Raw genomic sequence first — 43,413 nt, forward strand, 5'->3', positions numbered from 1 at the left:
TGTGGCGTGAGAAGCGCCTCCAGCGACTCGATGTCGAGGCCCGCCTCGAGCGGGATCGCGTCCGCCAGCGTGCGAGCGGGGAACAGCTGGAGGGTGATCGCCACGTCACCGAAGCCGAGGTCGAGATCGACGAGGCACACCTCCCTCCCTTCCCGCTGCAAAGCGAGCGCGAGGTTGACCGCCATCGTCGTCTTGCCGACGCCGCCCTTGGGGGAGAAGACGGTGATCTGCCGGCCCTGCTCGCCGGACGTCAGCGCAGCGGGGCCGTGAAGCGCTTCCCACACCTGTGCGGCCCGGCTGACGGCCTGGCCCAGCCCGGCGAGGTCCCGCTCCTCGATCACCTCGCGCATGCCGGAGCGAAGCGCCTCGGCCAGCACGCTGGTGTCCACCCGGCGGCGGATCAGGATCACGCTGGTCGCCGGCATGGTGACCCGCAGCGTGTCCGCGAGGGCTGCGGCCGCCTCGAGGTCGACGGTCGGGCCGAGCACGATGGCGTACTCGTCGCTGTTTTCGGCGAGGGTCCGCTTCAGGTCGTCCAGGGACGCGACGTGTCTGGAGGACGAGGCGATCGCGGCCGCGAACGTCTCGACGTTCGCGGGCGATGAGTCGACGATGGTGGGCATCAGATCACCTGAACACGCTGTCGGAGGTGACCCCGGGGCCGGCGCTCACCTTGGAGTCCTCGGTGAGGAGCGCGAAGGAGACCTCGCTGTTGCGTGCGGCGAAGATGATCTTCTCCGCATCCGCCTGGTCCACGGCCAGCGTCATCAGGGTCCTCGGAAGCTCCTCGACGGTCTGCTCACCTGTCTGGTCGGTCACCGTGGTCGACACCACGGTGGTGGTACCCACTCCGATCACCGAGACACGCGGCAGCAGCAGCCGGGTCGTCGGCTTGGTGTTCCCCATCGCCCCGGCATCCACCGAGCTGAAGATCGCCACCTCTGCGCCAGGGTTGACGAAGCCGGCTACGCGGGCCGGGTCGGTCAGGTTGATCGAGATCGCCATCTGCCCCTTCGGGATGCTGAGCACCTCCTGGTCGCCGGCCTCACCGAACTTGGCGGTGACGATCTGCTCGCCGGGGTAGACGGCGGTGAGGGCGACCTTCTCGCCGAGGCCGGCGATGCTCGTGGTCGCCCCGGTGAGCACCTGCGACTCCGGGACCGTGCCCATCTGGATCTTGCCGGCGGCCTGGGCCTCGTTGAGTGTCTCGCCGGGGTTGATGACGTCGACGGCGGTCAGCACCTCGACCGCGTCGTACTTCTGCGCTGCGCGCGCCTCGACCCCCCGGACGTACAGGAAGACCAAGGTCGTGCCGACGGTCGCGATCAGCGCCGCCACGATGAGTAGAACCGTTCTACGTCCCATGTCACTTCCACGTCTGTGTGTGATCCATCCCCACGACGAGCCCCCGAGAGGTTCTCGTCCCTTTAGATCGGCCCCCCGATCCGAAAATCAAGGGTTCTACACAGAAGGGCTTCTCGTCTCGAAAATATGTCTATTCGTACGAGGGTGACTAGTCTTTCAGGACAAGTCGTACAAAGCCTCTACTTCGGGAGCGAAGTCCCGCATGAGCGCGGTCCGGCGCAGCTTCAGGCTGGGCGTGAGGTGTCCCGCCTCCTCGGTCCAATCCACGTCCAGGACCGTGAAGCGCCGGATGCCCTCGGCCTGGGAGACCGCCTGGTTGGCGTCGTCGACCGCCTTCTGGAGCTCCGCTCGCAAATCGGCGTCGTCGACGAGAAGCGCGGGATCGGACGGCTTGCCCAGCCGCTCGGCCCAGAGCCGCACGGAGTCCGGGTCCATCGTGATCAAGGCCGCGACATAGGGCCGCTTGTCGCCGACCACCAGGCACTGGCTGACCAGTGGATGCGCTCGGAGCCGGTCCTCGAGGAGGGTGGGGGAGACGTTCTTGCCCCCGGCGGTTATCAACAGCTCCTTCTTGCGTCCGGCGATCCGGACGAAGCCCTCCTCATCGATCTCACCGAGGTCACCGGTGTGCAACCAGCCCTGGTGGTCGAGCACCTCGGCCGTGGCCTCGGAGTTCCTCCAGTAGCCGTCGAAGACCTGGTCTCCGCGCACCAGCAGCTCGCCGTCGTCGGCCACCCGCACGGAGACCCCCGGCAACGGGCGCCCTACCGTGCCGATCTTCACCATCGTCGGCGTGTTGGCGGTCACGGCGGCGGTCGTCTCGGTCAAGCCGTAGCCTTCGAGGACCACCAGGCCCAGGCCTCGGTAGAAGTGGCCGAGGCGCTCGCCCAGCGGAGCGCCGCCGGACACCGCGTAGCGGCACCGGCCGCCGAGGGTCTCGCGAAGGTGGTGGTAGACGAGTCGGTCGTACAGCGCGTGACGGGCCCGGAGAAGGACGCCCGGGCGACCGGTGTCCAGTGCCTTGCTGTAGGCGATCGCGGTCTCGGTCGCCTGGTCGAAGAGCCGGCCCCGCCCGTCCGCGGCGGCCTCCTGGGAGGCGGTGTTGAACAGCAGCTCGAAGACCCTGGGGACGCCGAGCACGAACGTCGGCCGGAAGGTCGCGAGGTCCTCGCGCAGCCGCTTCACGTCACGGACGTGCCCCAGGCGCGCCCCGGCGCGAATCGCTCCGACCTGGATCACCCGAGCGAAGATGTGGGCGAGCGGGAGGAAGAGCAGGGTTGCGGCCCCCTCCTCCTCGAAGAGCTCGTGAAGCTCGCTCAGCGCGCCGTCGAGCTCGGACACGAGGGCGCCGTGGGTGATCGGACAGCCCTTGGCGCGGCCGGTCGTGCCGGAGGTGTAGACGATCGTCGCGAGGTCGGCGGGTCCGGCCGTGGACCGTCGCCGTTCCAGCTGCTCGTCGGAGACACCGGCCCCGAGCGCGGTGAGCTCCTCGATCGCGCCCTCGTCGATCACCCATCGGAGTCGCAGGTCCGGCAGCTGGTCACCGATCTCGTCGACCGCAGCGGCCTGGGTCGTGGTCTCGCACACCAGCGCCACCGCGCCCGAGTCGGAGAGGATCCAGGCGGTCCGGTCGGGTGAGGCGGTCTCATAGAGGGGTACGCCGGCCCCGCCGGCGTACCAGATCGCGTAGTCGAGCAGCGTCCACTCGTAGCGCGTGCCGGACATGATGCCGACCCGTTGCCCCGGCTCGATGCCGGCAGCGACCAGACCCTTGGCAACGGCGCGGACCTCCGCCAGGAAGCCGACCGTGCTGACGTCTTCCCAGCCTGCGGACGTCTTGCGAGCGAGCGCAGCGTCGTCGGGGGCGACCCGGGCCCTGGTCAGGAGGTCATCGGTGAGGTTCCCCCGCACGGGGGAGTCGGCCACAGGGGGCGTGGCGTACTCGCGCACCCGGACCTCCCTGGTCTGGACAACCGGGCCAATCTGGCCAAATCCGACATTTCACTTGCAATCGAGGCACAATTGTTGTGTCCGAGAGAGGTCACTATGCCACTGTCCCGCATGTGGGCATCACGTGACTTGGGCGGCAGGCGTCGACGCACCGGGGAGGGTGCCGTCGCCGTCGAGTTCGCCCTCGTCCTGCCCGTTCTGTTGCTGCTGGTCTTCGGGATCATCGGCTACGGCCTGGTGCTCGCACAACAGGCCGCCATCTCCAACGCCGTGCGCTCCGGCGCCCGGTTCGGGTCGGTCAACCTCTACAACGGCGACCACACCTGCGAAGAGGTCATCACCAAGGCACGCGGTGCGGCTCGCACGATCGGTCTGAGCGACGGCAAGAAGGTCGCAATCACCGTCAAGCGGGGCACCACGGTCGTCTGCTCGGCCGTCTCAGGCGCGGACGCGCCCGAGATCGATGTCCTGCCCTGCGTCGGGTCGCCGGCGAGCGACCCGGACACGCTGTTCGTGGAGGGCCGCTACATCACCGACATCGGACTGCCCGTGCCCGGGATCGATGGGATGGAGCTCACCGCCACCGGCGCCTACCAGTGTGAGTACTCGGGATGAGAAGGCTGCTCCACCGGCCCACCGGTGAGCGCGGTGCCGCGGCACTCCTGGTCGCGGCCCTCACGGTTGTCCTGATCGGCGTGCTCGCTTTCGTCACGGACTTCGGCATGGCCTACGCCAACCAGCGCCGTCTCCAGAACGGGGTGGATGCCGCCGTCCTGGCCGTGGGGCAGAAGATCGCCACAGCGACAGGCACCCGGCAGACCTGCGAGCAGATCCTCGACTCGCTCGACCAGGACGAGCTCCGGGAGTTCGCCGTCGAGTTCCTCGAGCAGAACGCGCCGGGCGAGGGAGTCGTGCTGCAAGACGGTGCCACAGGGTTCCGGGTGGAGTGCACCGCGCTCGGTGACACGGGCGCCGAGCAGCTGGTGGTCTCGGCCCTCGGTGCCCAGCCGAGCCCGACCTTCTTCGGGGGAGTGCTGGGGGCGGACGGGATCGCGCTGCGTGAAGACGCCCGCGCTGTCGTCGGTGTCGGCATCCCGCGGGGCCTGCGACCGTTCGCGATCTGCGGTCAGGACGCCGAGGAGCTCCTCTCGGGTAACGGGCAGCCGTTGACCTTGACGTTCGTCAAGGGTGAGGAGGACTGCGGCGGCGGCAGCACGTCAGGCAACTGGGGCCTGCTCGACTTCGACGGCACCGGAGGGGGACGCGGATCGGGGAAGGACTGCGACAGCGACTCCGCGATGCTGGAGTGCTGGATCAAGGAGGGGTACGCCGGCGCCCTGCCGGACCCCTCGATCGTGAATGCCCAGACTGGTTCCTTCGGCGGCCTCGGTGACGACATGTCGGCGATCCTCGGCCAGGACATCCCGCTGCCGGTGTACTCGAGCGTGAGCGGGAAGGGCAACAACGCGAAGTACGTCGTGACCGGGTACATCTTCGTCGAGATCTGCGCCTACGACTTCCAGGGCGCCTCCGACAAGTCTTCCGGTGAGTCCAGCTGCGCCGACGCCTCGTGGAACGACCGCTCGAACGGTGTCGAGGAGCCGGCGCCCGAGGCGGACCCGCTGTTGCCCTGGATCGCCAAGTTCGAGGCCGGCCAGTGGACCCAGCAGGACACCTGGGACGTGCTGACCTGGGCTCGAGCGAACACGAAGCCGTCGGACCCCTGGCACCAGTGGCTGGTCGCGTTGGACAGGGGATGGACCTATCGGGACACCCACGACTTCTTCGCCTGGCTGCCGGAGTTCATCACCGACCGTGAGGCTGCGGCGAACCAGCCGCCGAGTCCCCGCGGCGGCGGCAACGCCAACTACCTGCAGCTGCGCTTCGTCAGGCACCTGTCGGCCGGCACTCTCGACCTCGACTGCGGCTTGGGAAGCGACTGCGACTTCGGCCTGCGGGTCGTCAAGCTGGCGGAGTAGTCCGCCCCCGGCTGCCTGGTCGCGGGGAACCGGGTACGCTCGCGACACCTGCTGCCAGTGAGTAAGGGATCCGGAGTGCCATGGCCGAACAGACGACGTCCAGCATCGTGGTCAACGCCGCGCCTGCAGACATCATGGCGGTGATCGCCGGGTTCGACGCCTACCCCGAGTGGGCACAGGGCGTGAAGACCGCGGAGGTCGTCGAGGACGGAAGCGACGGCCGGGCCAAGCAGGTCTACTTCGAGCTCGACGCCAGTCCCATCAAGGACCAGTACACCCTCGAGTACGACTGGGACGGCGACCGCTCCGTGCGCTGGTGGCTGGCCGAGGGCAAGATGCTCAAGGGAATGGACGGGACCTACGAGCTTGACGAGCAGGGCGACGGGACCACCGAGGTCACCTACCGGCTCGCGGTCGAGATCTCGATCCCGATGATCGGCATGCTCAAGCGCAAGGCGGAGAAGGTCATCATCGACACGGCGCTCAAGGGACTGAAGAAGCGCGTCGAGTCGCTCAGCTGACGCGTGCGGGTCATCCTCCTCACCGGCAAGGGCGGCGTCGGCAAGACGACCGTGGCCGCCGGCACGGCCACGCTGGGCGCCAGGAGCGGTCAGCGCACTCTCGTGCTGTCCACCGACGCAGCTCATTCGCTCTCCGACGTCTTCGGTGTGCCGATCGGGGCTGAGCCGACAGAGGTCGAGCCGGGGCTCCACGTGCAGCAGGTCGATGCTCAGCGCCGCTTCGAGCAGTCCTGGTCGGAGATCCAGGGCTACCTGCTGTCGGTGCTCGACACCGTCGGGGTGGACGCCATCGCTGCCGAGGAGCTCACCGTGATCCCCGGCGCCGAGGAGGTGCTCGCGTTGCTGGAGGTGCGGGCCCACGCTCGGTCGGGGCAGTGGGACCTGCTCGTGGTCGACTGCGCGCCGACGGCCGAGACCCTCCGGTTGCTGGCCCTGCCGGAGGCGCTCGGCTGGTACATGGACCGGGTCCTGCCCCTGGAGCGCCGTGTCGTCAAGGCACTGCGCCCGGTGCTCAGCAGGGCCGCCGGCGTGCCGATGCCGCAGGACACCGTCTTCGACGCCATCGAGCGCCTGCACCGTGATCTCGAGGAGGTGCACGGACTGCTGACGGGCGAGCACGCCAGCGTCCGCCTCGTGCTCACCCCGGAGACCATGGTCGTCGCAGAGGCACGGCGCTCGCTGACCACGCTGTCGCTGTTCGGCTACCGCGTCGACGGCGTGGTGGCGAACCGGGTCTTCCCCGAGGCCGGCTCCGACTCGTGGCGCGACGGCTGGGTGGCAGCGCAGTCCCGCGTCCTCTCCGACGTCGAGCAGTCCTTCGGCGGTCTTCCGATCTGGCGGTCGACGTACCAGACTCGCGAGCCGCTCGGGCCGGATGAGCTGGGACGCTTCGCCGCTGATCTGTACGGGTCGGACGACCCGTTCGCCCGCCCGAGCGGAGACGGGCCGCTGACCGTACGCCGGACCCGGTCCGGGACCTCCCTGCGCATCGCACTACCGTTCGTCGCCAGGGAGGACGTGGATCTCGCCCGACACGGACATGAACTGGTGGTGACTGTGGGTTCCTACCGTCGACTGGTCGCGCTGCCTGCCGCGCTGACCAAGCAGACGCTCGCCGGTGCACGGGTGGACGACGCCGGGCTCGAGATCCTGTTCGCCGACCCCGCTGGGAAGCCGGCGTGACCGACCACGACGACGAGATCGGCAGCGTCTCCGAGGAGGCGCTGAAGCTCTTCGCCGCCCTGTCGGACTGGGCGCGTGAGACCGGCGGGGAGTACGCCGGAGCAGCCGCCTCGGCCTCCGAGGCGTTCAAGTCCGTCAACGAGCACCTCGCCACCGGCGGCGAGGACTGCAAGTACTGCCCTGTCTGCCGGATGATCTCAGCCGTGCGCGGGACCAGCCCCGAAGTGCGCGCCCATCTCACCACGGCAGCGACCTCGCTGTTCCAGGCCGCGGCCGCCGCGATGGCCACCGCAGCGCCGAAGGCGGACGACTCCTCGGCCGGCGGCGGGGTGGAGAAGATCGACCTCGACGCGGACTGGCCGGAGGACCCGGACAGCCAGTGGGATTGATCTGTTTCGCCTCTTTCCTCAAGTCCCGCATCCGACTGTCCGATAAGTCCACTACGGGGGCTGATGCGGAAGGTCAGCAGGAGATGAGATTCGCGAGACGATCGGGCGTGTCGCAGGAGCGTGGCGCGGCGGCGCTGGAGTTCGCGCTGGTCACGCCGCTGTTGCTGGCCTTCATCTTCGCGATCGTGCAGTTCGCGATGATCTTCGCGCAGTCGTCAGCACTGGCGAACGCGGCTCGGTCGGGGGCGCGGCTCGGGGCGGTCAACGCGCTGGCCATGGCCACGTGTCAGGACGTCGTCGACGCGACCCGTGGGCAGGCGTTGTCACTGGGCATGGAGCCCACCCAGGTCGCGGTCACCGTGCGTCGCGAGGACGCCCTTGCCGACGTGGCCGCGCTTGCTGGGGGATCGGCACTCTGCGATGTCGGTTCGGGCAGCAGCCAGGTCTCCGGTGCTTCCGGCAGCATCCCGTGTGACGAGGACGCCTCCAGCCAGAGGCTCGTCGTCACGGCTGAGTTCGATGCGGTGGTCAGCTTGCCGTTCGTGCCCGAGATGACCATCCCGCGCACCGCCACCGGGGTGTACCGGTGCGAGTCCTGACACCACGACGCGACGAGCGCGGCGGTGTCGCCGTCCTCGTGGCGGTGTTCATCTCCTTCGTCGCACTGGTTGCGACCGCCTGGGTGAGCGAGTTCGGCCTGGCCTACGCCAACAAACGGTTCCTCCAGAACGCCGTCGAAGCATCCGCCCTCGCCGCTGCCTCGCACGTGAGGGAGTTCGCGCCCCTCGGGGCCACGTGCAGCGAGCTCGCAACTGCCATCGAGAACGGCTCCGACACTTCCTGGAACGGCGGCTCGACGGCCTCGACTGCGTCGGTGGCCGACAGGTTCTTCGAGGACAACCTCGGCAACCACGACGAGGTCGCCTTCGGCGGCGTGCAGGTGACCTGCGACCCCTCGCTGGGTCTCCTCGTCACCATCGATGCAAGGCAGCGTTCGCAGACGGTCATCGGGCGGGCTGCTGGGACCGACGAGCTCCTTGTGCAGACGAGAGCCACGGCTGTCGTTGCGACGCCCAAGAACGTGGTCGGCCTGCGTCCGCTGGGCATGTGCCTGGGCCGGGCCCGCGAGGCCGCGGCCATCCCTGGGCAGGAGTACAGCTACCCCATCGACAAGGGGGACAGCACCTGTGGCCTGGCGCAGAGCACGTGGGGCCTGATCAACTTCGAGGGGTCCCGGGGGAACGGCGGTGCGGACGGGACGGTGTCCGACCTCGTCATGGGATACCCGGGCGAGGTCAGCAGCTCCACCGTCGGCGATGAGGTCTGGATCGACGGTTCCCCGGGACTCAGGTCGAACCTGGTCGGCTATGTCCAGGACCTCATCGGGGACGAGATCGTGTTGCCGGTGTACGACGTCTACCGCGACAAGAGCGGCGGGGAGGTCCCGCCGCTGGAGAACTGGCCGTCGGAGGGTGACACGGTCACACCCACGCCGGCGGAAAGCAACCTGGCTGCGCAGGCGCGGGGCGGCAACAACGGCGGCGGCTCGTCAGGCGACAAGGACAACGGCAAGGACTTCCGGATCGTCGGTTTCATCACCGTCGAGATCACCGGCGCCGACAAGGATGAGATCCGGTTCCGGCACAAGCGGTTCAGCCCCGTGGCGAAGATCAACCGGGACTGTGCCTTCGGGCTTGCCCAGTGCGATCTCGGCGCCCGGATCGTGAAGCTGGTCGGGTGACCGGTCAGACGACCGCGCCGTCGTCGTACCCGTCGCCGCGCTTGCGAGGCATGGTCGCGACCAGGTAGACGAAGCCGCCGGCGAAGGCGACGGCGAGCAGGAACATCACCCAGTCCGGCAGGGTCCAGCCGAGTACGACGGCCACCAGCATGAGCAGCGGGGAGCCGAACAGGCCCGCCCACGCCAGACGCCGGCGCGGGTCGAGGACCGGCATCGGCGGCGGGCTCGGCGGCACGAAGTGGCCCTCGTCGTCCCACGACGCCTCGGTGTCGAGCGGGTCGTTCCAGCTGGGCTGGAAGAGGTCGCGCAGCCGCTCGTCGCGGCCCGCCGGCGGTTCAGTCGACGCCGGCTCGGGTGCGTCGACGGTCGGTTCCTCGCCGTAGTGGGCGACGATCTCGCGCCACGCCGCCTCCTCGTCGAGCTTGCGGTCGGACCCCTCCGCACCGGAGGACGGCCCGCGCTCGGCGGGGTCATTCGGGTCGTCGGGGTTCTGGCTCATCGCCTCGTCACTCGTCGGATGAAGTCGACGGACTCCTCGAAGATCGCAGGAGCGTCGTTGTCGAGCGTAGCCACGTGGTAGCTGTTTTCCAGAATGCGCTCTTGGACGTCTCGCGAGGAGACCTTGCCGGCGATGATCTGCGACGACGACGGGTCGACCACGTGGTCCTCGGCGGAGCGGAAGTGGATGATCGGCTGGGTCACCTTGGCCAGGTCCTCGCGGACCGCCTTCCAGCCGGCCATCATCGAGCCCAGCGCCTTGAGCGGGACGCGGTCGTAGCCGTACTCCTCCTGCCCGGGCTTCTTGATGTCGTTGCCGATGCCCGGCATGGAGGGCACCACCCACTTCAGCAGCGGTACGGCGAGCAGCTGCTTGTTGCTCGAGGCGACCGCGGCGTTGACGAGCATCACGCCGGCGACGTCGCGGCCCCGCTCGGCGGCCAGCTTGAGCACCAGACCGCCGCCCATCGACAGGCCGCCGACCACGACGTCGTCGTGCTCGGAGCTCAGCTTCTCGAAGGCACGGTCGAGCTCGCCGTACCAGTCCTGCCACCGGGTCCGGTTCATCTCCTGCCAGGAGGTGCCGTGCCCGGGCAGCCGCGGGACCGCGACGCCGAAGCCCTGCTCGGCCAGGTGCTTGCCCCACGGCACCATCGACGCGGGGGAACCGGTGAACCCGTGGCTGAGCAGGACGCCGACCCGCCGGCCGTCGGGGTGTGCATCGGGGGCGGCGCTGGCGAAGAAGGGTTCGGCGTGGGAGGCGATGGGCACAGGGGACTCCAGAGCGGTACGACGGGGCGGGCGGACGTCGCGCGCGGGCGCACGCGAGCCGTTGGGGGCATCGTCGCACGCGGCCCGAAACGGGGCTAGGGTTGGCGTCACGATACGGGAGGTCACGGGTGTTCTACTGGTTGCTCAAATGGGTGCTGCTCGGCCCCCTGCTGCGCCTCGTCTTCCGCCCTCGGGTGGAGGGCGCCGAGCACGTGCCGACCGAGGGTCCCGCGATCCTGGCGAGCAACCACCTGTCCTACGCCGACTGGCTGTTCATGCCCTTGACGCTGCCGCGCCGGGTCACCTTCGTCGCCAAGGCGGAGTACTTCAACGGCCGCGGCCTCAAGGGGTGGCTGCAGCGCGGGTTCTTCTCCGGCGCGGGCCAGGTCCCCATCGACCGCTCGAGCGGCAGCGCCGCGGAGGGCGCCTTGCTGTCGGCGAAGCGGATCCTTGGCTCGGGAGAGCTGTTCGGGATCTACCCCGAGGGCACCCGCTCGCACGACGGCAAGCTGTACCGCGGCAAGACCGGGGTGGCGCGTCTCGCGCTCGAGACCGGCGTCCCGGTGATCCCCGTGGCGGTCGTCGGCACCGACGTCGTGGCCCCGCCCGGCAAGAAGTTCGGCTCGTTCACCCGGCCGCTGGTCCGGTTCGGCAAGCCGTTGGACTTCTCCCGCTACGAGGGGCTGGAGAACGACCGCTACATCCTGCGGTCGATCACCGACGAGATCATGTACGAGATCATGCAGCTCTCCGGCCAGGAGTACGTCGACATCTACGCCACCAAGGCCAAGGCGCTCGACAAGGAGAAGGCGCGCGCGGAGAGCCGCAAGGCAGCAGCCGAGTCCGGGAACTCCGAGCTCAAAGCCTCTTGATGGGCCGCGACGGCCTGGCCGGGCTGCTGGGGCTGTCGGGTCCGGCCGACGCCGCCACCGAAGCGGTCGAGACCACGATGTACCGCGCCTTGGCGGTGCTGCGGGTGGTCGTGCTCGTCAACGCGCTGGTCCTCAACGTCTACCGCTGGGACGACCTGGCTCGTCCGGTCGTCGGCGGGCTTGCCATGGCGGTGATGACCGGCTGGACCGCCTTCGTGGTCGTCGCCTACGACCGGCCGACGTGGCGGCGCAGCCCGTTGCTCGTCGCGGATCTCGTCGTCACGGTGGCCCTGCTCCTGGTCTCGCCGCTCGCGAAGGGGCCGGACGCGACGTCCACGGTGCCGGGCTTCTGGGTGATGGGCGTGGTCCTCGCCTGGGGCGTCCATGGGCACCTGGTCAGCGGCCTGATCGCCTCGCTCGCGGTGTCCATGGCCGACGTCGCCGTGCGCAGCGACCTGGACCAGACCAACTACGGCAACATCTTCCTGCTGATGATCGGCGGGCCGGTCCTCGGCTACACCTCGGGGCTGCTCAAGGAGATGGCCGCCGCCCGCGACCGGGCCGAGCGCGAGGCAGCCGCTGCCGCGGAGCGCGCCCGCCTGGCCCGAGCCGTGCACGACGGCGTGCTCCAGGTGCTCGCCCTGGTGCAGCGGCGCGGCCACGAGATCGGCGGGGAGGCCGCCGAGCTGGGCCGGCTGGCCGGCGAGCAGGAGGCCGCGCTCCGGGCGCTCGTGCAGCAGGGGAGCACGACGGCCGTGCCGCCGTCCACCGGCGCGGGCGCCGACCTCGCGGCCCGGCTTCGTCCGCTGGGCACCGGCCAGGTGACGGTCTCGGTGCCTGCCACTCCGGTGGTCCTGGCCGACGGTGCCGTCGACGAGCTGGTCGCGGCGGTCGCTGCCTGTCTCGACAACGTCCGTCGCCACGCCGGTGCGCAGGCTCACGCGTGGGTGCTCCTGGAGGACCTCGGTGACCAGGTGGTGCTCACCGTCCGCGACGACGGGCTGGGCATCCCCGCGGGCAGGCTGGACGCGGCCCAGGCCGAGGGCCGGCTCGGGGTCGCGCAGTCGATCCGTGGTCGGCTCGCCGACCTCGGGGGTACGGCGGCCCTGGTGACCGCGCCCGGACAGGGCACCGAGTGGGAGCTGGTCGTGCCACGCCCGAGGTAACTTGCGGGCATGACGATCCACTCCGAGCACCCGTTCGCCCAGCCCGAGTCCGAGCGCGATCCCGTGCGCCGGTTCCGGGGCCGGCTCGGCGGGACGGTGTCGCTGTGGACCACCGGGGAGGGCCCCGCCCGGGCCGGGCTGACCGTGTCCTCGCTGATGGTCGCCGCCGGCGAACCGAGTCGGGTCCTGGCGCTCGTGGATCCCGACTCCGACCTGGCCGACGCCGTGCAGGACAACCAGGTGGCCGTCGTACAGCTGCTGGACTGGGAGCACCGCGACCTGGCCGAGGCCTTCGCCGGGCTGGCACCCGCGCCGGGAGGGCTGTTCCGGCTGGGGTCGTGGGTCGACACCGACTGGGGACCGCGGCTGGAGGGGGCCGGTGCCTGGATGGGGGTGCGGCTGGCCGGTGAGCCGCGGGAGGCCGGCTGGTCGCTGCTGGTCGAGGCGGTCATCGAGCACGTGGAGATCGGTGAGGAGACCGAGCCGCTCGTGCACCGGCGGGGGCGCTACGTCCGCCCGGCCGGCAGTCGGTAGCCTGCGGCCACACAACAGCGAGGGGGAGCCCGTGACCGCGATCAAGGTGATGGTCGTCGACGACCACCCGATGTGGCGCGAGGCAGTGGCCCGAGACCTGGGTGACGCCGGCTTCGAGGTGGTGGCGACCGCCGCGAACGGGACCGAGGCGGTCAACCGGGCGCGCGCCGCGCGACCGGACGTCCTGGTCCTGGACCTGCAGATCCCCGCCCCCGACGGTGTCGCGGTCACCGCCACGCTCGTGCCGGACTTCCCCGATCTGCGCGTGCTGATCCTCTCCGCGTCCGGCGAGCAGGACGACGTGCTCGAGGCGGTCAAGGCCGGCGCCACCGGGTACCTCGTGAAGTCCGCCTCGCGTGAGGAGCTCGTCGACGCGGTCTCCCGGGTCGCCCGTGGAGACACCGTCTTCACCCCGGGGCTCGCGGGGCTGGTGCTGGGGGAGTACCGCCGGCTCTCCGACGCCCCGGCCGCCCGCGACGACACCCCCAGGCTGACGGACCGGGAGACCGAGGTGCTCCGGCTGGTGGCGAAGGGTCTCTCCTACAAGCAGATCGCCGAGCGGCTGGTGCTCTCGCACCGCACCGTGCAGAACCACGTGCAGAACACCCTGCGCAAGCTGCAGATGCACAACCGCGTCGAGCTGGTCCGGTATGCCATCGAGCAGGGCCTCGACGACGAGGGATGAGTCCGGATCCGCGCGTTATGTCCCCCGTGCGGCGACCCAGGCCCTAGGCTTTACTTTCAAGAACCACAGTCCCGGAGGGGGACCATGCGCATCCACACCGGGATCGGGGCTGCCCTGGCAGCGGTCCTGCTCGTCACGCTGCCGCCGGCGGCCCTGGCTGCTCCGGCGACGCCGTCGCAGCCTGGCAACGCCACCGACCCCGGCGGGCAGCACAGCGAGGAGGCCGAGGAGGCGCTCGACGCGGCCCGGCAGCTCTTCCGGTCGCAGCCGGTGCGGACCGGTGCGATGCGGCGTTCCCCGTCGTCGGTGGCCGAGGGCGGTGCCGTCGAGCACCCCACGGCGGTGCTCCGTGAGCTGGCCGCCCGGGTCGGTGATCTCGAGCCCGCCGACCGTCGTACGGCTCGGCGGATCCTGGCGCGCCCGACCAACGGCGTGGACGACGCCCAGCTCGGCGTCGGGTACGGCGGCGCCCAGACCGCCAACACGTGCGACGCACCCGGTGGCGAGGACCTCAACGTCTGCGTGCACTGGGTCACCGAGGACAACCCGCACGCGCCCCCGGCCCGGCTCGCGCCGAGCGGGCTCCCGGTCTGGGTGGAGACCACCCAGGACGTGCTCGAGGAGGTCTGGGGCACCATCGTCGAGGACCTCGGCTACGCCGAGCCGATCGACGACTCCTCGATGCCGGACCACGGCCCGGACGGCCGGCCCGACGTCTACCTCGCCGAGCTGCACGACCTGTCGGTCCCGGTGTACGGCTACTGCGTGCCCGAGGTCAGTGACCCCCGGCCGCGCCGGGTGCCCGGCTACTGCGTGATCGACAACGACTTCGTGGGCTACTCCGGCCGGCCACTGGCCGACCTCAAGGTCACGGCCGCGCACGAGTTCTTCCACCTGGTGCAGTTCGCCTACACCAACCAGATGGACTACTGGGTCGCCGAGGGCACGGCCGCGTGGATCGAGGACGAGGTCTACGACGACATCGACGACAACCTGCAGTACCTCGCCCGGAGCGCGCTCAGCGTCTCCCAGGCGCCGCTGGACTTCATCGACCCCGACGACTTCAACTGGGCCTACGGCTCGTGGATCTGGTGGCGGTTCCTCACCGAGTACCTCGGCGCGCCCGGCAAGCCGGACACGGCCGTCGTGCGCCAGGTCTGGCAGCGCCTCGCAGCCGACGGCAGCCCGGAGAGCAGCCTGCAGGCGCTGCGCCGGGTGCTGGCCCAGCGCAAGACCTCCTTCGAGCAGGTCTTCGGCGACTTCGGCGCGGTGAACCGGATCGCAGCCTCCTGGTACGACGAGGGCGCCAAGTACCGCGGCTTCGTCGGGGCGCCGTCGCGCGACCACACGCTCACCAAGGCTCGTCCGGCGGCGGACGCCTGGCGGTTGCGGCCGCCGGCCAACCGTCCGCGGGCGCTGACCGCGCTCCGGCTGAGCCACCTCAGCACCGACCACGTGATCCTCCGTCCCGGCCGTGGCCTGGCCGGCCGGTGGCGGCTGCGGGTCGACCTCGACCTGCCTCCCCGCTTCCGCGGGTCGCAGGCCAACGTGATGATCCACCTGCGCGACGGCCGGGTGCGCTGGCAGGGGGTCCGGCTCAACCGCAAGGGCGACACCCGCTTCGTGGTGCCGTTCAACAAGCGCCGCGTCGCCGGTGTCGTGCTCTCGCTGACCAACGCCAGCACCCGCTCCCGCGACTGCGGGCGGCAGCTGCACACCAGCCCGTTCTCCTGCGGCGGCACCCCGCTCGACGACAACCTGCCGTTCCGGTACCGGGTCCGCGCGCTCCGCTGATCCCGCGCCGTTCCGGTTTCCCATGTTCACTTGGGAAGCCTCCACTTGGCACGGCACACATGCCGTGCCAAGTGCAGGTTCGCCGTGCCAAGTGACCCGCCGGAGCCGCGCCCTATGCTCGGTCGGGTGGACCTGACCGAGGTGGCTGACGAGCTGTACGCCGCGCTGCCCGACGAGTTCGTCGCTCGGCGCAGCGAGCTCGCCGCCAGGGCCAAGGACGACGGCGACAAGGCGCTCGCCGCGGAGATCAAGAAGCTGGCGAAGCCGACCACCGCCGCCTGGGTGGTCAACATGCTGGTGCGTCACGAGCCCGACCAGGTGCAGCAGGTGCTCGACCTCGGTGCGGCGTTGCGCGAGGCGCAGGCGTCGATGGCGGGGGAGGAGCTGCGTCAGCTCGGTCGGCAGCGGCGCCAGCTCACCGCGGCGGTGACCCGCGAGGCACGCGGCCTCGCCGCCGAGCTCGGTCAGAAGATCGGGGAGTCGATCGCCGACCAGGTCCAGGAGACCCTGCACGTCGGGATGGTCGACGAGGCCGCCGCCGAGGCGGTGCGCACCGGGATGCTGGTCAAGCCGCTTGCGGTGACCGGCCTGGAGGCGTCCGGCGTCGCCGAGTCGGTGGCCGTCGCCGGTGCGCTCGGCCAGACCGCCGTACGACGGGCTTCGGCTCGTCCCACGTCAGGACGCAAGGGCCCCGAGCCGCAGAAGCCGGACCTCACCGTCGTCCAGGACAGCTCCCGTGCCGTGAAGGAGGCCGAGGACGCGCTCGCCGAAACCGAGGCCGAGCTGGCGGACGCCGAACGCCGGCTGGCCAAGGCCCAGCGCAAGGTGGAGAAGCGCGAGGCCAAGGCGCTGCAGCTGCAGGCCGAGCTCGAGGAGCTGCGCCGACGGCTCGCCGAGGTCGAGGAGCGGCTCGAGGCAAACGAGGACGAGCTCAGCGAGGCCGAGGACGCCCGCGACGAGCGCGAGGAGGCTGTCGCCGCCGCGAAGGCCGCGGTGGAGCAGGCCCGCAAGCGACTGGACAGCGTCCGGTAGCCGGTGACTTCCCACGGGTTATGGACGCTTCACCCGTGTCATGCCGCGTGTGTTGTGTCCATAACCCCGCGTTACATGAGCTGAGGCCGAGGTCAGGCCCAGCCCTTGGACCGCTCGACGGCGTCACGCCAGCGCACGTGGGCGGCGTCGGCCGCGGCGCGGTCGCCCTGCGGCTCGAAGCGCCGGTCGAGGTGCCAGGTCTCGCGCAGCTCGTCGGTGGAGCTCCACACGCCGGTGCCGAGCCCGGCGAGGAACGCTGCGCCCAGGGCGGTGGTCTCCACGATCCGGGGCCGCTCGACGGGCACCCCGAGCTGGTCGGCCTGCACCTGGCAGAGCAGGTCGTTGGCCGAGGCGCCGCCGTCGACCATCAGCGCCGACAGCGAGGCGCGCTCGGGGAGCGTCTCGATCACGTCGCGGACCTCGAAGGCGATCGCCTCCAGCGTCGCGCGGACGATGTGGGCCCGGGTCGTGCCTCGGGTGATCCCGATGATCAGACCCCGCGCGTGGGGGTCCCAGTCGGGCGCGCCCAGGCCGGTCAGCGCCGGCACGAACACCACGCCCGCCGAGTCGCTGACCGTGCGCGCGATCGCCTCGGTCTCCGGCGCCGCACCGACGATCTGCAGCCCGTCGCGCAGCCACTGCACCGCGGCACCGGTGACGAAGATCGCCCCCTCGAGCGCGTAGGTCGTCTCGCCGGACGGGGAGCGCCACGCCGCCGTCGAGAGCAGGCCGGCGTCGGACCGGACCACCGACGAGCCGGTGTTGGTGAGGATGAACGAGCCGGTGCCGTAGGTGCACTTGCTGTCACCGACGTCGAAGCAGGTCTGCCCGAACAGCGCCGACTGCTGGTCACCGGCGATCCCGGCGATCGGCAGCTCGAGTCCCGCGAACGACCGCGGGTCGGAGGTGGCGATCGGCCCCCACGACGGGACGATCTCCGGGAGCGCCGCGCGAGGCACCCCGAACAGCGAGCACAGCTCGTCGGACCAGTCGCCGCGCTCGAGGTCGAACAGCAGCGTGCGCGAGGCGTTGGAGACGTCGGTGACGTGCCAGGTGCCGCGGGTCATCCGCGCGACCAGGTAGGAGTCCACGGTGCCGATCGCGTAGCGGCCGTCCTCGACGAGCGCCCAGGTGTTGGGCTCGTGCTCGGCGAGCCAGCGCAGCTTGGTGCCGGAGAAGTACGGGTCCAGCCGAAGGCCGGTCAGCTCGCGGATCCGGTCCTCGTGGCCCTCCTCGCGCATCCGGGTGCAGATCTCGGCGGTACGACGGTCCTGCCACACGATCGCGCGGCGGGGCGAGCCGAGCGTCTCGCGGTCCCACAGCAGCACTGTCTCGCGCTGGTTGGTGATCCCGATCGCCTGCAGGGCCGGGCCGCCGACGTTCTCGTAGGCAGCGACCACCTCCCGGGTCGCCTCCAGGGTCGCCTGCCAGATCTCCTCCGGCGCGTGCTCGACCCAGCCCGGCCGGGGGAAGTGCTGGCCGAACTCCTGGTAGGCCTTCGCGGCGATCGTGCCGTCGGGGGTCACGACGAGCGCGGTGACGCCCGTCGTGCCGGCGTCGATGGCGAGGACGCTCACTGCACGTCTCCGCTCTGCTCGCGGAGGATCGCCAGGACCCGCCGGTCGACCCAGGGCTGCTCGTCGCCGGCGCGCGAGACCCGCATCTCGTAGTTCTCGCTGCCGACCCAGGCGTGGAAGTCGCGGTGGCCCAGCCGCCGCGCCCGGTCGTCCAGCTCGGTCCGCAAGGCGTCGTCGACGACCACCTTCTCCTCGTCGGTGGAGGCGGTGAGGTAGAGCTCGTTGAGCTCCAGCAGACGGGCCAGCTCGGTGACCGGGTCGGCGTGGTCGTCCACGCGCAGGTCCACCGCGACGTCGTCGTGGCCGCCGTACCCGGCCCCCTCCTCGACCACGAGCAGGGCGGCGGACTGCCGGCCCCGGCGGTCGCCGCCGGCCTGGTCGCCGGCGGCGAGTGCGGCGAGCAGCCGGCGCCCGAGCGAGGGCTCGTCGGCAGCGGCGTCCCACGCCTGCTTCATCGACTCGACCACCTCGGGACCGGTCAGGATGTTGCCCTGGATCGCGACGCCGTCGCCGGTCACCCCGCCGGCCCAGTCGAAGCACTCGTGGCCGGTGTGCGTGGCGGCGTTGCCGTCGACGTCGACGATCCCGACCTGCCGGTGCTCGCGGCCGTCGTCCTCCTCGAGCAGCCGCTGCAGGGCGACCGAGGCGGTGGCTCCCTCGTCCAGGTGGGCCAGCGCCAGGCCCTTGTAGGCGACGTTGGCGTCGGCCTGCGTGGCGATCGCGCCGACGCCGGCCACGGCTGCGGGTACGGCGGACCCGACGGCCAGGAACTTCGAGGCCACGGCCACGCCCCAGGACTGGCCGTCGGCGGACCGCGCGACGATCGAGAAGGTCATGGGCCGACCATATCGGGACCAACGACCGCCGGTGGCGGGCCTGATGTCCCGACAACGGCGGTTCGGTATGGAACGATCCAATCCAGATGGCTAGGCTCGGACCGACCACTCTCGAAGGAGCGAATCAGATGCGCGTTGGTGTGCTGACCGGAGGCGGGGACTGCCCTGGCCTGAACGCCGTGATCCGGGCCGTGGTGCGGCGCGGGGTACAGGAGTACGGCTACGAGTTCGTGGGCTTCCGCGGCGGCTGGCGCGGCCCGCTCGAGGGCGACACGGTCCCGCTGACCCGGGAGACCGTGCGCGGCATCCTGCCGCGGGGCGGCACGATCCTGAAGTCCTCGCGCACCAACCCGTTCAAGATCGAGGGCGGGGTGGAGAAGATCAAGGAGAACCTCGCCGCGACCGGGGTCGACGCTCTGGTCGCGATCGGCGGCGAGGACACCCTCGGCGTCGCCACGAAGCTGGCCGACCTCGGGGTCAACGTCGTGGGCGTTCCGAAGACCATCGACAACGACCTGTCCGGCACGGACTTCACGTTCGGCTTCGACACCGCGGTCAACATCGCCGTGGAGGCGATCGACCGGCTGCACACCACCGCCGAGTCCCACCAGCGGGTGCTCGTCGTGGAGGTGATGGGCCGTCACGCCGGCTGGATCGCCCTGCACTCCGGCATGGCCGGTGGCGCGGCCGCCGTACTCATCCCCGAGCAGCCGTTCGACATCGACAAGGTCGCGCAGTACGTCGACTCCCGGTTCGCCGACGGCTTCGCGCCGATCATCGTGGTCTCCGAGGGCGCGGTCCCGGCCGAGGGCGGCGACATGACGCTGCAGACCGAGGAGAAGGACGCTTTCGGGCACGTCCGCCTCGGCGGGATCGGGGACCGGCTCGCCAAGGAGATCGAGAAGCGCACCGGCAAGGAAGCGCGGGCGGTCGTGCTGGGCCACGTCCAGCGCGGCGGCACCCCGACCGCCTACGACCGCTGGCTCGCCACCCGGTTCGGGCTGTCGGCGATCGCCGCGGTCAAGGAGCAGGACTACGGCAAGATGGTCGCGCTGCGCGGCACCGACATCATCCGGGTCCCTCTCGCCGAGGGCACCGGGCAGCTCAAGCTGGTCACCCCCGAGCTGTACGCCGAGGCCGAGGTCTTCTTCGGCTGACGCCAGGACCAGCCCCCGTCCCGCGCCGCGCACCGGCAAGGGACGGGGGCTTTCGCATGCCGTGGCGGCGTGTGATCGTGGAGGTTGCTCCATGGGAGGTGCTCGGCGTGAGCGTCGTAAAGGGTTCGCCACCGAACGACCGCGACACGACCGGCTCGTGGTCACGCTGACCGTGCTGGCCGTGCTGCTCGTGATCGGCCTGCCGGGGGTCCTGGCGCGGTGGGACTGGCCCACGACCGGGCTCGGCCCGGGTGAGGTCGCCGGACCCACCCAAGCCGCCCGACGGGTGCTCGCCGAGCTGCCCGGTGCCTACCAGGCCCACGGCCTGGTCGTGGTGCCCGCCGCGACCGATCCCTACACCACCCTGGCCGGCGTGACCCAGGAAGACCGGGTCACCGGTCAGGTGGTCGGCCTCGGCGTCCACGCGGTGACGCCGTACGTGCAGCCGGCTGCCGCCGACGCACCCGACTGGCTGACCGGCCTGGGGGCCGTCGACGCGGTCGTCAGCGACCTGGGCGAGCTCTCCTTCGCCTGCCTCCGACCGCCCGGGTCCGACCGGTGCGTGGGCAGCTTCGTCGTGGAGCACCGCGACCACCTGTTCGTCGTCGGCCGGCCGATCGGGGACCACTCGAGCACGGCGACCGCACGGTTCACCGGGCTCTCGGCGGACGGTCTGGTCACCGTGCTCGTCGGCTGGCTCCCGCCGGCGGCGACGAGCGTCACCGCCGAGGACTACGGCAGGGACGGGGGAGAGATCGCCGTGTCGACGGCGGAGATCACACCCGACGGGGGCGGGATCTGGTGGCTCGCCTCGTTCGGCGCGATCACGACCGTCGAGTTCCGCGACCGCACGGGGGCATCGGTGTCGCACCGGACGCTGGGCGGCTGAGAGGAGGTCGGTGTCGGCTCAGGCCAGGTCCACGGTCAGCGCCCGGTGGTCCGAGAGCGGCAGCAGCGGGGCGGAGCAGCCGGTCACCGTTCCGACGTCACCCCGAGCGAGCACGTGGTCGAGCTGCTCGCGCGGCTCGGGCGCGGGAAACGTCGCGCACCGCACCAGCGGCGTCAGCCCGGTGATCGACCGCGCCGTGGGCAGGGTCATGTTCAGGTCGCCGACCAGCAGCATCGGCTCGGTGCCGTCGAGCGAGCGCATCACCGTGCGCAGCTGGTGACGGCCCCACCAGCCGACGAAGGAGAGGTGGGTGTTCACCACGGTCAGCTCACCGCGAGGGGTCTCCACCCGTGCGGCCACGGCGACCCGCGGCTCGTCACGGACCAGCTCGGGACGACGGCTGCCCCGGAACCACATCGGCACCCTGGTCGGCGTACTCCCGAGCCGGACCACCTCCCACGACAGCACCGGGTGCCGGCTCAGCAGCGCGATGCCGTAGGCGGCCGAGTCCGGTTGCTCGTCGCCGGTGGCCGCCATCCAGGTCGCGCCCGGGCTGCCCGACAGCGCCGCGACGAACCGGTGCTCGACCGCGCCCATCGCCTCGGCGGCGACGGACGTCAGGTCGGCGTTCGCCGAACGCGGCTGGTTGCGGTCGACCTCCTGGAGGGCGAGGACGTCGGCGTCGAGGGTCTTCACCGCGGCTGCGAACCGGTCCACGTCGACGAGGTCGTCGGCGGGGGAGCGGCCGTGCAGGATGTTGAACGTCGCGACTCGCATGACGTCCTCGTGCCCCGGACACCGGCTCGTTAGTCCTCCGTGGTCTCGGGGTAGTGCTCACCCATGGTCCTCGAGGAGCAGGCGAACCTGCGCGAAGCACTCAAGCGCGTCGCAGTGGCGCTCAAGCAGAGCGGGATCCCGTTCGCGCTGATCGGCGGCTACGCCGTGTGGGCGCGCGGTGGACCCGAGCCCGACCACGACGTGGACTTCATGGTGGCCGACGAGGACGCCGCCCGGACCGCCGAGGCGCTGGCGGGCGAGGGGTTCCAGGTCGTCCAGCCCCCCGAGGACTGGTTGTTCAAGGTCTACACCGACGACGCGATGGTCGACATCATCCACCGCGACGCGGGGCACCCCCGCCACCCGCGCCGTGGTGGAGGACGCCGACGAGATCGAGGTGCTCTCGGTGCAGATGCCGGTGCTCTCCGGCACCGAGCTGCTGGTGCAGAAGCTGACCGCGATGGACGAGCACTCCTGCGACTTCACCCGGCAGCTGCCGGTCGCCCGTGCTCTCCGGGAGCAGGTCGACTGGCCGCGGGTGCGCAAGGAGACTGCGGACAACGACTTCGCGATGGCGTTCCTCTTCCTCCTCGAACGGTTGTCGGTCATCGAACCCCTCGGGTGATCTCGACCTCTCGCCTCACTGGTCCGGACGGGTGCCGAACGGCACTGTCGACCGCGCCGGCGAAGGCGCACGCTGAGAGGTGGAGAACGAAAGGAGGGGAGAGAGATGTCACAGGTCCAGATGAGGGAACACATCGCGGTGGAGCACCTTCCGCGGATGTTCCGGAACCGCACGGTCGACTACACGCTCATGCTGGTCGGCGCCCTGGCCGCTGCCTTCGGTGCATACACGTACTTCGCACCGGACAGCTGGGTGGTCGGCGGACTGAGCGAGGCCTGGTACCTGGGTAGCTTCATCGGCGCCGGCGTGCTGCTGGCGGCCGGACTCGGGCTGCTCGGTGCCAGCATCCGCGACCGCACCGGATACTGGACCACCTCCGCCATCACGAGCTTCGTGCTCGGCACGCTCGCCCTGGCCGGAGCGGTGGTTGCTGTGGTCCTCCTGGTCATCTGACCCGGCGGTGCAGCGGTTTCTCCAGTACGACGGGGCTTCCGGCCTCACGACCGGAAGCCCCGCCTGTGTCCACAGAGGCCTCCGGTAGGCCCACCCGGTTGTCGGCGCCGCGGCCTAGTGTGGCGGGCATGTCTTCAGTGGGTACGACGGGCGCACCGCAGCTGACCTCGCAGCGATCCGAGGTCGCCGGCCGGGTGATCGCCGCGATGGCCGGGCCTGACGCACGCCTCCGCGACGACCAGGCGACCGCGGTGGCCGCCCTCAGCGAGCCGGCCGCGCGGGTGCTGGTCGTCCAGGCCACCGGCTGGGGCAAGTCGGCGGTCTACTGGGCCGCCACGGCGATCCGGCGGTCGGAGGGCCACGGCCCCACGCTGGTGGTCTCCCCGCTGCTGTCGCTGATGCGCGACCAGGTGGCGGCCGCGGCCCGCGCCGGCCTGCGCGCGGCCACGCTCAACTCCGCCAACATCGACGAGTGGTCGGCGGTGGAGGCCGACCTCCGCGACGGCGGGCTCGACGTGCTGCTCGTCTCGCCCGAGCGGCTCGCGAACCCCGGCTTCGGACGCCGGGTCCTCGACGGCCTCGCCGGCAGCCTCGGCCTGCTGGTGATCGACGAGGCCCACGCCGTCTCCGACTGGGGCCACGACTTCCGGCCCGACTACCGCCGGGTCTCCGACGTGCTCCAGCGGCTCAACCCCGACACCCCGGTCCTCGCCACCACGGCGACCGCCAACGCCCGGGTCACCGACGACGTGGCGGCCCAGCTGGGGGAGTCGACGCTGGTGCTCCGGGGCGCCCTGGCGCGAGCCAGCCTCGAGCTCTCCGTCGTCGACCGGCTCACCCCACTGGAGCGCTACGCCTGGGTGGTCGACCACCTGCCGCGGCTGCCGGGCTCCGGCATCGTCTACACGCTGACCGTCGCCGACGCCGAGCGGCTCACCGCGGCGATCCGCGAGGTGCAAGGCGACGACGTGCCCGTGGCGGCCTACACCGGCCAGCTCGAGGCAGCGACCCGGCACGAGCTCGAGGACGCCCTGCGCGACAACCGGCTCAAGGCCCTGGTGGCGACGTCGGCGCTGGGCATGGGCTACGACAAGCCCGACCTCGGCTTCGTGGTGCACGTCGGGGCGCCGCCGTCGCCGGTGTCGTACTACCAGCAGGTCGGCCGCGCCGGCCGGGCGATCGTGCATGCGCACGCCGTGCTGCTGCCCTCGGAGGCCGACGCCGGGGTCTGGGACTACTTCGCCACCGCCACGATCCCGCGCCCCGAGCAGGTGGAGCGGGTGCTGGCCGTGCTGCCCGGCTCCGAGCCGGCCAGCGTCGCCGCGGTCGAGGCGCAGTCGGGCGTGCGTCGCGGGCGGGTGGAGCTGATGCTGAAGCAGCTCGCGGTCGACGGCGTGGTCGAGCGGGTCGAGGGCGGCTGGGTCGCGACCGGCGCACCGTGGAGCTACGACGCCGAGCACTACGACGGGATCGTCGCGGTGCGCCGCCGCGAGGCAGACATCATGCGTGCCTACACCCGCGGCGAACGCTGCCTGATGCAGCTGCTCCAGGAGTCCCTCGACGACCCGACGGCCGAGCCGTGCGGCCGGTGCTCGGTGTGTCGCGGCGGGCTGCCGGAGATGTTCGCCGGGCAGCCGTCGGTCGAGACGGTCGGCGCGGTCACCCGACTGCTCCGCGGTCAGGTGCACGTCGTGGAGCCCCGCAAGATGTGGCCCGGCGGGGCGTTCGGCTCGCGCGGGCGGATCCCGGCGGAGGAGGGGCATGCGCCCGGACGGGCCCTCGTCTACGCCGACGCGCCGGAGTGGCGCGAGGCCGTGGCCGAGATGTTCGCCCGGGACGCCCCGGCGGACGACGAGGTCAAGGCGGCCGCGGTCGCCCTCCTGTCTCAGTGGGCCCGGCAGTGGCCGGCCCGGCCGGAGGTCGTCGTCGATCTGGCCGCCGCCGGCTTCCCGGTCCTGACCCGTGACGTGGCCGACCACCTGGCCGCGGTGGGCCGCCTCGAGCGGGCCGGCCTCGACGTCGCGCCGGGCCTTTCGGCCGAGCGGGTCCGGGAGATGGGTTCCGCCGAGGAGGCGGCCATGTGGCGCGACCGGCTGGGCGTGGCCGACCCCGCGGCGGTCACCGGCAGAGCGGTGCTGCTCGTCGTCGATGCCACGTCCTCGTTGTGGCCGGTCACGGTCGCCTCCGCGCTGCTCCGGCGGGCCGGGGCGAGCGTCGTACTCCCGCTCGTGCTGCACCGCCGCCCCTGACCGCAGCGTGGGCAGGGGCGAGGACTGAGCCCGGGATGAGCGGGTAAGACGGTTGCCAACCAGCGGGTGGCCCCCGATGGTGGAGCCACGTGCGACAGGAGACCCGGTTGAGCATCGACGCAGGCACCGAGACACAACAACCCGAGCTGAAGCGGGCGCTGGGCCCCAGGTTGTTGCTGCTGTTCATCGTGGGCGACATCCTCGGCACGGGGGTGTACGCCCTGACCGGCGATGTCGCTGCCGAGGTCGGCGGGGCGGCCTGGGTGCCGTTCCTGGTTGCCTTCGCGGTGGCCACGCTCACCGCGTTCTCCTACCTCGAGCTGGTCACGAAGTACCCGCAGGCGGCGGGCGCCGCCCTGTACACGCACAAGGCGTTCGGCATCCACTTCGTGACGTTCCTGGTGGCGTTCGCGGTGATGAGCTCGGGGATCACGAGTGCCTCCACCGCGTCGAAGTTCTTCGCCGAGAACCTGGCCGTGGCGGTCGACCTCGAGGCCGGCACCTCCACGGTGATGCTGATCGCCCTCGCGTTCATGGTGCTGCTCGCGCTGGTGAACCTCCGGGGCGTCAGCGAGAGCGTCAAGGTCAATGTGGTGCTCACCGTTGTCGAGCTGACCGGCCTGCTGATCGTGATCCTGATCGGGTTCTACGCGATGACCCAGGGTGAGGTGGACTTCGGGCGGGTGGTCGTCTTCGACACCTCCGAGGACCGCAGCACGTTCGTGGCGATCACCGCGGCCACGTCGCTGGCGTTCTTCGCGATGGTCGGCTTCGAGGACTCGGTCAACATGGCCGAGGAGACCAAGGACCCGTCCCGGAGCTTCCCGCGCGTGATGCTCACCGGTCTGGGGATCACCGCCTTCATCTACGTGCTGGTGTCCGTCGCGGCCGTCGCGCTGGTGCCGGTGGGTGTCCTCGCCGACAGCGAGACGCCCCTGCTCGAGGTGGTCCGGGCGGGCGCGCCCGGGCTGCCGATGGACACGCTGTACCCGGTGATCTCGATGTTCGCCGTCGCCAACACGGCCCTGATCAACATGCTGATGGCGAGCCGGCTGATCTACGGCATGGCCCGCCAGGACGTGCTGCCCCGGTCCCTCTCGGCGGTGCTGCCGGGGCGTCGTACGCCGTGGGCAGCGATCGTGTTCGTCACCGTCGTCGCGCTGGCGCTGATCGTGGTGGTCACCGGGGTCCTGGAGGCCGACACGGTCGCGGCGCTCGGCGGCACGACGGCGCTGCTGCTGCTCGGGGTCTTCACGATCGTCAACGTCGCCTGCCTGGTCCTCCGGCGCACCCACCACGTCGACCACGACCACTTCCGCGCCCCGGTCGTGGTGCCGGTGGTCGGGGCCGTCTCCTGCGCGTTCCTGCTCGGACCGTGGACCGGGCGCGACCCGGTGCAGTACCAGATCGCGATGTGGCTGCTCGGGCTCGGCGTCGTGCTGTGGGTGCTGACCTGGCTGTGGAACCGCGGCGCCCGCGGCAAGCGCACCGGCTTCCGAGACGTCGACCACATCACCGGGTAGGGCCAGGCTCAGGACCGGTCCAGGCGGGGGAGCGGCGGCTGGCGGCGTATCGGACGAGTCGTAGGCTGGTGCGGTGACCGTGCCTGATCTGCAGACCCTCCGAGACCTCGGCGCCGCCCAGCAGCCGACCTGGCCCGACACCCAGGCCCTCGATGCCGCGGTGGCCAAGCTCCGCAGCGTCCCGCCGCTGGTGTTCGCCGGCGAGTGCGACGACCTGAAGAGCAAGCTCGCCGCGGTGACCCGTGGCGAGGCGTTCCTGCTCCAGGGCGGCGACTGCGCCGAGACCTTCGCCGGGGTGACCGCCGACAACGTGCGCAACAAGCTGCGGGTGCTGCTGCAGATGGCGGTCGTGCTCACCTACGCCGCCTCGGTGCCGGTGGTGAAGGTCGGCCGGCTGGCCGGCCAGTACGCCAAGCCGCGTTCGTCCGACACCGAGACCCGGGAGGGCGTGACGCTCCCGGCCTACCGCGGCGACGCCGTCAACGGCTTCGACTTCACCCCGGAGTCGCGAGTGCCCGACCCGCAGCGGCTGGTGGAGATGTACCACGCGTCGGCCTCCACGCTGAACCTCGTGCGCGCGTTCGTGACCGGTGGCTACGCCGACCTGCGGCAGGTGCACACCTGGAACACCGACTTCGTCCGCTCCTCGCCGGTGGGACGCCGCTACGAGCAGCTGGCCAGCGAGATCGACCGGGCCCTGACGTTCATGCAGGCGATCGGCGCCGACCCCGAGGAGTTCCACCGGGTCGACTTCCACTCCAGCCACGAGGCGCTGATCCTGGAGTACGAGCACGCGCTCACCCGGATCGACTCGCGCACCCAGAAGCCGTACGACGTCTCCGCGCACATGGTCTGGATCGGGGAGCGCACCCGCCAGCTCGACGGCGCCCACGTGGAGCTGCTGTCGCGGATCCAGAACCCGATCGGGGTCAAGCTCGGCCCGACGACCAGCCCCGACGACGCCCTCGCCCTCGCAGCCAGGCTGAACCCGGACAACGAGCCCGGCCGGCTGACCTTCATCACCCGGATGGGGGCCAAGAAGATCCGCGACGTGCTGCCCGAGCTGGTCGAGAAGGTCACCGCCGCAGGTGTCCAGGTGGCCTGGGTCTGCGACCCGATGCACGGCAACACCTGGGAGGCTTCGTCGGGCTACAAGACCCGTGCGTTCGAGGACGTGATCAACGAGGCGCAGGGGTTCTTCGACGTGCACCGCTCCCTGGGCACCTGGCCCGGCGGCATGCACATCGAGCTGACCGGCGACGACGTCACCGAGTGTGTGGGCGGCGGCGAGGCGCTCGCCGAGATGGATCTCTCGCACCGCTACGAGTCGGTCTGCGACCCGCGGCTCAACCGGGTCCAGTCGCTCGAGCTGGCGTTCCTCGTCGCCGAGATGCTCCGCAACCGCACCGTTGCAGAGGCCTGAGGTGTCCGAGCAGCTGATCGACCTGCGCAGCGACACCGTCACCCGGCCGACCCCGGGCATGCGCGCGGCCATGGCCGCCGCCGAGGTCGGTGACGACGTGTACGCCGAGGACCCCACCGTGCTCGCGCTCGAGGAGCGGGTGGCCGGGCTGTTCGGCAAGGAGGCGGCGCTGTTCACCCCCACGGGGTCGATGGCCAACGTGCTCGCCGTGCGTTCCCTGGTCGGTGTGGGGGAGGAGGTGCTGTGCGAGTCCTCGGCGCACATCGCCCGGGCCGAGCTCGGCGCGCACGCCGCCTTCACCGGGCTGACCATGCGCACCTGGACCGGCGAGCGGGGCGGGCTCGACCTCGACGCGGTCCGGTCGCTGTTCGCCCCCGACCTGGGCCCGTTCTTCGTGCCCACCAAGGCGATCTCGATCGAGAACACCCACAACTTCGGTGGCGGGTCGGTCCTCCCGGTCGACGACATGCAGGCGCTCCGGGTCTTCGCCGACTCCGTCGGGGTCGGGCTCCATCTCGACGGTGCCCGGATCTGGAACGCCCACGTCGCCTCCGGCGTCCCGCTCGCGGAGTACGGCGGCCTGGTCGACGTGCTCGCGGTCTGCCTGAGCAAGGGACTCGGCGCGCCGGTCGGCTCGCTGGTCGTCGGGACCGCGGACGCGATCGCCGAGGCCCGGGTCTGGCGCAAGCGGATGGGCGGGGGCATGCGCCAGGTCGGCATCCTCGCCGCCGGCGGGCTGCACGCCCTCGACCACCACATCGAGCGGCTCGCCGAGGACCACGACAACGCGCGCACCATCGCGGAGGCGTGCGGCGTCGACCCTGCGACCGTGGAGACCAACATCGTGGTGGTCGACGTACCCGACGCCGCGCCGGTGGTGCAGGCGGCCCGGGAGGCCGGTGTGCTGGTGAGCGCGGTCGGCCCGCGCACGGTGCGCGCGGTCACCCACCTCGACGTCTCCGCGGCCCAGGCCAAGGAGGCCGCGGCGGTGCTCGGGTCGGTGCTGGACCGCTGACCGGCGTTTCCTCGCGCGAGGGGCGGGGTACCGCCCGAGCATGACCGACCAGAGCCTTCTCGCGATCTACCTCAACGACCACCTGGGTGCCGCGACCGCCGGCGTGGAGCTGATCCGGCGCGCGGCCGGCAACCACGAGGGCGAGCGCGGCGCGGAGCTCTCCCGGCTCGCCGACGAGATCGCCGAGGACCGGGAGGCGCTCAAGCAGCTGATGGGCAGGCTCGACGTCACCGAGAGCGTCGTGAAGGAGGCCGGTGGCTGGCTCGCGGAGAAGGCGGGCCGCCTCAAGCCCAACGGGCACCTGCTCACCCGGTCGCCGCTGTCGGACGTCCTCGAGGTCGAGATGATGCGCACCGGCACCGCCGCGAGGATCTGCCTGTTCCAGGTGCTGCTCACCGTCGCCGCCGACGACGACCGGATCAGCCGCGAGGCGATCGAGCACCTCATCGACCGGGCGCAGGACCAGGAGCACCGGCTCTACAAGATCCACATCCAGCTGGCCCAGGAGAACCTCGCCGGCTGAATCCGACCGGCGCGCCGACCGCCCCGGAGGGCTCAGCCGCGGCTGAGCTCCCCGGCGTCGACCCGGCCCACGGCGGGCGGCAGCTGCCGCATCGCCTGCGCCAGAGCGCGCAGGTCGTTGCCGAGGACCGCCTGCGGCCCGTCGCACAGCGCGTGCTCGGGGTCGGGGTGCACGTCCACGATCACGCCGTCGGCACCCACGGCCACCGCCGCCCGAGACAGCGGGACGACCAGGTCCCGACGGCCGCCGGCGTGCGACGGGTCGACGATGATCGGCAGGTGGCTGGTGGCCTGGACGACCGGGACCGCGGAGATGTCCAGGGTGTTGCGGGTGGCCTTCTCGAAGGTGCGGATCCCACGCTCGCACAGCACGATGTCGAGGTTGCCGCGCTGGGCGATGTACTCCGCGGCCATCAGCCACTCCTCGATGGTCGCGGTCATCCCACGCTTGAGGAGGACCGGCTTCCCGGCCTCGCCGACGGCCTGGAGCAGGCCGAAGTTGGCCATGTTGCGCGTGCCGACCTGCAGCATGTCCGCGTGCTCGGCGACGACGTCCACGTCCCGCGCGTCGACGACCTCGGTCACCACCGGCATGCCGGTGCGGTCGCGGACGTCGGCGAGGATCTTGAGCCCCTCGATGCCGAGTCCCTGGAAGGCGTAGGGCGAGGTCCGGGGCTTGAAGGCGCCGCCGCGCAGGAGCGTCGCCCCGGCGGCCTGGGCCATCTCCGCCGCCGCCAGGGTCTGCTGCGGCGTCTCCACCGCGCACGGACCGGCGATGAACGTGAAGCTGTCGGGGCCGATCGGCACCAGCTTGTCGCGGCCGACCCAGACGGTGGAACGGTCGGCGTGGTGCTGGCGGCTCACCAGCTTGTAGGGGTCGGAGATCCGGTGCACGTCGGCCACACCGGGCAGGCTGCGCAGGTTGAGCCCGTGGAAGGACTCGATGTCGCCGACGAGGCCGATGATCGTGCGGACCACGCCCCTGCTGACGAACGCCTCCCCGCCGACGCTCTCGACCCTCTCCACGACGTGCGCGATGTCCGCGTCGGTTGCCTCCGGTGCCATCACGACGACCATGGCGATCCCTCTTCTTCCTGTGTCGGTGCCCGCGACCACACTCCGGGGCTCGACATGCAAAACGCCCCGCGGATGGCCGGGGGCGTCTGGATGTCGGTGTGCGGGCGGGACCTAGCGGACCGCCTGCTCGGATGCCCCGGGCAGGTAGCCAAAGAGATAGGTCCAGTTCTGCTGCACGAGACCACCATAACCAGCGCGTCCACATGACGGAGCGGCGTCCCGGTCCGTGGGACGCCCGCCCGCTGCCGACGCTAGACCGGCGGGGTGGTCGGACCGGCCGCGGTGCTGCCCGACACCGCGTAGCGAAGCCGGATCCGTCCACCGTCCAGCGTCTCGGACGAGATCAGCTCGAGCATCGTCGGCCACTCGTCGGCGGCCAGCGGTGCGGCGTCGAACAGCGCGGGCGTGCCCCGCCCGCCGATCGCCACCGGGAGCAGCTCGAGGTCGATCTCGTCGACCAGACCCTGCCGCAGCAGTGCTCCGCCGAGCCGGCCGCCGCCGGTGCACACGACGGTGTGCACGCCGAGCCGGTCGGCGAGCAGGCCGAGTGCCTCGGGGAGCGCGACGTGGCTCTCCCCGACGACGAGATAGGGGATGCCGCGGGTGCGCAGCAGGGCAAGGTGCTCCGCCGGCGCCGCATGCGAGGTCAGCACCAGTGCGTGCCACCCGGCCCAGGACTCCTCCGGCCACTCGGTGAACTGCAGGTCCACCTGACCGCGTCCGTCCACCACCGCGAACCAGCGCCGGCCAGGAGCCTCGAGCGTGGCGGGAGGCAGGAAGTGCTCACCTTCCCGCGCCGGCGCGGTCTCGGCGCCGAACAGCGTCGGTTGCTCGGGGCACAGGAACGAGCCGCTTCCCTCGAGCAGCACCTGCGGGTCGTGGGTCTCCCGCGCCCACAGGTACGGGTCACCGACGCCCTCGATCACCGGGGTCCAGCGGTCGTCGCCGACCATCAGGGTGCCAGCGTCAGCCTGCCGTCGACGGAGACCAGGTTGAAGGTGACCACACGCGGCCGCTCCATGACCTCATCGTGGCACCGGCGCGGCGCGTACGCAGGGGATCGGCTACACCGCGATGTGCGGCACCTCGGCCTCGATCTTGCGCCGCGGCACGAGCTCGACCACCAGCATCGCGGTGAGCACCAGCGCGCCGCCGAGGAGCATCCGCGCGGTCACCGACTCACCACCCAGGAGCACCGCGAAGAACGCCGCGAACACCGGCTCCATGCTCATGATGATCGCGGCCCGGGTGGGGGGCAGGTGCGCCTGCGCCCAGGTCTGGCCGGCCAGCGCCAGCGCCCCGGCGAACACGGCCATGTAGACCACCGCGAGCCAGTCCCCGGTCGTCGCCGGCAGCACCACCCCGTCGGGCACCGTGGCGACGAAGCAGACGACGGTGATCACCACCAGCTGCACGATGGTCATCCCCATCGCGTCCCGGGCGCCGGCCCAGGCGCCGAGCCCGACGATGTGCAGGGCGTACAGGACGGCGGCCACGAGCGTGATCGCCTCGCCGTAGCCGACGCTGAAGCCGTTGAGGGTCAGCACGGCCAGCCCCACCGTGGCCAGCCCGACCGCACCCCAGGTCATCGCGGTGATCCGGGTGCGCAGGATCAGGGCGGCGAGCAGCGGCGTGCACACGACGTACATCCCGGTGATGAACCCGGACACGCTCGCCGGGGTGTGCGCCAGTCCCGCGGTCTGCAGGATCTGCGCGACGCCGTACAGCAGGCCGAGCACCACCGCGTTCTTCCGCGCCGAGGCGGAGAGCCGGCCGAGGGCGCGCGGGGCCATCAGGAACAGTGCCACCGACGCGATCGCGAACCGCACGGCGAGGAAGTCCAGCACCGGCACCCGGTCGAGCAGGTCCTTGATCAGGTAGAAGGTGGAACCCCAGGTGGCGGTCATCGCCAAGATGGCGAAGGTCGCGAGGAGGCTCCGGTTGCGCTCGCTGGTCACCCGCGGCTCGGCTCGCCCGCGCCGGGTACGGCGGCCGCGCGGATCTTCTTCAGCAGCGGCAGGTCGGGATCGTCGAGGTCGCGCGAGCCCGGTGTCTCGAGCACGAACGGGACGCCGGCGGTCTCGGGGTGGGCGAACAGCTCCTCGAAGGCACCGATCCCGATGTGACCCTGGCCGATCTTCTGGTGCCGGTCCTTGAAGGCGCCGCGGACGTCCATGGAGTCGTTGGCGTGGATCAGCCGGAGCCGGCCGGGGCCGCCGATCTCGACGATCCGGTCCACGGTGCGGGTGGCGCCACCGGCCTCGTCGAGCGGCTCGCCGGCGGCGAACACGTGACAGGTGTCCAGGCAGATCCCGGCCTTGGGGTGCAGGTCGACGGCCTCGAGGTAGGCGGTGAGGTCCTCGACGCCGGCGCACAGCGACTGCCCCTGCCCGGCGGTGGGCTCGAGCAGCAGCCACGGCCCGTCCTCCGGGTCGGTGCCGAGGCTGTCCAGGATCGGCAGCAGTCCCTCGCGGACCTGGCGCATCGCGCTCGCGGTGCCGCCCTCGGCGACACAGGAGCCGGTGTGCACGACGACGCCCTCGGCCCCGATCTCCGCGGCGCGCTTGAGGTTGTGGGCCACCGACAGCACGGAGCTCTCGTAGGTGGCCGCGGTCGGGCTGCCGAGGTTCACCAGGTAGGGGGAGTGGATGAACACCCGCATCCCGGCCTCGGCGCACGCCTCGCGGAACGCGGCATCGACACGTGGGTCACCGGCCGACCGGGCCCAGCCTCGGGGGTTGCCGACGAAGACCTGCAGCGTCTCGGCACCGATCCGCCGGGCCTCGGTGAAGGCGCCGGCGACCAGGCCCTTGCCCACCTTCAGGTGGGTGCCCACCGGGTTCCTCAGGGCAGGGCTGTCGTAGGTCCGTGCGGTGGGCATGACAGAAGCCTAAGCGGGCAGGAGGGTCAGACCAGGAAGAGGGTCACCGTGCTGCCCTGGGGGGCCATCGTGCCCTGGCCGGGGTCGGAACCGACCACGAACTCCAGGCCCACGTAGACGTCGCTGTGCTCGGTGCGGACCTCGAACCCGGCGTCCTCGAGCCGCTTGGTCGCCTCGGCGATCCCGACCCCGTTGACGCGCGGCACCTCGACCATGACCGGGCCCTTGGACACGACCAGCTCGACGGTGTCGCCACGGAACAGCGTGCCTGAGCTCGGGGTCTGCGAGATCACGTCGCCCTCGGGCACCTCGTCGCTGTTCTCACGGGTGATCGCCACCTCGAAGCCGCGGTCGGTCAGCTCCTGCTCGGCCTTCTCCGCGGACTTCCCGGTGAAGTCGGGCACCTTGATCGGGCGCGGGCCCTTGCTGACCACGAGGTCGACGACGGCGTCGCGCTTGACCTCGGTGCCGTTGGCGGGGTCCGAACGCAGCACCACGCCCTTGGCGACCTCCTCGTGGAAGCGGCGGGTCACGTCGCCGACGGCCAGGTTCGACTTCGCCAGCGCCGCCTCGGCCTCCTCGAGCGTCATCCCGCGCAGCACCGGGACCTCGTAGCGCTCGGGGCCACGGGAGACGGTCGCGACGACGGTGCCGTCCTTGAGGATGTTCGTCCCGGGCCGGGGGTCGGTGCTGATCACAGACCCGGCGGCGACGGTCTCGGAGTAGGCGCGTTCGCTGACGCGGAAGGTCAGCCCTGCGGCCTCGACCTTCTTCTCCGCCTCGGCGACGGTGAGGTTGATGACGCCCGGGGTGGTCGTGTAGCGACCCATCCCGAAGTACCAGCCGGCGACGCCGGCCACGGTCGCGAGCAGCAGGACGAGGGCGAGCAGCAGCGGTCCTCGGCGGCGCTGACGAGGAGCGGGCCGCTCGGCCGGAGCCGACGTCGGGCGGCGAGCAGGGAGCACGCCGCCGGGCGGGGCACCGAAGATGGTCGTGCCCTCGTGGTCGCCGGGGTCGTCGTGGCGGGCGGACACCACGGTCTCGGCCTGGGAGGTCGGCACGATGACGGGGGCGTCCTCGCGGACGTAGTCGATGCTGTCGGTGTCGCGCGCCTGGCGCGTGGGGGACAGGTCGGCGGTGAGCTCGGGGTCGTCGACGACGCCCTGCTCGAGGGCGCCGCGGACCCGGCGTACCTGCTGCAGCAGCACGCGTGCGTCCGCCGGCCGGAGCTCCCGGTCGCGGGCCGTGGCCCGGGCGACCAGGGCGTCGACGTACGCCGGGATGCCGGGCACGAGCAGGCTGGGGGCGGGGACGTCCTCGTGCACGTGCTTGTAGGCCACCTGGATCGGCGACTCGCCCTCGTGCGGCTTCCGGCCGGTGAGCAGCTCGTAGATGATCACGCCCGCTGCGTAGACGTCGGAGCGGGCGTCGGCCCGGCCGTCGACCACGAGCTCGGGGGAGAGGTAGGAGACGGTGCCGATCAGGACCCCGCCGGTCGCGGTGTGCTGGGTATCCGCGCTGACCGCCCGGGCCAGCCCGAAGTCGGCGACCTTGGTCCGCCCGTCGTCGGCGAGCAGGACGTTCTCGGGCTTCACGTCGCGGTGGATCATCCCGGCCTGGTGCGCGGCGGCGAGCGCGGAGAGCACCGGCTCGATGAGCGCCAGCGCCTTCCGCGGCGCCAGCGGCGCCTCCTTGCGGATCAGGTCACGCAGGGTGTGCCCGGGGATGTACTCCATGGCCAGGAACAACGTGCCGTGGTCGTCACCCTGGTCGAAGACCGAGACCACGTTGGGGTGCGACAGCCGGGCAGCGTGCCGCGCCTCGCGGACGAACCGCGCCGCGAACTCCTGGTCGTCGCCGAGGCCGGTGTGCATGATCTTCAGCGCGCAGACGCGGTCGAGGCGAAGGTCGGTCGCCTCGTAGACGGTCGCCATCCCGCCGCGGGCGATGCGGGGGCCCACGCGGTACCGACCGTCGAGCACACGCCCGATCATCGGGTCGGGCCCGTTCTTGTCCACACGCGTCCTTCCGGCGTCGGCCGGCGGGGGAAGGAGCCGGCTCACCGGCCGATTTTACGGAGTGGGCAAGGCGTTGGGGACCACCCGTCGCGCCCGGGCGTGGCGGAGCCGCTGCTCCGGGCGGGGTCAGCCGGGGTGGTCGCCGGCCGCGATGCGCGTGCGCAGCGCCAGCACGTTGGCCACGTAGCGCCGCGTGTCGTCGTACATCCCATGCCTGCGCACGCCGGCCAGCCCCTGGTAGTAGCCGGCCACCGCCTGCCGGGTGGACGCCTGGTCGAGGAGCACCGCGAGCAGCGCGACCCCGGCGGAGGCGTTGTCGTGGAGGTCGCGCAGGTCGAGCGACCGCCCGACCACCCCCTCCATCCAGCGGCCGGTGGAGGGCATCACCTGCATCGCCCCGATCGCGCCGGCCCCGGAGACCGGGTGCATCTGCCAGCCGGCCTCCTGCCAGGAGACCGCGAGCGCGAGCGCAGGGTCGACACCGTGCCGCCGCGCGGTCGCCGCGACCACCCGCCGGACGGTGGCCCGGCTCGGTCCCACCTCGCTGCGCCGGTCGGCGTTCCCGGCACGGGCCGGGGTACGGCGCTCACCGGCCTGTGGCACGACGGGGATCTCGATCCGTTCACCGGCCCGCAGCACGGCGCCGTTGCGCTCGACGATCTCGTCGGTCCACGCATGGAACCGGACTGCGAGGCCGCTCGGCGTGTCCCCGGGGCGAACGGTGTAGCCGACGATGCGCCGCCGGTCCGGCCCGTGCCCGCTCGAGCCCTCCTCGCGGGCGCCCAGCACACTGCCGGACCGTCCCGTCGGGCGACCGTGGGCAGCCGGGATGGTCAGCGTCTCGCCGGCGACGATCCGGTCCCCGGTCCCGTCGAGGTCGTTGCGCTCGACGAGACGCTCGACGCTGGTGTCGTGGCGCTGGGCGATCTCGGAGAGCGTGTCGCCCGGGCGGACCACGTAGTCGAGGGCGAGAGGCAGCCCGGCGAGCATCATCCCGCCCCCGGCGAGCGACGCGGTGAGCCGTTCCAGCATGCAGGTCCCTTCGTCGTGCCGGTCGTGCGCCCGGAGCCCCGGACGCGCGAGTCCGCCTACCCGCTGTGACGGAAGTGAAACGTGTGACTGCCCGGTTGGAGCTGCGCGGGCCCTGGGTGGCAGAGTTGGTCCGGTGAACGACGCACCTGACCCGACCGACACCGACCTCGAGGAGCTCGTGGGGGAGTGGCTCGACTGGAGCCAGGCCAGTGACCTGCTCGGTGTCAGCGTGAGCAAGGTCCGCCAGCTCATCCGGGAGCACCAGCTCGCGGCCGTCGTACCCTCGCCCGGCGCGGGGCAGAAGGTCCCGGCCGCGCTGATCGCCGACGGCGAGATCGTCAAGGGTGTCCCCGGGCTGCTGACGGTGCTCCACGACGGGGGCTTCGACGACCGCGAGGCGCTGACCTGGCTGTTCACCCCCGACGAGACCCTGCCCGGTCGTCCGATCGACGCGCTGCGCGAGAACCGCGGTGCGGAGGTCAAGCGCCGCGCCCAGGCGATGGCCTTCTGAGTGCCGCACGGGCCGGAGGACCCCGGCCCGTTATGGGGCTTTGGACCCCTGCCGCGACGCGCGCGGGCTGGTTAGAGTCGGGACGTGCAGGACCGGCGGTCGAGCTCGGTCGTCGGTGACCCGTCCCGAGGAGGATCTCAGCGATGAGCGGACTCGCAGCACTACTGGCCGGCCACACCCAGCCCGACGTCTACCTGTGGCACAACGCAGCCAACGTGGCCGACGTCGAGCATGCGGTGGACAAGGCCGGCTGGCACTTCGTCTACCTCGACGGCTGGATGGTCGAGGACAAGGGCGCCTTCCTCAAGGCGCTGGGTGCTGCACTGGAGATCCCCGACTTCGACGGGGAGAGCTTCGACGGGCTGTCGGAGAAGCTGCACGACGTCGACGCCCACGGCCAGCGCGGGATCGTCTTCCTCTGGGACGGCTGGAGCCCACTGGCCCGCGCCGACGAGGAGTCCTTCCACCGGGCGGTGAGCGTCCTGAGCGGCCGGGCCCACGAGGAAGGGTGCGACAAGTGCGCGGTGCTGCTGCGGGGCGAGGGCCCCGAGGTCGAGATCAAGGAGCTGCCTGACGGGCCCCACTGAGGGCCCGTCAGCCGTCTTCAGACCGTCCGCTGGGTCGCCGCCGTGGCGAGCTCGCGCAGCACCGTGCGCGCCTCGTCGGCGACCGGCGCGGCCTCCAGGGCCGCGAGGCACCGCGAGGTCAGCTCGTCGATCATCGACTCGACCCGGGCGTGCGCCCCGGACCGCTCGATGATCTGCCGCAGCACGTCCACCTCGCCGGCGTCGAGCGCTGTGCCCAGCCCCTCGTCGAGCCGGCGCCGCTCCTCGTCCGATGCGTGCTCCAGGGCCAGCGCGACCAGCACGGTGCGCTTGCCCTCGACCAGGTCGTCGCCGGCCGGCTTGCCGGTGACCGCGGGGTCGCCGAACACCCCGAGCAGGTCGTCACGGAGCTGGAACGCCTCGCCGAGCGGGAGCCCGAAGCCGCTGAGCGCCTCGAAGAGCTCGGGCGTCGCGCCGGCGAGCGCGGCGCCGATGTGCAGCGGTCGCTCGACGGAGTACTTCGCGGACTTGTAGCGCAGCACGGTCATCGCCGCCTGGACGTCCGAGGCCCGGCGGGCCTGCACCGAGACGTCGAGGAACTGACCGGCGATCACCTCGCTGCGGGTGGTGTCGAAGAAGCCCAGGGCGTCGAGCACCCGGGCCTCGTCGAAGCCGCACGTGCGCAGCAGCTCGTCGGCCCACGACAGGAGCAGGTCGCCCAGCAGGATCGCGGCGGCGGCTCCGTACTGCACCGGGTCACCGCCCCAGCCCGCCTCGCGGTGCTGCTGCTCGAAGGCCCGGTGCGTGGCCGGGCGTCCGCGGCGCACGTCGGAGGCGTCCATGTAGTCGTCGTGCACCAGCGCGCTGGCGTGCAGCAGCTCCAGGGCGGCGGCTGCCCGGACCAGGTGCTCGTCGTACCCGTCGGCGACGCCGGGCACGGCACGGAAGCCCCAGTAGCAGAACAGCGCACGGAACCGCTTCCCGCCGGAGACGGCGTCCCGGGCGGCGGCGACGAGCCGGTCCGCATCGGGGCCGAGGGCGGTGAGCCGGGTGGCCTGGAGGTCGACGAAGTCGTCGAGGGTCTGCTGGACGGCTGAGCGGAACGGGCCCGCGTCCCACGGGGCTGCTGTGTGCGGCGAGGTCACGGCCGCGAGCCTACTTTGGACAGCCCCGGGGCCCGGCCCCGCACCCACCTATCCTTGGACCCATGGCACTCGGACTTCCCTCGCGCATGCCCGGTGCGGCCACCGTCCGGGACCTCATCGACGCGGGCGAGAAGTCGTTCTCCTTCGAGTTCTTCCCACCCAAGGACGAGGCCGGGGAGATCCAGCTCTGGCGCGCGCTGCGCGAGCTCGAGGCGCTGCACCCGACCTTCGTGTCGGTCACCTACGGCGCCGGCGGGTCCACCCGGGACCGCACCGTCCGGGTGACCCGGCAGATCGCCGCCGACACGTCGATGACCCCGATGGCGCACCTGACCTGTGTCGGCCACTCCACCGACACCCTGCGGTCGGTGGTCGGCTCGTACGCCGACGCCGGGATCCGCAACATCCTGGCCCTGCGCGGCGACCCGAGCGAGGGACCCACCGCGCCGTACGTCCCGCACCCCGAGGGTCCCGTGCACGCCGTCGAGCTCGTCGAGCTGGTGAAGTCGCTCGGTGACTTCTGCGTCGGGGTGGCCGCGTTCCCCGAGGGGCACCCGTCGGCGGAGTCGCTCGACGCGGACGCCCGGGTGCTGGCGGCCAAGGCCAGGGCGGGCGCGGAGTTCGCGATCACGCAGCTGTTCTTCCGGGCCGAGGACTACTTCCGGCTCGTCGACCGGGTCTCCGCGCTCGGCGTGGACATCCCGATCATCCCGGGGATCATGCCGATCACGAACCTCGCCCAGATCCGGCGGATGACCGAGCTGTCCGGGGCTGCGCTGCCCGAGGAGGTCGTCGCGCGGGTCTCCCGCCACGGCGAGGACACCGCCGCCGTCCGGGCCGAGGGGATCACGATCGCCACCGAGCTGTGCGACACCCTGCTCGACGGGGGTGCGCCCGGCCTGCACTTCTACACCCTCAACCGGTCCAAGGCCACCGCGGAGATCTACGCCAACCTGCGGTCCGCGGTCGCCTGACGTCAGGCCTTGCCGACCACCTGCGCGACCAGGGCGGCGCTGAGCCCGACGAACGGCACCCCGGCGCCCGGGGTGGCGTGGGCCCCGGCGCAGAGCACGTTCGGCCACGGGGTCGAGGTCCCCGCCCGGCGGGTGACGGTGGCGCGACCCTGCCAGAGCACCCCGTACGGCGAGCCGCCCCACTCCTCGACCAGGTCGCGGGGGGACCGGTCGACGCGGACCTCGACCTGCTCCCGCACGTCGATCCCGCGCCGGGCCAGCGCGGTGACGATGTCCTCGGCCAGCTTCCCGCGGCCCAGCAGCGTCCACGCGGCGCCACCCTCGGGCGCCTGCCCGCCGGTGCGTACGACGATCAGCGGGTCGCCGTGCAGCACGACCTCGTGCGGCAGCTCGGGAACCTCGCCCTGCAACCCGAGGTGGCAGACGACGGGCGGGATCGCCGGCATCGTCCGCCGGACCATCGCGTCCAGGGAGGGCAGCCGTCGCGGGTCGACCGCGCACACCACGAGGTCGGCGTCCAGGACACCGTCGTCGGTGGCCACCCCGACGGCGAGACCGTCGCGGAGCACGACATCGGCGGCCGTCGTACCCAGCCGGACGTCGACCCGGCGCTCGGCCAGCCGCTTGGTCAGCGCCTCCGCGAAGGCACCCATCCCGCCGGGCACCGTCCAGACACCGAAGTTCTGCTCGACGTAGGCCATCATCCCCATCCACGCCGGCACGTTGCGCGGGTCGTGGCCGTCCATCACCGCCGCGTGCCAGGCCAGGGCGCGCAGCCGCTCGTCCTTGAACGCCTTCGTCACGGCCTTGTGCAGGGTCAACCGCGACTCCAGCACCTCCCGGGCCGGCAGCCCGGAGTGCTCGGGCGACCACGGCCGTTCCAGGTAGTCGCGGCGGAGCACGTTCCAGGTGTCGGCGAAGCCGTGCGTGTAGTCCAGCCAGCGGTCACCCAGGCCGCCGCCCAGTGCCGCCTCGATCGCCTCGTGCTGCACCGAACGGCTGCCGGCGGGCAGGGGCAGCACCGAGCCGTCGGCGAACCGGTGCTCGCGCACCGGGTCCAGCGGGACCAGCTCGAGCTCGCGTTCCAGCGGCCGGCCGGACTTGCGGAACAGGTCGCGCAGCACGGCGGGGAGCGTGGTCGAGACCGGGCCGGAGTCCCAGCGGTAGCCGTCCTGCTCGACGTAGCCGAGCGCGCCGCCGAGACGGTCGCGGCGTTCGACCAGGGTCACCGTGTGCCCGAGCTTGGCCAGCCGCGCCGCGGTCGCCGAGCCACCGAGGCCCCCGCCGACCACCACGACCTTCGCCATGGAGCAAGAGCCTACTGACCCGGACGACGTGGGAGCCGGCGTGGCTAGGCTGGCGTCGTGGCATCCGCGGACACCGCCTCACGACCCCGGCAGCGACGACGTCGAGGGCCCGGCTGGGTGCCGAACCAGCACGGTGCCTGGGCGATGCTGGTCAGCCCCTTCCTCGTCGGGGTCCTCGCCGCCTCGCCACGCTGGGTCCACCTGCCGCTGCTCGCGCTGTGGCTGGTCGGCTACTTCGCCTTCTTCGCCGCCGGGCTGTGGCTGAAGTCGGGCCGGCGGGCCCGGTTCTGGCCGCCGCTGCGCGCCTACGGCCTCGCCACGCTGCCCCTCGCCGCGGTGGTGCTCGCGCTGCGCCCCGACCTGTTCGGCTGGGCGCCGCTGTTCGCGCCGCTGCTGCTGGTCGGCCTCTGGCTGGCCGCGCGCCGGCAGGACCGCTCCCTGGCCAGTGGTCTCAGCACGATCGTCGCGGCCTGCCTGATGACGCCGGTGGTCTTCGACGCCGGGGACGGTGAGGACTGGACCCGGATCTGGACGCTGACCGCGGTGCTGGCGGTGTACTTCGTGGGCACCCTGCTCTACGTCAAGACGATGATCCGCGAGCGCGACAGCCGGGTGCACTACCTGGCCTCGGTCGGCTACCACGTCGCCGGCGCGGTGGCGATGGCGTGGGTGTCGTGGCCGCTGACGGTGCTGTTCGCGCTTCTCGCGGTCCGGGCGGCGCTGCTACCGGGACGCGGGCTGACCCCCAAGCAGGTCGGGATCGGCGAGATCGTCGCGAACGTCGCGGTCGTGGTGGTGGCCCTGCTCACCGTCTGACCCGACGGCTACGCCACCTGCGCCAGCCGCGTCGGACCCGCCTCATCAGGACGACCAGTGCGACCAGACCCAGCACGAGCAGGGTTGCGGAGACCCCGAGAGCCCACCACGGATGCTGCAGAGCGAGGATCACCACTCCGGCAACCGCCGCGTCCTCGCCCACGCTGACGACGACGTTCGATGCCGGCTCGGGCGAGGTGTTGACCGCCGCCCTGAGACCGGTCTTCACGGTGTGTGACGCCAGCGCGGTGCCGCCGCCCACGGCGGCGTAGACCGCCTGCTCGAGCGTGGTCGCGTCCCCGGAGACCAGGAGGGCGATCGCCACGCCGGCCGTGGGCCGGATCGCTGTGGAGACCACGTCCCAGGCGGAGTCGAGGTAGGGGATCTTGTCCGCGACGAACTCCAGCGCGTAGAGGACGGCGGCAACGAGGAGCACGTCGGTGCGCATCAGTGCATCGGGTACGTCGCCCATGCCGGTGTATCGGCCGAGGAGTCCGAGCATCAAGACGACCAGGTAGGCGTTCACGCCGCTGGCCCAGCCGGACGAGAACACCAGCGGGATCAGCTCCACGCGGCAAGCCTAGGACAGCCGGGCGGATCAGGCAGTGCGCAGAGCGGACCTGGGGACCGGGTCAGCGTTCGGCCTGCACCACGCCGGCCAGGGACTCCGGGTCGCGGCCGACGACGGTGCTCCCGTCGTCGGCGGTGAGGATCGGCCGCTGGATCAGGATCGGGTGCTCGGTCATCGCCGCGATCCAGCGGTCGCGGTGGGCGGCGTCGCGGGGAAGGTCGGCGAGCCCGATCTCCCCGGCGACCTTCTCCTTGGTCCGGGCCAGGTCCCACGGCTCGAGGCCGAGCCGGTCGAGCACGGCCGCGAGCTCCTCGGCGGTCGGCGGGTCGTCGAGGTAGCGGCGCACGGTGTAGTCGATGCCGGCCTCGTCGAGGTAGGACGTCGCCGCGCGGCACTTCGAGCAGGCGGGGTTGACCCAGATCTCCACCTCAGTCGACCTCCAGCGGGGTCGCCCCCGTCAGGCGCACGAGCTCGTGGTACGACGTGCTGAACACCGCCGAGGGATGGCCGGCGGCGGCCCACACCTCGTCGTACCGGCGCAGCCACGGGTCGATGTAGGTGGGCACCGGCGCCGGGTGCGCGATCGGGGAGACCCCGCCGATCACCTGGCCGGTGTGCTCGCGGACGAACTCCGGCTTGGCCCGGCCGAGCCGGGTCACTCCGAGCTCGGCGGCGACCTTGGCGGTGTCGACGCGGTGGGCGCCGGAGGTGAGGATCAGGACGGGGGACCCGTCGGCGTCGAAGAGCAGGCTGTTGGCGATCGCGCCGACCTCGCAGCCGAGTGCCTCGGCGGCGAGCGCGGCGGTGTGCACGGAGTCGGGGAGTACGACGACCCGGCCGGTCCCGCCACGGACGGCCAGCTCGTCGCGGAACCGGCTGATCGAAGGATGCTCGGTGGTCTCTGGGCTCATGCGCGCCGACTCTAGTGAACGCCGGCGACACTCCGCTCAGACCCGATCTCGCAGTTAGCCGCTGGGGCCTTGGCGCCAGGCGGCTTGGACGAGGGTGACG

46 protein-coding genes (1 of these 46 cut by a window edge) are annotated in these 43,413 nt (G+C 71.7%); 26 read left to right on the plus strand and 20 right to left on the minus strand.

The window, feature by feature from the left end:
- The 3 genes from ACYVIH_RS19165 to ACYVIH_RS19175 form a co-directional block, all read right to left on the minus strand.
- Positions 1 to 623, minus strand: the 5' portion of a protein-coding gene (locus tag ACYVIH_RS19165) for an AAA family ATPase (RefSeq protein WP_460871138.1). It extends 565 nt beyond the left edge of the window; the window shows 623 of its 1,188 coding nt (coding positions 1-623); its start codon is at positions 621 to 623; its stop codon lies beyond the left edge, outside the window.
- 4 nt (positions 624 to 627) lie between these two features.
- Positions 628 to 1,338, minus strand: a complete 711-nt coding sequence (gene cpaB, locus ACYVIH_RS19170; protein WP_460871139.1) for a Flp pilus assembly protein CpaB — start codon at positions 1,336 to 1,338, stop codon at positions 628 to 630.
- A 183-nt stretch (positions 1,339 to 1,521) separates the two neighbouring features.
- Positions 1,522 to 3,315: an AMP-dependent synthetase/ligase gene (locus ACYVIH_RS19175; protein ID WP_460871140.1), complete on the minus strand. Its 1,794-nt coding sequence runs from the start codon at positions 3,313 to 3,315 to the stop codon at positions 1,522 to 1,524.
- Positions 3,316 to 3,426: 111 nt separating this feature from the next.
- On the opposite strand from ACYVIH_RS19175, the gene ACYVIH_RS19180 reads away from it, so the two are divergent.
- The 7 genes from ACYVIH_RS19180 to ACYVIH_RS19210 all read left to right on the plus strand — a co-directional run bounded on the left by ACYVIH_RS19180 (position 3,427) and on the right by ACYVIH_RS19210 (position 9,127).
- The gene (locus ACYVIH_RS19180; protein ID WP_460871141.1) at positions 3,427 to 3,930 is read left to right on the plus strand and encodes a TadE/TadG family type IV pilus assembly protein; all 504 of its coding nucleotides are present in this window, start codon (positions 3,427 to 3,429) and stop codon (positions 3,928 to 3,930) included.
- Positions 3,927 to 5,294, plus strand: a complete 1,368-nt coding sequence (locus ACYVIH_RS19185; RefSeq protein ID WP_460871142.1) for a Tad domain-containing protein — start codon at positions 3,927 to 3,929, stop codon at positions 5,292 to 5,294. The genes ACYVIH_RS19180 and ACYVIH_RS19185 overlap by 4 nt, the downstream gene beginning before the upstream one ends.
- Before the next feature lie 80 nt (positions 5,295 to 5,374).
- On the plus strand, positions 5,375 to 5,815 hold the full coding sequence (locus tag ACYVIH_RS19190) for an SRPBCC family protein (RefSeq protein WP_460871143.1): 441 nt from the start codon (positions 5,375 to 5,377) through the stop codon (positions 5,813 to 5,815).
- A 3-nt stretch (positions 5,816 to 5,818) separates the two neighbouring features.
- Positions 5,819 to 6,997: an ArsA family ATPase gene (locus ACYVIH_RS19195; RefSeq protein WP_460871144.1), complete on the plus strand. Its 1,179-nt coding sequence runs from the start codon at positions 5,819 to 5,821 to the stop codon at positions 6,995 to 6,997.
- Positions 6,994 to 7,386, plus strand: coding sequence for a hypothetical protein (locus ACYVIH_RS19200; protein ID WP_460871145.1), 393 nt, complete (start codon positions 6,994 to 6,996; stop codon positions 7,384 to 7,386). The genes ACYVIH_RS19195 and ACYVIH_RS19200 overlap by 4 nt, the downstream gene beginning before the upstream one ends.
- 107 nt (positions 7,387 to 7,493) lie before the next feature.
- Complete coding sequence (locus ACYVIH_RS19205; protein ID WP_460871146.1) at positions 7,494 to 7,985, plus strand: TadE/TadG family type IV pilus assembly protein; 492 nt, start codon at positions 7,494 to 7,496, stop codon at positions 7,983 to 7,985.
- Positions 7,973 to 9,127, plus strand: coding sequence for a pilus assembly protein TadG-related protein (locus tag ACYVIH_RS19210; protein WP_460871147.1), 1,155 nt, complete (start codon positions 7,973 to 7,975; stop codon positions 9,125 to 9,127). The genes ACYVIH_RS19205 and ACYVIH_RS19210 overlap by 13 nt, the downstream gene beginning before the upstream one ends.
- A gap of 4 nt (positions 9,128 to 9,131) precedes the next feature.
- Here ACYVIH_RS19210 and ACYVIH_RS19215 read toward each other — a convergent pair whose 3' ends face one another.
- Together ACYVIH_RS19215 and ACYVIH_RS19220 are read right to left on the minus strand one after the other, a co-directional pair.
- The gene (locus ACYVIH_RS19215; RefSeq protein WP_460871148.1) at positions 9,132 to 9,626 is read right to left on the minus strand and encodes a hypothetical protein; all 495 of its coding nucleotides are present in this window, start codon (positions 9,624 to 9,626) and stop codon (positions 9,132 to 9,134) included.
- On the minus strand, positions 9,623 to 10,396 hold the full coding sequence (locus ACYVIH_RS19220; protein ID WP_460871149.1) for an alpha/beta hydrolase: 774 nt from the start codon (positions 10,394 to 10,396) through the stop codon (positions 9,623 to 9,625). The genes ACYVIH_RS19215 and ACYVIH_RS19220 overlap by 4 nt, the downstream gene beginning before the upstream one ends.
- 128 nt (positions 10,397 to 10,524) lie before the next feature.
- On the opposite strand from ACYVIH_RS19220, the gene ACYVIH_RS19225 reads away from it, so the two are divergent.
- The 6 genes from ACYVIH_RS19225 to ACYVIH_RS19250 all read left to right on the plus strand — a co-directional run bounded on the left by ACYVIH_RS19225 (position 10,525) and on the right by ACYVIH_RS19250 (position 16,479).
- On the plus strand, positions 10,525 to 11,268 hold the full coding sequence (locus tag ACYVIH_RS19225) for a lysophospholipid acyltransferase family protein (protein ID WP_460871150.1): 744 nt from the start codon (positions 10,525 to 10,527) through the stop codon (positions 11,266 to 11,268).
- Positions 11,268 to 12,434, plus strand: a complete 1,167-nt coding sequence (gene macS, locus ACYVIH_RS19230) for a MacS family sensor histidine kinase (RefSeq protein ID WP_460871151.1) — start codon at positions 11,268 to 11,270, stop codon at positions 12,432 to 12,434. The genes ACYVIH_RS19225 and macS overlap by 1 nt, the downstream gene beginning before the upstream one ends.
- Before the next feature lie 9 nt (positions 12,435 to 12,443).
- Positions 12,444 to 12,968, plus strand: coding sequence for a flavin reductase family protein (locus tag ACYVIH_RS19235; protein WP_460871152.1), 525 nt, complete (start codon positions 12,444 to 12,446; stop codon positions 12,966 to 12,968).
- 49 nt (positions 12,969 to 13,017) lie between these two features.
- On the plus strand, positions 13,018 to 13,653 hold the full coding sequence (locus tag ACYVIH_RS19240) for a response regulator (protein WP_460871184.1): 636 nt from the start codon (positions 13,018 to 13,020) through the stop codon (positions 13,651 to 13,653).
- Between the two features lie 84 nt (positions 13,654 to 13,737).
- Positions 13,738 to 15,447 (plus strand): MXAN_6640 family putative metalloprotease, encoded by a 1,710-nt coding sequence (locus ACYVIH_RS19245; RefSeq protein WP_460871153.1) that lies wholly within the window; start codon positions 13,738 to 13,740, stop codon positions 15,445 to 15,447.
- A gap of 126 nt (positions 15,448 to 15,573) precedes the next feature.
- On the plus strand, positions 15,574 to 16,479 hold the full coding sequence (locus ACYVIH_RS19250) for a hypothetical protein (protein ID WP_460871154.1): 906 nt from the start codon (positions 15,574 to 15,576) through the stop codon (positions 16,477 to 16,479).
- 92 nt (positions 16,480 to 16,571) lie between these two features.
- On the opposite strand, the gene glpK is transcribed toward ACYVIH_RS19250, so the two are convergent.
- A complete protein-coding gene (gene glpK, locus ACYVIH_RS19255; RefSeq protein ID WP_460871155.1) occupies positions 16,572 to 18,056 on the minus strand; it encodes a glycerol kinase GlpK in 1,485 nt (494 codons plus the stop codon).
- Positions 18,053 to 18,892 carry a DUF1028 domain-containing protein gene (locus tag ACYVIH_RS19260; protein WP_460871156.1) on the minus strand — a complete coding sequence of 280 codons (840 nt, stop codon included), beginning with the start codon at positions 18,890 to 18,892 and terminating at the stop codon, positions 18,053 to 18,055. Before ACYVIH_RS19260 ends, glpK begins: the two co-directional genes overlap by 4 nt.
- Before the next feature lie 128 nt (positions 18,893 to 19,020).
- On the opposite strand from ACYVIH_RS19260, the gene ACYVIH_RS19265 reads away from it, so the two are divergent.
- Both ACYVIH_RS19265 and ACYVIH_RS19270 read left to right on the plus strand, forming a co-directional pair.
- Positions 19,021 to 20,049 (plus strand): 6-phosphofructokinase, encoded by a 1,029-nt coding sequence (locus tag ACYVIH_RS19265; RefSeq protein ID WP_460871157.1) that lies wholly within the window; start codon positions 19,021 to 19,023, stop codon positions 20,047 to 20,049.
- A 91-nt stretch (positions 20,050 to 20,140) separates the two neighbouring features.
- Positions 20,141 to 20,938 carry a hypothetical protein gene (locus ACYVIH_RS19270; protein ID WP_460871158.1) on the plus strand — a complete coding sequence of 266 codons (798 nt, stop codon included), beginning with the start codon at positions 20,141 to 20,143 and terminating at the stop codon, positions 20,936 to 20,938.
- Between the two features lie 18 nt (positions 20,939 to 20,956).
- Here ACYVIH_RS19270 and ACYVIH_RS19275 read toward each other — a convergent pair whose 3' ends face one another.
- A complete protein-coding gene (locus tag ACYVIH_RS19275) occupies positions 20,957 to 21,715 on the minus strand; it encodes an endonuclease/exonuclease/phosphatase family protein (protein WP_460871159.1) in 759 nt (252 codons plus the stop codon).
- A 57-nt stretch (positions 21,716 to 21,772) separates the two neighbouring features.
- Complete coding sequence (locus tag ACYVIH_RS19280) at positions 21,773 to 22,069, minus strand: hypothetical protein (protein ID WP_460871160.1); 297 nt, start codon at positions 22,067 to 22,069, stop codon at positions 21,773 to 21,775.
- Positions 22,070 to 22,088: 19 nt separating this feature from the next.
- Here ACYVIH_RS19280 and ACYVIH_RS19285 point away from each other — a divergent pair, with 19 nt between their 5' ends.
- From ACYVIH_RS19285 to ACYVIH_RS19315, 7 genes are all read left to right on the plus strand, one after another.
- Positions 22,089 to 22,340, plus strand: a complete 252-nt coding sequence (locus ACYVIH_RS19285; protein ID WP_460871161.1) for a hypothetical protein — start codon at positions 22,089 to 22,091, stop codon at positions 22,338 to 22,340.
- A gap of 105 nt (positions 22,341 to 22,445) precedes the next feature.
- Entirely contained in the window at positions 22,446 to 22,793 is a 348-nt protein-coding gene (locus ACYVIH_RS19290; protein ID WP_460871162.1) for a hypothetical protein, read from the plus strand.
- 128 nt (positions 22,794 to 22,921) lie between these two features.
- Positions 22,922 to 25,042: a RecQ family ATP-dependent DNA helicase gene (locus tag ACYVIH_RS19295; protein WP_460871163.1), complete on the plus strand. Its 2,121-nt coding sequence runs from the start codon at positions 22,922 to 22,924 to the stop codon at positions 25,040 to 25,042.
- 107 nt (positions 25,043 to 25,149) lie between these two features.
- Positions 25,150 to 26,565 carry an APC family permease gene (locus ACYVIH_RS19300; RefSeq protein WP_460871164.1) on the plus strand — a complete coding sequence of 472 codons (1,416 nt, stop codon included), beginning with the start codon at positions 25,150 to 25,152 and terminating at the stop codon, positions 26,563 to 26,565.
- 73 nt (positions 26,566 to 26,638) lie between these two features.
- Positions 26,639 to 27,988 carry a class II 3-deoxy-7-phosphoheptulonate synthase gene (locus ACYVIH_RS19305; RefSeq protein WP_460871165.1) on the plus strand — a complete coding sequence of 450 codons (1,350 nt, stop codon included), beginning with the start codon at positions 26,639 to 26,641 and terminating at the stop codon, positions 27,986 to 27,988.
- 1 nt (position 27,989) lies between these two features.
- Positions 27,990 to 29,003: a threonine aldolase family protein gene (locus tag ACYVIH_RS19310; RefSeq protein ID WP_460871166.1), complete on the plus strand. Its 1,014-nt coding sequence runs from the start codon at positions 27,990 to 27,992 to the stop codon at positions 29,001 to 29,003.
- Positions 29,004 to 29,043: 40 nt separating this feature from the next.
- Entirely contained in the window at positions 29,044 to 29,526 is a 483-nt protein-coding gene (locus tag ACYVIH_RS19315) for a hypothetical protein (protein WP_460871167.1), read from the plus strand.
- 32 nt (positions 29,527 to 29,558) lie between these two features.
- On the opposite strand, the gene aroF is transcribed toward ACYVIH_RS19315, so the two are convergent.
- The 6 genes from aroF to ACYVIH_RS19345 all read right to left on the minus strand — a co-directional run bounded on the left by aroF (position 29,559) and on the right by ACYVIH_RS19345 (position 36,533).
- Positions 29,559 to 30,590 carry a 3-deoxy-7-phosphoheptulonate synthase gene (aroF, locus tag ACYVIH_RS19320; RefSeq protein WP_460871168.1) on the minus strand — a complete coding sequence of 344 codons (1,032 nt, stop codon included), beginning with the start codon at positions 30,588 to 30,590 and terminating at the stop codon, positions 29,559 to 29,561.
- Positions 30,591 to 30,853: 263 nt separating this feature from the next.
- Positions 30,854 to 31,555, minus strand: a complete 702-nt coding sequence (locus ACYVIH_RS19325; RefSeq protein WP_460871169.1) for a dihydrofolate reductase family protein — start codon at positions 31,553 to 31,555, stop codon at positions 30,854 to 30,856.
- Positions 31,556 to 31,666: 111 nt separating this feature from the next.
- Positions 31,667 to 32,560, minus strand: a complete 894-nt coding sequence (locus tag ACYVIH_RS19330) for a DMT family transporter (RefSeq protein WP_460871170.1) — start codon at positions 32,558 to 32,560, stop codon at positions 31,667 to 31,669.
- Positions 32,557 to 33,483, minus strand: a complete 927-nt coding sequence (locus ACYVIH_RS19335) for a deoxyribonuclease IV (protein ID WP_460871171.1) — start codon at positions 33,481 to 33,483, stop codon at positions 32,557 to 32,559. The genes ACYVIH_RS19330 and ACYVIH_RS19335 overlap by 4 nt, the downstream gene beginning before the upstream one ends.
- Positions 33,484 to 33,509: 26 nt before the next feature.
- The gene (gene pknB / locus ACYVIH_RS19340) at positions 33,510 to 35,546 is read right to left on the minus strand and encodes a Stk1 family PASTA domain-containing Ser/Thr kinase (protein ID WP_460871172.1); all 2,037 of its coding nucleotides are present in this window, start codon (positions 35,544 to 35,546) and stop codon (positions 33,510 to 33,512) included.
- A gap of 81 nt (positions 35,547 to 35,627) precedes the next feature.
- A complete protein-coding gene (locus ACYVIH_RS19345; RefSeq protein WP_460871173.1) occupies positions 35,628 to 36,533 on the minus strand; it encodes a lytic transglycosylase in 906 nt (301 codons plus the stop codon).
- Between the two features lie 133 nt (positions 36,534 to 36,666).
- Between ACYVIH_RS19345 and ACYVIH_RS19350 the strand changes: the two genes are divergently transcribed.
- Together ACYVIH_RS19350 and ACYVIH_RS19355 are read left to right on the plus strand one after the other, a co-directional pair.
- Positions 36,667 to 37,044: an Rv2175c family DNA-binding protein gene (locus tag ACYVIH_RS19350; RefSeq protein ID WP_460871174.1), complete on the plus strand. Its 378-nt coding sequence runs from the start codon at positions 36,667 to 36,669 to the stop codon at positions 37,042 to 37,044.
- Positions 37,045 to 37,187: 143 nt separating this feature from the next.
- Positions 37,188 to 37,631 carry a barstar family protein gene (locus tag ACYVIH_RS19355; protein ID WP_460871175.1) on the plus strand — a complete coding sequence of 148 codons (444 nt, stop codon included), beginning with the start codon at positions 37,188 to 37,190 and terminating at the stop codon, positions 37,629 to 37,631.
- A 17-nt stretch (positions 37,632 to 37,648) separates the two neighbouring features.
- Here the strand turns inward: ACYVIH_RS19355 and ACYVIH_RS19360 are convergent, their stop codons facing one another.
- Positions 37,649 to 38,734 carry a polyprenyl synthetase family protein gene (locus ACYVIH_RS19360; RefSeq protein ID WP_460871176.1) on the minus strand — a complete coding sequence of 362 codons (1,086 nt, stop codon included), beginning with the start codon at positions 38,732 to 38,734 and terminating at the stop codon, positions 37,649 to 37,651.
- Between the two features lie 62 nt (positions 38,735 to 38,796).
- Between ACYVIH_RS19360 and metF the strand changes: the two genes are divergently transcribed.
- On the plus strand, positions 38,797 to 39,708 hold the full coding sequence (gene metF, locus ACYVIH_RS19365; protein ID WP_460871177.1) for a methylenetetrahydrofolate reductase [NAD(P)H]: 912 nt from the start codon (positions 38,797 to 38,799) through the stop codon (positions 39,706 to 39,708).
- A gap of 2 nt (positions 39,709 to 39,710) precedes the next feature.
- Here metF and ACYVIH_RS19370 read toward each other — a convergent pair whose 3' ends face one another.
- A complete protein-coding gene (locus ACYVIH_RS19370) occupies positions 39,711 to 41,015 on the minus strand; it encodes a phytoene desaturase family protein (protein WP_460871178.1) in 1,305 nt (434 codons plus the stop codon).
- A gap of 57 nt (positions 41,016 to 41,072) precedes the next feature.
- On the opposite strand from ACYVIH_RS19370, the gene ACYVIH_RS19375 reads away from it, so the two are divergent.
- Positions 41,073 to 41,831, plus strand: coding sequence for a YwiC-like family protein (locus ACYVIH_RS19375; RefSeq protein WP_460871179.1), 759 nt, complete (start codon positions 41,073 to 41,075; stop codon positions 41,829 to 41,831).
- On the opposite strand, the gene ACYVIH_RS19380 is transcribed toward ACYVIH_RS19375, so the two are convergent.
- The 3 genes from ACYVIH_RS19380 to ACYVIH_RS19390 all read right to left on the minus strand — a co-directional run bounded on the left by ACYVIH_RS19380 (position 41,821) and on the right by ACYVIH_RS19390 (position 43,313).
- A complete protein-coding gene (locus ACYVIH_RS19380) occupies positions 41,821 to 42,402 on the minus strand; it encodes a DUF4126 domain-containing protein (RefSeq protein WP_460871180.1) in 582 nt (193 codons plus the stop codon). The genes ACYVIH_RS19375 and ACYVIH_RS19380 overlap by 11 nt on opposite strands.
- 61 nt (positions 42,403 to 42,463) lie before the next feature.
- Positions 42,464 to 42,829, minus strand: coding sequence for an arsenate reductase family protein (locus ACYVIH_RS19385; RefSeq protein ID WP_460871181.1), 366 nt, complete (start codon positions 42,827 to 42,829; stop codon positions 42,464 to 42,466).
- A gap of 1 nt (position 42,830) precedes the next feature.
- Positions 42,831 to 43,313 carry a YbaK/EbsC family protein gene (locus tag ACYVIH_RS19390; protein ID WP_460871182.1) on the minus strand — a complete coding sequence of 161 codons (483 nt, stop codon included), beginning with the start codon at positions 43,311 to 43,313 and terminating at the stop codon, positions 42,831 to 42,833.
- Positions 43,314 to 43,413: the final 100 nt, after the last annotated feature.

The sequence above is a fragment of the Nocardioides pakistanensis genome, from assembly GCF_054781215.1.

Bases quoted from the DNA above. Each gene is read 5' to 3' on its own strand.
- aroF (WP_460871168.1), bottom strand. From the start codon at position 30,590: ATGGCACCGGAGGCAACCGACGCGGACATCGCGCACGTCGTGGAGAGG.
- ACYVIH_RS19260 (WP_460871156.1), bottom strand. From the start codon at position 18,892: ATGACCTTCTCGATCGTCGCGCGGTCCGCCGACGGCCAGTCCTGGGGC.
- ACYVIH_RS19240 (WP_460871184.1), top strand. From the start codon at position 13,018: ATGGTCGTCGACGACCACCCGATGTGGCGCGAGGCAGTGGCCCGAGAC.
- ACYVIH_RS19245 (WP_460871153.1), top strand. From the start codon at position 13,738: ATGCGCATCCACACCGGGATCGGGGCTGCCCTGGCAGCGGTCCTGCTC.
- ACYVIH_RS19355 (WP_460871175.1), top strand. From the start codon at position 37,188: ATGAGCGGACTCGCAGCACTACTGGCCGGCCACACCCAGCCCGACGTC.
- ACYVIH_RS19235 (WP_460871152.1), top strand. From the start codon at position 12,444: ATGACGATCCACTCCGAGCACCCGTTCGCCCAGCCCGAGTCCGAGCGC.
- ACYVIH_RS19325 (WP_460871169.1), bottom strand. From the start codon at position 31,555: ATGGTCGGCGACGACCGCTGGACCCCGGTGATCGAGGGCGTCGGTGAC.
- ACYVIH_RS19265 (WP_460871157.1), top strand. From the start codon at position 19,021: ATGCGCGTTGGTGTGCTGACCGGAGGCGGGGACTGCCCTGGCCTGAAC.
- ACYVIH_RS19185 (WP_460871142.1), top strand. From the start codon at position 3,927: ATGAGAAGGCTGCTCCACCGGCCCACCGGTGAGCGCGGTGCCGCGGCA.
- ACYVIH_RS19270 (WP_460871158.1), top strand. From the start codon at position 20,141: ATGGGAGGTGCTCGGCGTGAGCGTCGTAAAGGGTTCGCCACCGAACGA.
- macS (WP_460871151.1), top strand. From the start codon at position 11,268: ATGGGCCGCGACGGCCTGGCCGGGCTGCTGGGGCTGTCGGGTCCGGCC.
- ACYVIH_RS19180 (WP_460871141.1), top strand. From the start codon at position 3,427: ATGTGGGCATCACGTGACTTGGGCGGCAGGCGTCGACGCACCGGGGAG.
- ACYVIH_RS19275 (WP_460871159.1), bottom strand. From the start codon at position 21,715: ATGCGAGTCGCGACGTTCAACATCCTGCACGGCCGCTCCCCCGCCGAC.
- ACYVIH_RS19345 (WP_460871173.1), bottom strand. From the start codon at position 36,533: ATGCTGGAACGGCTCACCGCGTCGCTCGCCGGGGGCGGGATGATGCTC.
- ACYVIH_RS19370 (WP_460871178.1), bottom strand. From the start codon at position 41,015: ATGGCGAAGGTCGTGGTGGTCGGCGGGGGCCTCGGTGGCTCGGCGACC.
- ACYVIH_RS19215 (WP_460871148.1), bottom strand. From the start codon at position 9,626: ATGAGCCAGAACCCCGACGACCCGAATGACCCCGCCGAGCGCGGGCCG.
- ACYVIH_RS19315 (WP_460871167.1), top strand. From the start codon at position 29,044: ATGACCGACCAGAGCCTTCTCGCGATCTACCTCAACGACCACCTGGGT.
- ACYVIH_RS19290 (WP_460871162.1), top strand. From the start codon at position 22,446: ATGTCACAGGTCCAGATGAGGGAACACATCGCGGTGGAGCACCTTCCG.
- ACYVIH_RS19190 (WP_460871143.1), top strand. From the start codon at position 5,375: ATGGCCGAACAGACGACGTCCAGCATCGTGGTCAACGCCGCGCCTGCA.
- ACYVIH_RS19295 (WP_460871163.1), top strand. From the start codon at position 22,922: ATGTCTTCAGTGGGTACGACGGGCGCACCGCAGCTGACCTCGCAGCGA.
- ACYVIH_RS19335 (WP_460871171.1), bottom strand. From the start codon at position 33,483: ATGCCCACCGCACGGACCTACGACAGCCCTGCCCTGAGGAACCCGGTG.
- ACYVIH_RS19390 (WP_460871182.1), bottom strand. From the start codon at position 43,313: ATGAGCCCAGAGACCACCGAGCATCCTTCGATCAGCCGGTTCCGCGAC.
- metF (WP_460871177.1), top strand. From the start codon at position 38,797: ATGGCACTCGGACTTCCCTCGCGCATGCCCGGTGCGGCCACCGTCCGG.